The 57,671-nt window shown below is 55.5% G+C and carries 53 protein-coding genes and 1 pseudogene (2 of these 54 cut by a window edge); 28 read left to right on the top strand and 26 right to left on the bottom strand.

Annotated features, from left to right (window positions below; genetic code table 11):
* Both G462_RS21975 and G462_RS0106850 read right to left on the bottom strand, forming a co-directional pair.
* A protein-coding gene (locus G462_RS21975; protein WP_035477018.1) for a DUF2986 domain-containing protein crosses the window boundary here: on the bottom strand, positions 1–157 show its 5' portion. Its footprint begins 50 nt before the window's first position; only the first 157 of its 207 coding nucleotides appear in the window; its start codon is at positions 155–157; the stop codon falls past the left edge of the window.
* 220 nt (positions 158–377) lie between these two features.
* Complete coding sequence (locus G462_RS0106850) at positions 378–1,361, bottom strand: patatin-like phospholipase family protein (RefSeq protein WP_051326587.1); 984 nt, start codon at positions 1,359–1,361, stop codon at positions 378–380.
* Between the two features lie 782 nt (positions 1,362–2,143).
* On the opposite strand from G462_RS0106850, the gene G462_RS0106845 reads away from it, so the two are divergent.
* From G462_RS0106845 to nifM, 12 genes are all read left to right on the top strand, one after another.
* Positions 2,144–2,563: a hypothetical protein gene (locus tag G462_RS0106845; protein ID WP_026958335.1), complete on the top strand. Its 420-nt coding sequence runs from the start codon at positions 2,144–2,146 to the stop codon at positions 2,561–2,563.
* A gap of 558 nt (positions 2,564–3,121) precedes the next feature.
* Positions 3,122–4,579 carry a nitrogenase iron-molybdenum cofactor biosynthesis protein NifE gene (gene nifE, locus G462_RS21970; RefSeq protein ID WP_051326586.1) on the top strand — a complete coding sequence of 486 codons (1,458 nt, stop codon included), beginning with the start codon at positions 3,122–3,124 and terminating at the stop codon, positions 4,577–4,579.
* Entirely contained in the window at positions 4,572–5,948 is a 1,377-nt protein-coding gene (gene nifN / locus G462_RS0106835; protein ID WP_026958334.1) for a nitrogenase iron-molybdenum cofactor biosynthesis protein NifN, read from the top strand. The genes nifE and nifN overlap by 8 nt, the downstream gene beginning before the upstream one ends.
* Complete coding sequence (locus G462_RS21965) at positions 5,935–6,417, top strand: NifB/NifX family molybdenum-iron cluster-binding protein (protein WP_051326585.1); 483 nt, start codon at positions 5,935–5,937, stop codon at positions 6,415–6,417. The genes nifN and G462_RS21965 overlap by 14 nt, the downstream gene beginning before the upstream one ends.
* Positions 6,418–6,436: 19 nt before the next feature.
* The gene (gene fdxB, locus G462_RS0106825; RefSeq protein WP_026958333.1) at positions 6,437–6,742 is read left to right on the top strand and encodes a ferredoxin III, nif-specific; all 306 of its coding nucleotides are present in this window, start codon (positions 6,437–6,439) and stop codon (positions 6,740–6,742) included.
* A 34-nt stretch (positions 6,743–6,776) separates the two neighbouring features.
* Positions 6,777–7,226 (top strand): SoxR reducing system RseC family protein, encoded by a 450-nt coding sequence (locus tag G462_RS23815; RefSeq protein ID WP_051326584.1) that lies wholly within the window; start codon positions 6,777–6,779, stop codon positions 7,224–7,226.
* A 277-nt stretch (positions 7,227–7,503) separates the two neighbouring features.
* Positions 7,504–8,400 (top strand): Fe-S cluster assembly protein NifU, encoded by an 897-nt coding sequence (gene nifU, locus G462_RS0106815; RefSeq protein ID WP_026958332.1) that lies wholly within the window; start codon positions 7,504–7,506, stop codon positions 8,398–8,400.
* Positions 8,400–9,614, top strand: a complete 1,215-nt coding sequence (gene nifS, locus G462_RS0106810) for a cysteine desulfurase NifS (protein ID WP_026958331.1) — start codon at positions 8,400–8,402, stop codon at positions 9,612–9,614. The genes nifU and nifS overlap by 1 nt, the downstream gene beginning before the upstream one ends.
* 60 nt (positions 9,615–9,674) lie before the next feature.
* Positions 9,675–10,844 carry a homocitrate synthase gene (gene nifV, locus G462_RS21955; protein ID WP_051326583.1) on the top strand — a complete coding sequence of 390 codons (1,170 nt, stop codon included), beginning with the start codon at positions 9,675–9,677 and terminating at the stop codon, positions 10,842–10,844.
* Positions 10,838–11,113: a nitrogenase-stabilizing/protective protein NifW gene (locus G462_RS0106800; protein WP_026958330.1), complete on the top strand. Its 276-nt coding sequence runs from the start codon at positions 10,838–10,840 to the stop codon at positions 11,111–11,113. The genes nifV and G462_RS0106800 overlap by 7 nt, the downstream gene beginning before the upstream one ends.
* An 86-nt stretch (positions 11,114–11,199) precedes the next feature.
* On the top strand, positions 11,200–11,658 hold the full coding sequence (locus G462_RS0106795) for a nitrogen fixation protein NifZ (RefSeq protein WP_035477016.1): 459 nt from the start codon (positions 11,200–11,202) through the stop codon (positions 11,656–11,658).
* Positions 11,648–12,508 carry a nitrogen fixation protein NifM gene (gene nifM / locus G462_RS0106790; RefSeq protein WP_035477014.1) on the top strand — a complete coding sequence of 287 codons (861 nt, stop codon included), beginning with the start codon at positions 11,648–11,650 and terminating at the stop codon, positions 12,506–12,508. The genes G462_RS0106795 and nifM overlap by 11 nt, the downstream gene beginning before the upstream one ends.
* A 121-nt stretch (positions 12,509–12,629) precedes the next feature.
* Here the strand turns inward: nifM and G462_RS0106785 are convergent, their stop codons facing one another.
* The 3 genes from G462_RS0106785 to G462_RS0106775 all read right to left on the bottom strand — a co-directional run bounded on the left by G462_RS0106785 (position 12,630) and on the right by G462_RS0106775 (position 15,657).
* A complete protein-coding gene (locus G462_RS0106785; protein WP_026958327.1) occupies positions 12,630–13,820 on the bottom strand; it encodes an ABC transporter substrate-binding protein in 1,191 nt (396 codons plus the stop codon).
* A gap of 94 nt (positions 13,821–13,914) precedes the next feature.
* Positions 13,915–15,084, bottom strand: a complete 1,170-nt coding sequence (locus G462_RS0106780) for an ABC transporter substrate-binding protein (protein ID WP_157378568.1) — start codon at positions 15,082–15,084, stop codon at positions 13,915–13,917.
* Positions 15,085–15,204: 120 nt separating this feature from the next.
* Positions 15,205–15,657, bottom strand: a complete 453-nt coding sequence (locus G462_RS0106775) for a YaiI/YqxD family protein (protein ID WP_026958325.1) — start codon at positions 15,655–15,657, stop codon at positions 15,205–15,207.
* Positions 15,658–15,751: 94 nt separating this feature from the next.
* Between G462_RS0106775 and G462_RS21950 the strand changes: the two genes are divergently transcribed.
* Together G462_RS21950 and G462_RS0106765 are read left to right on the top strand one after the other, a co-directional pair.
* On the top strand, positions 15,752–16,150 hold the full coding sequence (locus G462_RS21950) for a VOC family protein (protein WP_035477013.1): 399 nt from the start codon (positions 15,752–15,754) through the stop codon (positions 16,148–16,150).
* A 145-nt stretch (positions 16,151–16,295) separates the two neighbouring features.
* The gene (locus G462_RS0106765) at positions 16,296–17,666 is read left to right on the top strand and encodes a (Fe-S)-binding protein (protein ID WP_026958324.1); all 1,371 of its coding nucleotides are present in this window, start codon (positions 16,296–16,298) and stop codon (positions 17,664–17,666) included.
* 8 nt (positions 17,667–17,674) lie between these two features.
* Here G462_RS0106765 and G462_RS0106760 read toward each other — a convergent pair whose 3' ends face one another.
* Both G462_RS0106760 and pdsO read right to left on the bottom strand, forming a co-directional pair.
* Entirely contained in the window at positions 17,675–17,929 is a 255-nt protein-coding gene (locus G462_RS0106760; protein ID WP_026958323.1) for an FmdB family zinc ribbon protein, read from the bottom strand.
* Positions 17,930–18,137: 208 nt separating this feature from the next.
* Positions 18,138–18,935, bottom strand: coding sequence for a sortase-associated OmpA-like protein PdsO (gene pdsO, locus G462_RS0106755; protein WP_026958322.1), 798 nt, complete (start codon positions 18,933–18,935; stop codon positions 18,138–18,140).
* 236 nt (positions 18,936–19,171) lie between these two features.
* Here pdsO and pdsR point away from each other — a divergent pair, with 236 nt between their 5' ends.
* The 4 genes from pdsR to G462_RS0106730 all read left to right on the top strand — a co-directional run bounded on the left by pdsR (position 19,172) and on the right by G462_RS0106730 (position 25,826).
* A complete protein-coding gene (pdsR, locus tag G462_RS0106745) occupies positions 19,172–19,864 on the top strand; it encodes a proteobacterial dedicated sortase system response regulator (RefSeq protein ID WP_026958320.1) in 693 nt (230 codons plus the stop codon).
* 8 nt (positions 19,865–19,872) lie between these two features.
* Positions 19,873–22,050, top strand: coding sequence for a proteobacterial dedicated sortase system histidine kinase (pdsS, locus tag G462_RS0106740; protein WP_035477011.1), 2,178 nt, complete (start codon positions 19,873–19,875; stop codon positions 22,048–22,050).
* 191 nt (positions 22,051–22,241) lie between these two features.
* Positions 22,242–23,552: a glycerophosphodiester phosphodiesterase family protein gene (locus G462_RS0106735; RefSeq protein WP_026958318.1), complete on the top strand. Its 1,311-nt coding sequence runs from the start codon at positions 22,242–22,244 to the stop codon at positions 23,550–23,552.
* Between the two features lie 339 nt (positions 23,553–23,891).
* A complete protein-coding gene (locus G462_RS0106730) occupies positions 23,892–25,826 on the top strand; it encodes a sensor domain-containing diguanylate cyclase (RefSeq protein ID WP_026958317.1) in 1,935 nt (644 codons plus the stop codon).
* 55 nt (positions 25,827–25,881) lie between these two features.
* Here G462_RS0106730 and G462_RS0106725 read toward each other — a convergent pair.
* From G462_RS0106725 to G462_RS0106695, 6 genes and pseudogenes are all read right to left on the bottom strand, one after another.
* Positions 25,882–26,100: pseudogene (locus G462_RS0106725) on the bottom strand (SDR family oxidoreductase); the annotation flags it as partial.
* Positions 26,101–26,460: 360 nt separating this feature from the next.
* Entirely contained in the window at positions 26,461–27,657 is a 1,197-nt protein-coding gene (locus G462_RS21945) for an ABC transporter substrate-binding protein (protein WP_035477010.1), read from the bottom strand.
* 151 nt (positions 27,658–27,808) lie between these two features.
* Positions 27,809–29,278, bottom strand: a complete 1,470-nt coding sequence (locus G462_RS0106710) for an aldehyde dehydrogenase family protein (RefSeq protein WP_026958315.1) — start codon at positions 29,276–29,278, stop codon at positions 27,809–27,811.
* Between the two features lie 59 nt (positions 29,279–29,337).
* Entirely contained in the window at positions 29,338–30,111 is a 774-nt protein-coding gene (locus tag G462_RS0106705; protein WP_026958314.1) for an enoyl-CoA hydratase/isomerase family protein, read from the bottom strand.
* Between the two features lie 3 nt (positions 30,112–30,114).
* Entirely contained in the window at positions 30,115–31,248 is a 1,134-nt protein-coding gene (locus G462_RS0106700; RefSeq protein ID WP_026958313.1) for a CaiB/BaiF CoA transferase family protein, read from the bottom strand.
* Positions 31,245–32,390: a CaiB/BaiF CoA transferase family protein gene (locus tag G462_RS0106695; protein ID WP_026958312.1), complete on the bottom strand. Its 1,146-nt coding sequence runs from the start codon at positions 32,388–32,390 to the stop codon at positions 31,245–31,247. The genes G462_RS0106700 and G462_RS0106695 overlap by 4 nt, the downstream gene beginning before the upstream one ends.
* A 247-nt stretch (positions 32,391–32,637) precedes the next feature.
* On the opposite strand from G462_RS0106695, the gene G462_RS0106690 reads away from it, so the two are divergent.
* Positions 32,638–33,423: an IclR family transcriptional regulator gene (locus tag G462_RS0106690; protein WP_026958311.1), complete on the top strand. Its 786-nt coding sequence runs from the start codon at positions 32,638–32,640 to the stop codon at positions 33,421–33,423.
* Between the two features lie 126 nt (positions 33,424–33,549).
* Here G462_RS0106690 and G462_RS0106685 read toward each other — a convergent pair whose 3' ends face one another.
* The 3 genes from G462_RS0106685 to G462_RS0106675 form a co-directional block, all read right to left on the bottom strand.
* Positions 33,550–36,399, bottom strand: coding sequence for a beta-galactosidase (locus G462_RS0106685; protein ID WP_026958310.1), 2,850 nt, complete (start codon positions 36,397–36,399; stop codon positions 33,550–33,552).
* 34 nt (positions 36,400–36,433) lie between these two features.
* Complete coding sequence (locus G462_RS0106680; RefSeq protein WP_026958309.1) at positions 36,434–36,835, bottom strand: cupin domain-containing protein; 402 nt, start codon at positions 36,833–36,835, stop codon at positions 36,434–36,436.
* Between the two features lie 94 nt (positions 36,836–36,929).
* The gene (locus G462_RS0106675) at positions 36,930–39,293 is read right to left on the bottom strand and encodes a glycoside hydrolase family 2 protein (protein WP_026958308.1); all 2,364 of its coding nucleotides are present in this window, start codon (positions 39,291–39,293) and stop codon (positions 36,930–36,932) included.
* A 386-nt stretch (positions 39,294–39,679) separates the two neighbouring features.
* Here G462_RS0106675 and G462_RS0106670 point away from each other — a divergent pair, with 386 nt between their 5' ends.
* Complete coding sequence (locus G462_RS0106670) at positions 39,680–41,215, top strand: S1 family serine peptidase (protein WP_169720146.1); 1,536 nt, start codon at positions 39,680–39,682, stop codon at positions 41,213–41,215.
* A gap of 59 nt (positions 41,216–41,274) precedes the next feature.
* Here G462_RS0106670 and G462_RS0106665 read toward each other — a convergent pair whose 3' ends face one another.
* A complete protein-coding gene (locus tag G462_RS0106665; protein ID WP_026958306.1) occupies positions 41,275–41,814 on the bottom strand; it encodes a flavodoxin in 540 nt (179 codons plus the stop codon).
* Between the two features lie 269 nt (positions 41,815–42,083).
* Here G462_RS0106665 and G462_RS0106660 point away from each other — a divergent pair, with 269 nt between their 5' ends.
* The gene (locus tag G462_RS0106660; RefSeq protein ID WP_026958305.1) at positions 42,084–42,374 is read left to right on the top strand and encodes a carboxymuconolactone decarboxylase family protein; all 291 of its coding nucleotides are present in this window, start codon (positions 42,084–42,086) and stop codon (positions 42,372–42,374) included.
* 44 nt (positions 42,375–42,418) lie between these two features.
* On the opposite strand, the gene G462_RS0106655 is transcribed toward G462_RS0106660, so the two are convergent.
* On the bottom strand, positions 42,419–43,582 hold the full coding sequence (locus G462_RS0106655; RefSeq protein WP_026958304.1) for an iron-containing alcohol dehydrogenase: 1,164 nt from the start codon (positions 43,580–43,582) through the stop codon (positions 42,419–42,421).
* A 219-nt stretch (positions 43,583–43,801) separates the two neighbouring features.
* On the opposite strand from G462_RS0106655, the gene G462_RS0106650 reads away from it, so the two are divergent.
* The gene (locus G462_RS0106650; protein ID WP_026958303.1) at positions 43,802–45,244 is read left to right on the top strand and encodes a right-handed parallel beta-helix repeat-containing protein; all 1,443 of its coding nucleotides are present in this window, start codon (positions 43,802–43,804) and stop codon (positions 45,242–45,244) included.
* 94 nt (positions 45,245–45,338) lie between these two features.
* Here the strand turns inward: G462_RS0106650 and rsgA are convergent, their stop codons facing one another.
* The gene (gene rsgA / locus G462_RS0106645) at positions 45,339–46,385 is read right to left on the bottom strand and encodes a ribosome small subunit-dependent GTPase A (RefSeq protein ID WP_035477006.1); all 1,047 of its coding nucleotides are present in this window, start codon (positions 46,383–46,385) and stop codon (positions 45,339–45,341) included.
* A 630-nt stretch (positions 46,386–47,015) separates the two neighbouring features.
* On the opposite strand from rsgA, the gene G462_RS0106640 reads away from it, so the two are divergent.
* The 5 genes from G462_RS0106640 (at position 47,016) to G462_RS21940 (ending at position 51,608) form a co-directional block, all read left to right on the top strand.
* The gene (locus G462_RS0106640; RefSeq protein WP_026958301.1) at positions 47,016–47,696 is read left to right on the top strand and encodes an SDR family oxidoreductase; all 681 of its coding nucleotides are present in this window, start codon (positions 47,016–47,018) and stop codon (positions 47,694–47,696) included.
* Between the two features lie 27 nt (positions 47,697–47,723).
* Positions 47,724–48,386 (top strand): endonuclease III domain-containing protein, encoded by a 663-nt coding sequence (locus tag G462_RS0106635; protein ID WP_026958300.1) that lies wholly within the window; start codon positions 47,724–47,726, stop codon positions 48,384–48,386.
* Positions 48,387–48,527: 141 nt separating this feature from the next.
* Entirely contained in the window at positions 48,528–49,493 is a 966-nt protein-coding gene (locus tag G462_RS0106630) for a sensor domain-containing diguanylate cyclase (protein WP_026958299.1), read from the top strand.
* Between the two features lie 649 nt (positions 49,494–50,142).
* Positions 50,143–50,292: a hypothetical protein gene (locus G462_RS24460; RefSeq protein ID WP_157378567.1), complete on the top strand. Its 150-nt coding sequence runs from the start codon at positions 50,143–50,145 to the stop codon at positions 50,290–50,292.
* Positions 50,274–51,608, top strand: a complete 1,335-nt coding sequence (locus tag G462_RS21940) for an alkaline phosphatase (protein WP_084404962.1) — start codon at positions 50,274–50,276, stop codon at positions 51,606–51,608. Before G462_RS24460 ends, G462_RS21940 begins: the two co-directional genes overlap by 19 nt.
* A 63-nt stretch (positions 51,609–51,671) precedes the next feature.
* Here the strand turns inward: G462_RS21940 and G462_RS0106615 are convergent, their stop codons facing one another.
* Genes G462_RS0106615 through rsxA form a run of 7 tightly spaced genes read right to left on the bottom strand, consistent with a single transcriptional unit; the run spans position 51,672 to position 57,048 of the window.
* Positions 51,672–51,935 carry an RnfH family protein gene (locus G462_RS0106615; RefSeq protein WP_026958298.1) on the bottom strand — a complete coding sequence of 88 codons (264 nt, stop codon included), beginning with the start codon at positions 51,933–51,935 and terminating at the stop codon, positions 51,672–51,674.
* Positions 51,935–52,657: an electron transport complex subunit E gene (locus tag G462_RS21935; protein WP_051326582.1), complete on the bottom strand. Its 723-nt coding sequence runs from the start codon at positions 52,655–52,657 to the stop codon at positions 51,935–51,937. The genes G462_RS0106615 and G462_RS21935 overlap by 1 nt, the downstream gene beginning before the upstream one ends.
* Entirely contained in the window at positions 52,632–53,387 is a 756-nt protein-coding gene (locus G462_RS21930) for an RnfABCDGE type electron transport complex subunit G (RefSeq protein ID WP_051326581.1), read from the bottom strand. The genes G462_RS21935 and G462_RS21930 overlap by 26 nt, the downstream gene beginning before the upstream one ends.
* Positions 53,388–53,414: 27 nt before the next feature.
* Positions 53,415–54,407 carry an RnfABCDGE type electron transport complex subunit D gene (locus G462_RS0106600; RefSeq protein WP_026958297.1) on the bottom strand — a complete coding sequence of 331 codons (993 nt, stop codon included), beginning with the start codon at positions 54,405–54,407 and terminating at the stop codon, positions 53,415–53,417.
* On the bottom strand, positions 54,404–55,882 hold the full coding sequence (rsxC, locus tag G462_RS0106595) for an electron transport complex subunit RsxC (protein WP_026958296.1): 1,479 nt from the start codon (positions 55,880–55,882) through the stop codon (positions 54,404–54,406). Before rsxC ends, G462_RS0106600 begins: the two co-directional genes overlap by 4 nt.
* A gap of 48 nt (positions 55,883–55,930) precedes the next feature.
* Positions 55,931–56,458 carry an RnfABCDGE type electron transport complex subunit B gene (locus G462_RS0106590; RefSeq protein ID WP_035477001.1) on the bottom strand — a complete coding sequence of 176 codons (528 nt, stop codon included), beginning with the start codon at positions 56,456–56,458 and terminating at the stop codon, positions 55,931–55,933.
* An 11-nt stretch (positions 56,459–56,469) separates the two neighbouring features.
* Positions 56,470–57,048: an electron transport complex subunit RsxA gene (gene rsxA, locus G462_RS0106585; protein WP_026958294.1), complete on the bottom strand. Its 579-nt coding sequence runs from the start codon at positions 57,046–57,048 to the stop codon at positions 56,470–56,472.
* A 327-nt stretch (positions 57,049–57,375) separates the two neighbouring features.
* Between rsxA and nifL the strand changes: the two genes are divergently transcribed.
* On the top strand, positions 57,376–57,671 hold the beginning of the coding sequence (gene nifL / locus G462_RS21925) for a nitrogen fixation negative regulator NifL (RefSeq protein WP_051326580.1). Its footprint extends 1,255 nt past the window's final position; the window shows 296 of its 1,551 coding nt (coding positions 1–296); the start codon lies at positions 57,376–57,378; its stop codon lies beyond the right edge, outside the window.

Genomic DNA, 57,671 nt, shown 5'->3' with positions numbered 1-57,671 from the left:
CTGCAGTGGCTGTTGTGTCAGTGCCCTCAGCCTGCTGCGCCGCGCGCTCTGCCTTAGAGATATAGCGGGGCTTGCTGCTGCCCGCGCCATGTTTCTTGGCGTTGGCCTTTTTGGCCTTCTTCTTCAGGGTCTGAATAATCTTCTTTTTACGGTTCACGGTACTGGCCTTGTTAGCTCGGGGCGTGAAGCATAGCAGATGTTAGCCCCTTGCATGGCTTATACCAATCTACATAAGTAACTGATCATTCTTGCTGGTTAAAATCATCGATGACAGCGTCAGCGCTTTTGTAATTAGTCCACTAGTTACGGCAAGCGTGTCCTTGTCTTCAATGATTTTCCCTGCGCAATATCTGGCCATTAACTTATCCAGATTGGTATTAGATTGTGCCCCGTTGTTGCAAGAATAAGGTCGCCACCGCCTTGCCGTGCTTGTAGTCCGCTAACATATCATTTTTGTCGCTGAGTAAGGTGCGGCTGTGGAGTGGGCGCTCTGGCGCAATGCGCTGAACATGGCCTCCCAGCATGGGGCACTCGAGATACTCAAGGACCTGTTCGCTATTGTCGATATGACTAGCCAGCATTTCTAACAGCTCGGTGTGGTTGGCACTCAAGCCCACTCGATGCGCATATCGCGAACTGCTGCGGATTACATCGTTAAGCACTTGCTCGTAGTCGAAGGTCTTTAGCTGCTGCCACCACTTTGTTAGCAGGCGCTGTGGCGTGCGCTGCTGTGAGAAACTCATCAGCGGCCCTTGTTGGTGATGCAAGGGGGTTGTTTGGATCACCACAATGTCTTGGTAGCCGCGGCGCACCGCTTCCATGACCGGAATATTGGCCGATACGCAGCCATCGACCCAGCGTTTACCGGCGAACTCGATGCGCTGTTGGTACAGAAAAGGGATCGCACAGGTCGCTTTTAGGATCTCCAGCCAGTTCTCTGAAAAAATCGGGAAATAGTGGTCTTCAAAGGTATCGGCACAGGTTACGCAGGCCAATGCTTGTTTACCCTGTCGATGGCGCTGAATACCGTGCGCGACATTGAGGTTAAACTCGCCACTCCCCACTAGACTAAATGCCCAATCCAGGTTCATTGCTTGCCGGCCTCGGACAAACTTCCACAGATCAAAGAAGCGCTCTTTGGTGGTGTAGTTGAGGATAAAGTCCAGACTCAGCCCCCGCTGGTGGGTGATGTAAGAGGCCAGATTGAGTGCGCCTGCCGAGGTGCCGATATGGGTGCTGAAGGGGTGGAAGCCTTCATCCATAAACTTGTCCAATACCCCAGCGGCAAAGGTCGCCTTCTGCCCGCCACCCTGAACAACCAGGCAGCTTGGTCCAAGTGTTAACAGTGAGTCGGTCGTCATCGTGGTATCAGTACTAGAAAATAGTGGTTAGTTAAAAAAAGGGGCACTGCCGCACCCACCGAGCAAATGCCAGATACCCGGCGGGATTGGACAATATTGGTCAGGCTGTGGCTTAGGTCATTGCTAACGCTAGTGCCACCAGACCCAATGCAATCAGGATAAGGTGCTTACCTTTCATGCGTTTTCCTTTCATTTAGGTGATTAATTGCTATCGCAATCAGCGTGTTGCTGAAGGCGTAAACAGATGATGCACTCTGGTATGGTTCTAGAGTCAATGCAGGTTTTCGCCTTTTTCATTTACCCTATCCCAATCCAACGGGTGCTAAGCTCTTTGCGCCTGCTATGTCGTATTTGCGATATATCTGTATTCAGTAAAAACAATAAGTTAAGAAAAGGCTTAGTTCTTGCGCAGTGCTAGCTATTACCAGCAAAGGAATCAAAAAGGGCAAATAAAAAAGAGATTGCTGAGTTGCTGCTTCGATGGTGCGCAGATCAGTCTGTTGCCTACATAATCGAGACCACCAGCCTACCCAATATTGGCATCAATATGCGCCACGAAGTTTATGCGACTACCTTATAACTCTCACATTTCTTCCCGATGATATTTTTCAAGCCATTGATTTAAATGGGTTAAATGCTAGATTGAGGCGCTGCCTGTTGCATATCGTAGAACGCGAATATGCAGTTGAGTGTGGATTGCTCGTTTAGATAAAGCATTCATGATCTTGGTTCAAATTAGTCTGCTGGCAGTGTGTTATCTCAAAATAAAGTGAAGGTGTTTCATGGAATTATTGTTTAGCTTAGTGACGTTTATTTTTGCCTACATAATGTTCAAGCAGAGCTTGAAAGATGCTAAAAAACGCAAAAACATTAAAGAAGCTAAAAACGCTACTCAATCGTTGCTGGTAGACAAGTCCTCTCGTCCTGCTGATCCCCAAGAACTGGCTGCGCTCAGTAAGCTCAGTGACACCAAGGTGAAGCAAGTCCCTGTATACCGTCTTGAGGGACCCATGCAGTTAACTACAGTAGAGGGGGAGCGAGAGATAGTGGTGTCAGGGATCCCTGTTATCTGTACAGAACGCGCCCTAGGCGAGGCCTTGAAAAGTGGGTTGGAGGTTGAGGTTGGGCTGATCAAAGGCATCGCTTTCGTTTTAGCCGTAGCGCCCCGCTACAACCTTGTGGATGAGGTTTTAGCTGGCTAGGGCTACACCGTGGTTGTTGACTATGACAAGTGCATTTGGATGCGCTTGTCTGTAACTCTCTTACTAATGGGGAAATTTTAAGGATCAGCATCGTTCTTGCTGTGTACCACCAAATGGGAGTGATAGGGCTGCTTGCTCGTAGGGTGGAGCATCCAAAGAAGCGCAAGACTCGAAATTTTAAACACTCATACTCTGTAACAACCCAAGTCCTCACTGCACAACCCCTCATGTCGCAATACCGTTCCTTGATTTAGACCACTAGATATGCGGAACAGTGGCTTGTCTGAGTGCCTGTAAACTCTCGCCGAATAAGTATCCTGAAGTTGTTCGGTTGTAAAGGACCACCTTGAGGCTTTATCTGCTTCATCATCTCCAGTTGTTCGTTCATCTAAATGCATCCCACCATCGTAAAGGGCCATTCTTGTGCAGTGTGTCCTTCAAACCTTGCTAATTGTCGTAAACCCAACAATGCAAAACCCATAAAAAACAGTGGCTTATATAAGGTTTGTTTCTTGCGTAGTGCTAGCTATTGCCAGCAAGGGAACCAAAGAGGGGCAAATGAAAAGAAAAGAGATTGCAGAATTACTGGATGAGCCGGCCTGCCCGGACAACAAAGGTGACAAGGGTGGCTGTGCCAGGCCCACCCCCGGCGCAACCGCTGGGGGCTGCTGCTTCGATGGCGCGCAGATCAGCCTGTTGCCGATAGCCGATGTCGCCCATATTGTGCACGGGCCGATTGCCTGTGCTGGCAACAGCTGGAATAACCGTGGCACTCGCGCCAGTGGCCGTAACCTGTTCCGCCTTGGCTTCACTACCGACCTGAACGAGCAAGACGTGATCATGGGGCGCGCCGAGAAGCGCCTGCTGCATGCGATCAAGCAAGTGATAGAGCGCCATCAGCCACCGGCGGTATTTGTCTATATGACTTGTGTGCCGGCCTTGGAAGGCAACGATGTCAATGCCATCTGTAAGCTGGCCGAGAGTCGCTGGGAGATCCCGGTGGTGCCGGTGGATGCAGCGGGCTTTTACGGCAGCAAGAACCTCGGTAACCGGATCGCCGGCGAGGTGATGGTCAAGCATGTGATCGGCAGTGCCGAGCCGCCGGCCAAGCCAGTGATGCAGCACGACCCATCCCGCACGGTGCACGATATTGTGCTGATTGGCGAGTACAACATCGCTGGGGAATTTTGGCATGTCTCGCCGCTGCTGGAATGCTTAGGTTATCGGGTGCTGAGCTGTATGTCTGGTGATACCCGCTTCCACGAGATCCAAACCATGCATCGCGCCGATGCGGCGATGGTGGTGTGCTCGCGCGCCCAGCTTAACGTGGCGCGCCATCTGCAAGAGCGCTGGGGGATCCCATGGTTTGAGGGCAGTTTTTATGGGGTAGAGGATACCTCCAACGCCCTGCGTGAGTTTGCCCGCTTAGTGGGCGATGAGCAGCTTATCGCTGAGACCGAACAGCTTATCGGCGAGCAAGAGGCGGATATCCGCGCGCAGCTTGCGCCCTATAAAGCGCGGCTTGAGGGTAAAAAAGCCCTGCTCTATACCGGTGGGGTGAAGTCTTGGTCGGTGGTTTCGGCACTACAAGAGCTGGGCATCGAGGTAGTGGCGACCGGTACCCGCAAGTCCACCTCCGAAGACAAAAGCAAGATCCGCGAGCTGATGGGCGAAGACGCCCTGATGCTAGAGCAGGGCGGTGCCAGCCAGCTGCTCGGCGCGGTGGATCAGCATAACGCCGACTTGATGATTGCGGGTGGCCGTAACATGTACACCGCCCTCAAAGCGCGCCTGCCCTTCCTCGATATCAACCAAGAGCGCGAGCACGCATACGCCGGTTACGCGGGCATGCTGACCTTTGCCAAAGAGCTATGCCGCACCTTGGAGAGCCCAATCTGGTCGCATGTGCGCAGTGCAGCACCTTGGGAACAAGCTCCTCAAACAGTCGTATCCCCTCAAATTGATAAAGCCCCTAAAACAGATCAAGCCAAAGCGCAGGAGGCCCGCGATGAGTAATGTTGTCCGTATCGCCAAAGACCCTTTGGTCGAGCAGCCCTTAAAAACCAGCCAGGCGACCGGTGCTGCGTTAGCCGCCATGGGCTTGGCCGGGTGTGTGCCGCTATTTCATGGCAGCCAAGGCTGCTGCGCCTTTGCCAAGGTCTACCTTATCCAACATTTTCGTGAACCGATGCCGTTTCAAAACACCGCGGTGGATCAGATCTCTGCAGTCATGGGCGGCGATGACAGCGTGGTGTCGGCACTGGCGCTGATCGCCGAGAAGCACCAGCCTGAGATGATCATGCTAATGAGTACCGGGCTGACCGAGATGCAGGGCTGCGATCTTCAGCGGCTGGTGCACCAGTTCTATCAGGACCATCCGCAGTTTAACCATATCGTGGTGGTGGCGGTGAACAGCGCCGACTTTAGCGGCTCGCTACAGAGCGGCTACGCCGCTGCGGTAAAGGCCTGCCTGGAACAAGTGCTGCTTGGGCCACGCGCGAAACCACCCTTAGTCAGAGACAGCCAGCGTCCGCTGGTCACTTTGCTGTGCTCTTCCACCTACAACGCTGCCGATGTGGAGCTGCTGCAACGCTACTGCGATGCCCTCGGCCTCGACAGTATTGCACTGCCCGATTTGGGCTCATCGCTGGATGGCCATCTGGCCGCCGATTCGTTTAGCCCCACCAGCACCGGTGGCACTGGCCTTGAGCAGCTGCGTCAGTTGCCGCATAGCCGCTATACCTTGGTGTTGGGCGAGTCCTTACTCGATAGCGCCCAGCTATTGGAGCGTGAGTTTGGCACCCCTTATCAAGTCTTCGGCATGGGTCTGGCGAGCAGCGATGCGCTGATCAACTGCCTGTGTCAGATCAGTGGTAACCCGGTTCCAGCGTGGATTTCCCGTGAGCGCCGCCGCCTGCAAGATGCGCTGCTGGATACCCATTTTCTATTGTCGTCCGCGCCGATGGCGCTCGCCGCCGAGCCTGATTGTGTATTGGCATACTCCGCGCTGCTCGATGAGATTGGCGTTGACCTGCAGCTGGTGGTGACCACCTTAAATAACCATGCCTTAAAGCAGCTTTCGGCCAAGGAAGTGGTGGTCGGCGACTTATCCGCATTGCGCCCCAAACTGGATAGCGTGGAGCTGGTGCTGGGTAATACCCACTGCGCCAACCTGTGCGAACCGGCGGTGCCGGTGCATCGTTTGGGCTACCCCTGTCATGACCGTTTTGGCAACAGCGAACGCTTGCAACTGGGCTACCAAGGGGCGCGAGCGCGGCTGTTTGAGATGGCCAACCTGCTCAAGGCCAATCACCACGATGAAGTGCCTGCCCACCATAGCCCCTATCGCTTCCAACCGGAGGATCTGAGTTATGGAGGGCGTTGAGCGTTGTTTGAAGGTGGTAGGTGAAAGCCAGCAGATGGACTTTCTGGTGGCCTTTGCCAGCGACGATCGTAAACAGGTCAATCAGCATTTCGGTAGCGCCGACTGCTTTGTGGTGTATGGCATTAGCAAAGATGAGGCCAAGCTGCTGGAGGTGCTGCAGATGAAGCACCGAAGCTCTCAACGTGGCGCGGGCCATCAGGCGGGTCACGACGAGAGCAAGCTACGCTCGCGTATCGACCAACTGCAAGATGTCGATGCGGTGTACACCGTGGCCTGCGGCGCGTCGGCCACCCTGATGCTTAAAAAAGCCGGCATCAAGGTGATGATGGTGGACCACTGCAGCGATATCCATCAGTTGCTACAGGACTTACATAAACAGTATCTGGACAGCCCAGCCAATTGGATGCTTAAGGGCAAGGTTCAGTTGGAGCGCCTGGCCAAGATGCTGGAAGAAGAATGGGAATATTAACCTTAGGGAGAGAAACACGATGACTGCATCAAGCTATATGGGGCGCACCCGCGGCGGTACTGAATGGGAGCCGGAGTTTGTTACCGAAATTGACCAACAGCAATGTATTGGCTGTGGCCGCTGCTTTAAAACCTGTCCACGTAACGTATTCGACCTGGTCGAGCGGGAAGTCGATGAAGATGACCCAATGTACGACGACTACGATGACGACGTGGTGATGGTGATGGAGCTGGCCGATGCCGACGATTGTATCGGCTGCGGCGCTTGCGCCCGGGTCTGCTCGAAAAACTGCATGACCCACACCAAAGCCAGCGCTTTGCTGTAGTAAACAGAACACGACCTAACCGGGAGAGTAGCCAATGGCGCAAGCGCAACTGATTGTGACCCGCAGCGAACAAGGCCTGAGCCTGCAAGGGCAGCGCCTCGGTGCCTGCAGCAACTGTAGCAAGCAAGACGATTGCGCCACTGTGAGTCTGGCGCAAAGCTACTCCCGCCCGGTGCCAGTCGAGCTGGCCCAACAAGGGCTGGCACTTCAAGAAGGACAAACCCTACAACTGCATTGCGACGACCGGGTGCTCCTTGGCTCGCTGCTGCGGCTGTTTGTCCCACCGCTCATCGGCCTGCTGATTGTTCCGCTGATGCTGATGGCCTGCCTGCCGACAGCGGGCTGGGGGCTTAGCCTGCTCGCCTGTCTGGTGGGCTTGGCAGCGGGTTTGTCGCTTAGCCGCTACTACTTGTCGCAGCGCCACTATAGTTGGCAGCAACGCGCCGACGGACAGATTGTCGTAAACACCACAAGCTCGGAATAAATGTGCGCTAACTCACGCTTTTTCTTGTGCTTAACTAGATTCAAACTCATATAAAACAATAACTTACAGATTTTGTTCGATAGGTATCCCCCTTGCAACACCTGTTATGAGTTCAGTAACAAGCAAGGGCCGGAGGCAAACCTAAGCTCCACCGCTTAGGCCGCTTGTTCTTGGTTCCCGAGTCTGCCTTCGCTACTCGAGAGCTTGGAGTTTGCTTCCGGTCCGTTGCTTCTTATCAAGGCTAATAACATCAGCTGTGACAGTGGGGAGGGAACCAATGTGGAACTATAGCGAAAAGGTGAGAGAACACTTCTTTTCACCACGAAATGCCAAGCCGGTAGAGCAAGCGAACGCAACCGGCGATGTCGGCTCTATCGCTTGTGGCGATGCCTTAAGCCTGACCTTAAAAGTCAATCCCAGCAATGAAACCATCGAAGAGGCCGGCTTTCAAACCTTTGGTTGCGGCAGCGCGATTGCATCGTCTTCGGCGCTGACCGAGATGATCATTGGTCGCACCTTGGATGAGGCACTCAAGCTGACCAACCAAGATATCGCCGACTACCTCGATGGCCTGCCACCGGAGAAGATGCACTGCAGCGTGATGGGGATGGAAGCGCTGCACGCGGCGATTGCCGACTACCGCGGCGAAGAGCTGGAAGACGATCACGAAGAGGGCGAGCTGATCTGTAAGTGCTTCGCCATCGACGATGTGATGATCAAGAAAGTGGTGCAGCAAAACGGGCTCAGCAGCCTGGAAGATGTCATTCACTACACCAAGGCGGGCGGGGCCTGTGCCACCTGCCACGAGAAGATTGAGTGGGTGCTAAGCGAGTGTTTGCAGGAGAGTGCTAAGGCGCCTGAACTCGTCAGTGAGTTGCCCGCGGTCGATCCCGACCAGCCATTATCGATCGTCGCCAAGGTGCGCTTGGTTGAACAAGCGCTGGAGAAGATCCGCCCGCAGCTGCAGGCCGATGGCGGCGATGTGCAACTTAACGACATCGACGACGACATGGTGTTTGTCACCTTAACCGGCGCCTGCTCGGGCTGTGGGTTCTCCCATGCCACCTTGGCGATGATTGAAGACGCCGTATCTAAAGTGCTAGGGCAAGCCGTAACGGTCTATCCGACTGCGCTTGGCAGCAGCGCTGCGGCTAGCGAACAGGAGGCAAGCTAATGAGTGAAGCTAAACCGGTTTATCTCGATAATAACGCGACAACTCAAGTCGCAGTGCCCGTCCTTGAGGCGATGCTGCCGTTTATCAGTGAGTACTACGGCAACCCTTCCTCGATCCACGGTTTTGGCGCGCCAGTGGCGGCAGCCCTGGAAAAAGCCCGTGAGCAGGTTCAGCAGTTTTTAGGGGCCGAGCATAGCACGGAGATCGTGTTTACCTCCTGCGCCACCGAAGCCTCTAACACCGCCATTCTATCGGCGCTGGAAGCCTATCCGGATCGCAAAGAGATCATCACCTCAACGGTGGAGCACCCAGCCACACTGGACCTGTGCAAGCAACTAGAGCGCAAGGGCTACACCGTGCACTGGATTGGTGTAAACAACAAAGGGCGGCTGTATATGCTGGCCTTCCAAGAAGCGCTGAGCGAGCGGGTAGCGGTGATCTCACTGATGTGGGCCAACAACGAAACCGGTAGCCTGTTTCCGATCCGTGGCCTGGCCGAACAAGCCAAAGAGTACGATGTGCTGTTCCACTGCGATGCGGTACAGGTGGCGGGCAAGATGCCAATACAACTCAGTGGCAGCGGCATCGATATGCTGTCGATCTCCGGCCATAAGTTCCACGGCCCCAAAGGGGTGGGGGCGCTCTATCTGCGCCGTGGCCTGAAGTATCGCCCACTGTTTCGTGGTGGTCATCAAGAGCGCGGCCGCCGCGCCGGTACCGAGAATGTGGCCGGTATCGTTGGCTTGGGCAAAGCCGCAGAGCTGGCCCAGCAAGCCATCGAGCAAGACACCGCACGTATTCGCCTATTGCGCGATCGCTTGGAGATGGGGCTGCTGGCGCGGGTGCCTTTTAGCGTCGTTACCGGCAATCCGCAGCAGCGAGTGCCTAACACCAGCAACGTGGCCTTTGAATACGTTGAAGGTGAGTCGATTTTGCTGATGCTCAACCAATACGGCATTGCTGCCTCATCGGGCTCGGCCTGTACCTCGGGCTCGTTGGAGCCGTCCCACGTGATGAAGGCGATGGATGTGCCTTACACAGCGGCCCATGGCGCGATCCGCTTCTCGCTGTCGCGCTACACCACCGATGAAGATATCGACCGGGTGCTAGAGGTGCTGCCAGAGATCATCAGCCGTTTGCGCCTGATGTCGCCCTACTGGGATGCCGCCAAAGGTGAGCCGAAGGAACAACAGTTTCAGCCGCAGTACGCATAGGGCCTGTTTGTCTTTCGTGTTCGACTTTTGATCACGTTAAACGGGTCTAGGGAGACAGCTATGTTGATTATCAACGATACGACCTTACGCGATGGCGAGCAGACCGCCGGCATCGCCTTTAATCTGGAAGAGAAGTGCCGGATCGCCCGGGAACTGGAGCGTATCGGTGTGCCCGAGCTGGAGGTGGGGATCCCGGCCATGGGGGGCAAGGAGCGCGAGGTGATCCAACAAGTCGTGGGTGAGCTGCACGCCAGCGAGACCATGGGCTGGAGCCGGATGAATCACGCCGATATCGCCAGCTTTGCCAGCCTCGGCCTGGATTGGATCGATATCTCGGTGCCCGCATCCGAGCAGCAGCGCAGCTCCAAGCTGCGCCTGAGTGAAGACGATATGCTGGTGGCGCTGCAGTTTGCGGTGCGCCAAGCGTTGGATATGGGGCTAAAGGTGTGTGTGGGGATGGAAGATGCCTCCCGCGCCGATAGCGACCAGCTCTACCGCATCGCCTTTGCCGCCCAGCATGCCGGTGCTCACCGTTTGCGCTTCGCCGACACCTTGGGAGTACTGGACCCATTCAAGGCCTTTGTCGCCATCCAAAGCCTGCGTAGCCACTGCGATCTGCAGTTGGAGATGCATGCCCACGATGATCTGGGCATGGCCACCGCCAATACCCTCGCGGCCATCAAGGCAGGCGCTTACTCGGTGAACACTACCGTGGTCGGACTCGGTGAGCGCGCCGGTAATGCGCCGCTGGAAGAGGTGGTGATGGCGCTGGAGGTGACTCAACAGCAAGAGCATCGGCTGCTGCAGCCCATCGATACCGCCGAGCTACCCGGTTTATGCAAGCTGGTGGAGCAATACTCTGGGCGCAACTTAAGCCCCAACAAGAGCATTGTCGGTCAGGCGGTGTTTACCCACGAGTCGGGCATCCATGTCGATGGCCTGCTCAAAGACCCGGAGAACTACCAAGGCTTTGCCCCACAAAAGCTTGGCCGCGAGCATCAACTGGTATTGGGTAAGCACTCCGGCACCAAGGCGATACTGCAGATCTACCAAGGTTTGGGGATCAGCCTGTCGCACACCCAGTGCCTGTGGCTGCGTCGCAAACTGGGCGAGTGGGCTGAGCGGCACAAGCGCATCCCCAACGACCACGACCTGTTGACGATCTATCAAAGCAGTGTTGCCATCAGTCGATGCCAGGGGAATGGCTTGGAAGGAGCACTAAGTTGCTGATTACCGACACTGCCTTGCAGCAGGAAATCGACACCCTGGAGAGCGCCGAGGCCTTTTTGCAGCACTTTAAGGTGGAGTTTGATCAGGCGCTGCTGCGCCCCAAACGCTTGCTGTTTATGCGCCTGTTTAAACAAGAATTGGACCGCGAGCCGGGCGAAGTAGACCGCCAACATTATCGGCGCTTGTTGGCCAAAGCCTACTGCCTGTTGGAGCGCGGCGTGATACCACAGTCAACGTCTAGTTGCGGCGGCTGCGAAGGCTGCGACTAACTGCTAGGACAATCATTCGGCGTCAAAGCCAGAGAGGCTTAAGAGCTGCACTTAGTCGCTGCAGTAAGAACGAACAAGGAGGCATCATGATCGATGCAAAGTTTGAATATGGAACCGAAGTGCGGGTGATAAAAAACATCCGCAATGACGGTAGCTTCCCCGGTTGTAAGAAAGGCGACTTACTGGTGCGTCGCGGCTCGGTGGGCTACGTGCAGCAAGCGGGGCTGTTTTTACAGGAGCAGGTGATCTATCAGGTGCATTTTCTGCAGCGTGGCCTCACCGTTGGCTGCCGCGAAACCGAGTTGGTTGGCACTGAGCAACAGTGGTTTAGCAATCGCTTTGAATACGGCGATAAGGCCCGGCTAACCCTGCGTCTAGGCAGCCAAGGCAATATCTTGGCGGAAGCCGGTGAGGTGGTCGATATCCTCGCAGTAGACCGCCGCTCCCCGGAGAGCCCCAGCTACCGCATCCAGTATCACGACCTCGATGTGATGGTGCCAGAACGCGCCTTAAGTGCCATTGAGGAGGTCGCCTATGTCGAGTAACGCTCCTGCCATGGAGGCACTCAACAGCGGCCGTCAGCAGGCCTATCTGCAGATGAAGGTGGCCATCGAACGCTTTGAGCAAGTGCCTAACGCCCTGCCACCCCAGCAGAAAATCGAGGTGGAGCGCATCGCCGAGCGGCTGCTCAAACTGCAGCGTCGGGTGCTGCAATCACCGGAGGCCAGCATGCTCTATCTGGGCGAACAGGAGCTCGATGTGGCGCTGGATAAGATCCGCGGGCAGTTCGACAGCGAGCAAGCCTTTGAACAGGCGCTGCACAACAATGCCCTGGATCAGGACGATTTGCGCCAAGCGGTTAAAGATGAGCTGTTGTGCGATGCGGTACTGGAATACGCCTGTAAAGACATCGCCCCGATTAGCGAGCAGCGCGCACTGGAGTTCTATCAGCAGCATCCCGACAAGTTTACCCAACCCGCCCGCTGCCGCGCCTCGCACATCTTAATCACCATTAACGATGATTTCCCGGAGAATCGTGAACAAGCTGCCTGGCAGCGGATTATGACCTTGGCAGAACAGGCTGATAGCAGCAACTTTTCCCAGTTGGCGCTGCGCCACTCCGAGTGCCCCACAGCCATGAACGGCGGCGAGCTGGGCTGGGTGGAAGGGGGGCAGCTATTTCCTGCTTTGGACAAATGTTTGTTCCGCCTGAGCGAAGGGGAGCTAAGCCCGGTGCTGCGCAGCGAGATAGGCTTTCACCTGCTACTTTGCCACCAACAACAGCCCGCCCATTGCGTGGAGTTCGAGCACGCCAAAGCGCAGATCCAGGACAAGCTCTATGCCCAGCAGCGCAAGCAGCGCCAGCGAGTATGGTTGGCCAGCCTGATGGGGTAACACTGACTAAAAAGCCGACAGGGCGGCTTACCTTCTCCTTGTCTAAGAGACATTTGCCGGCGTAAGCCGGCCTTTTTTTAACTGTGGTTGATAGTGGAATACTGCGAGAAATACGATCTGATTAGGGCAGCAGGGTTTCCTGCCGAGCGCGCTCTAGCAGCGTGAGCGTGCTGTCGATATCGCCATGTTCAACAAAATTCACCAAGATGCTTAGTGCGCGTTGCTCGAACGCGGGTTGGGTGTTGCGATCAAAATACTGGGTCACCCCTTGGGCACCGCGAAGTAGCTGTTGACCGGCAAGAGTGAGTGGCTCATCGCTGGTTACGGCATCCGCGTGCGGCGGTAGATAACCCAACTGAATATTAAGCAGTGACTGAGTATCCGCCCGCGCTACAAAAGCTAAAAACAGCTCCGCTTGCTGGCGTTTTTCTGAGTGAGGGTTAAGGATAAACACCTCGGTGGGGGCCACTTCAAAGTCGTTGAACTCTCCCACGCTGGGAAAGGGGGCAAAACCCATCTCGGCACGCGCCTGCTTGGGCCATTTGTGGGCGATAAAGTTGCCCATCAAGGTGATCCCGACTTGTTCTCGATAGAGTCGCGAGGCTATGTCTTCCCAGCTGTTACGATTGCGATTGTTGTTAAAACAGCGCTGGTCCAGCAGCTGTTTCCAGTGCTCAAACACCTGCCGCACGCGGCTGTCTGCAAAGTCGATGTCGCCGGCGAGCAGTTGATGGTGAAAGGTCATGCCATTGAGGCGTAGATTGAGGTAGTCAAACCAGGCTGCCACCGGCCAGCGCTCCTCGGTGCCTAGCCCTATTGGTGCCAGCCCGTCGGCGCGCATCTTTTCACAGAGTTCGAGCAGCCCTTGCCAGGAGTGCGGGGCTCCGCCGTAACGTTCAATAACCGGTTTCTTGTAGTACATCCCCCAGTGATAGTAGGAAAACGGTATGGCAAAGATATCGTCGCGCACACTAATGCTGGGCTTTAGATGGCCAAACGCCTGATCCAGGTTTAATTTGTCCCATAGATGATTGAGGGTAGGTAGCTGATAACGCTCCACCAACGAAAACAGCCGTTGGGCACTTTGCCAGTACAGCACATCCGGGCCATTGACATCGGCCGCCAGCCATTTTGGGAGCATTTGCTTGTAGTCGGCATCATCGCGTGGAACCAGAGTCAGCTCGATGTTGGTCTCTTCGGTGAACTGAGCGAATACATCTTCATAGATTTGGCGCTGCTTGGGCGCAAGCAGCAAACCGATTTCCAACGATTGTGCACTTAGCTCGCTAATGCTGAAGGATAGTGTAAGCATCAATGCTGCGGTATATCTCAAATGCGGCTTCCTGACATTTCTCTATACAAGGTGTAGCTCAGATGGTCCGGTTAGCAAACCATCGGACAGCTGATTAGTGAGGCGTTTCAACGATGGCTTGGGATTTGCTGACGAATACTTGCAGCCTTGCTTGTTCTAAAGCGCGCAAGGTGTTCTCAATGTCACCGTGTTCGGCGAACCCTGCCAACAAAGGCACTGCCAGCTTCTCGAAGGCGGGTTGGGTGTCGCGGTCAAAGTATTGGGCAACGCCACTGGCTTGCAATAACAGCTGGTGGCCACGTTGGATAAAGGGATCGCTGCCAGTAATGGCTTTGTTGTGGGGAGGCAGATAGCCGAGCTGGCTGTTCAGTAGCGACTGGGTGTCGGCGCGGGCGATGAACACCAAAAACTCCTTGGCCAGTGCGACTTGTTGGCTGTTGGGGTTGAGCATTAGAACTTCGGTGGGCGCCAACTCATAGGAGGGCTGCAGGCCCAAGGTAGGGAAGGGGGTAAAGCCCAAGCCTAAGCGTAGTGAGGGGGGCCACTTGCTGGCGATAAAGTTGCCCATCAAGGTGAAGCCGATCCGCTCCCGATGGATTTTTGAGGCGATGTCCTCCCAGGTGTTATTGGCGGTGTCATCATTGAAATAACCGCGATCCAGTAAGGTTTTCCAGTAGCTAAACACTTTGTGTAAGCGTGGGTCGAAGAAGCTGACCTCGCCGATCAGCACTTTGCGATGGAAGGCTAAGCCGTTGACCCGCAGGTTCAAATAATCAAACCAAGCAGCAGCGGGCCAGTTGTTCTTTGTCCCCAAGCCAATGGGGGTAAGCCCATCGTTTTTCATCTTCTCGCACAGCGCGAGGAACTCTTGCCAGGTGTTAGGCGCAGGGCCATAGCGCGCGACGACCGACTTTTTAAAGTACAAGCCCCAGTGGTAGTAGGAGTAAGGGATTGCGTAGATATTGCCTTGGTAGCTGAGGTTGGCTTCGATGGAGGCAAACGATTTATCCATGTCATGCTGTTGCCATAGGTCGTTGATGGGCAGCAGCGGATAGTCTTGGGCTAGCGCAAACAGGCGTTGGGAGGCTTGCCAGTAAAGTACGTCGGGGCCTGATGCGCCGGGGCTAAGCCAGCGTGGGAGCTGCTCTTTGTACTGGCTGTCGTTACGCGGCAGGATCTTAACGTCAACGCCGGTCTCGTAAGTGAACTGCTCGAACACCATCTCATAGATTGCACGCTGTTTGGGGGTAAGTAATAAGCTCACCTCCAGCACCTTGGCTGGAGTAGCCCAACTAACAAGCGACAATACGATTAAAGTGACGGCAATCCTTCGCACCAGTGATTCCAGGCTGACAAGTTACTTACCTTATCCTAGCTGGCGGTACTAGTTTTTGCTGGCTTTCGCGAGCCATCGGTCCAAATGATTGGCAAAGGCTTGGCGATCGGCCTGACTCAGCGGCGCAGGGCCGCCGGTCTGTACGCCGCTGGCGCGCATGGTGTCCATAAAATCGCGAATGTTTAGGCGCGACTTGATATTGGCTTTGGTGAACAGCTCGCCACGGGGGCTTAAGGCCTGTGCGCCTTTGGTGATCACTTCATCAGCCAAGGGGATATCGCTGGTGATGACCATATCGTCGGCTTCACAACGTTTTACAATTTCGTTATCAGCAATATCAAAGCCGCTGGGCACCTGCACAAAGCTCACGAAGCGGTTGGCTGGGGTTTTCATATAGTGGTTGGCGACCAGCGTCACTGGCAGTTGGCAGCGCTCGGCGGCGCGGAACAGTATCTCTTTGATGGCGGTTGGGCAGGCATCCGCATCGACCCAAATTTTCACGGTGTTTCCTCTGGCCGGTTCAAGCGGCGCTGTTGGCGATGACCAGAGGCTAACTATACTCAATGCAAAGGGCAAGCCTCGAGGGCCACCACTGATGCAACTAAAACTGATGATTCCCATGCTCAATGTCAGCAATATCCGCCATAGCCTGGAGTTCTACCAGCGCGCCCTTGGCTTTGAGGTGGTCAGTGATCCAGCGGCGGTGGATCAGTGGCAGTGGGCGACCATCCGCTCGGGCGAGACCGAGATCATGCTGTCGCAAACCGAAAGCGCTGGGCAGCTAAAGAGCGGCATCGACCCGCAGCAGTGCACCGACTGGCCCACTATCTTCTACTTCTACCCAGACGACGTGGCGGCCCTTTATCAGCATATCTGCGCTGAGGGCTATCAGCCCACCGATTTAGTCGACACCCACTACGGGATGCGCGAGTTTAGCCTGCAAGACCCAGATGGCCATATGCTCAGCTTTGGCGAAGCACTCAATCGCGCCTAGCCTGTGGCGAACCTCACCAATAGCAATACTTTGTAGGCTTTAGTACCACCGACCTCCCCTTTAAGCCCTGTGCTCACCCGCTGGCGTGTTAGGCACTGTTCTTGAAAACAGAACAAGTATCTACAGGATTGATCAGTGAGCCCTAATGAAAACAGAGCTGGATTGGTCGCGTTATCGCGATCAGGGAATGGGGGATGCCTATGCTGATATTCCCAAACAAGGTGGCGACTTTGCCAAAGCCGTTTCGGTCTGTATCAACAGTGGGGTATGCCAAACCCAGCGCCGCGGTTTGATGTGTCCCTCCTACCAAGTCAGCGGCGATAAGCGCCTCTCCCCGGGTGGGCGAGTCGGCTTGTTAAAACAGTGGTTGAATCAACCTGAACCTATGCCCCAAACGGCATCCGCAGACCTGCAGTACGCCTTGGAATACTGTGTGGCCTGCAAGGGTTGTCAGCGGGAGTGCGAGAGCAACCTGGATATGGCGCTGATCAAGGCCGAGTACTTGGGCCAGCTACGGCGGCCTTGGTACAAACAGCTCAACCCGCGGCATTGGCTGTTGGCTCACCTGCCGAAGGTGTTGCAGCGGCTGCCGCTGCTGCGTCCGCTGATCATTTGGCGAAATCGAAGTCCTTGGCTGGCCAAGCTGGGGCAGAGGCTATTGGCGATCCCCCAAGCGCTGCCCTTGCCGGTGCCTAACGCTGAAACGTTTAAAGCGCAGTCATCAGTCTATCCGGCAGATCGGGTCAGCGGCGAGTCGGCACGCTCGGTGGTGTTGCTATTGGATAGCTTTACCACGTTGTTTAATCCGCAGCTGGCTGATGATGCGATCCGGGTGTTGCAGGCTGGGGGCTATCAGGTGCATTTGGTTCACCCGCGCAGCAACCCGGGTGAGCTGCTCGACAGTGGCCGCAGCTTGCTGTCTCAGGGCTATATTACAGCCGCCCGCCGTCAGGCCAACAAGATGTTGCAGTGTTTACAGCCACATATCGAAGCCGGGCGGCCGATTATCGGGCTGGAGCCAGCGGATCTGCTGATGCTGCGTGATGAGTATCTAGCATTGGGCTTAGGTGAACCGGCGCTGGCGTTGGCCAAGCAGACATGGCTGATGGAAGAGTTTATCTCGCGTGAGCTGCGCAATGGCCGCTTTAGGCTGGACTTCCAGCCTCAGCAAGCAACAAAGCCTGCGCAGTCGCTAATAGTATTTGGCCACTGCCATCAAAAGGCCACCGGGGCGATGAAGGCGATGCGCCGAGTGCTTAAACAACTGCCGGGGGTAGAGTTCCAGTTTCTCGAATCCAGCTGCTGCGGCATGGCCGGAACTTGGGGGCTGGAGCTTTGCCATCACAGCATGTCTCAGCGGATGGCCGAAACCTCGCTGCTGCCGGGTTTGGCTGCTAATCCCGATGCCACAATCATCAGCAATGGCTTCGGCTGCAGCCATCAGATATATACCTTAACCGGCAGGACAACGCTTCATTTGGCTAGCCTGCTGGCACAGCGACTGATACGCAGTTAGGCTTCCCGTTAGCCGCCGCAGCGCCCTCCGGGGCAACCGCCACCCGACATGCACGGTGGCGCTTCAGGGTTTTTCAGGCTTGCGCTGTTAACCACGCCGCCACCACTGATTAAACGGGTAACCTTGCTGTTGGGGTCGACACCTACCAGCGCCAAGCCGCCCAACTCACACAACTCGGCCCAGGTTTGGGCGCGCTCAGACATGGAATGGCGAACTTCGTAGATTTGCTGATTAGCTTCACAGCGGTAGTCGTAGCTTGGCATAAAGGTCTCGGTGTTTAGGGCTATAGGTTAGGGGCTCTGCGTTGTGGTGATTATCGCAAGTTCACTTTACTTATCACCGCTCTCCATCAAGTTTTGCTCAGTTGTTGTAACGGAAGGTGCAAAAAAGCCACCCAAAATCTGGGTGGCAAATCCTACTTCCCTGTAGGGATGATGTCGCTCGCTAAAACAATACTGGCTGCCGATGGGGCTAGAACTTGGCGGTCATGCCGTCTTGTGGTGCCTGCAGCTTCAAGGTGACGCGGCGGTCAAAGAAGTTATCTTCCAAGCTCTCTTGTTGGGCCAGCGGCTGGCTGTCGCCGAAGGCTTTGCCGTGCAAGCGGGTAGGGTGGATACCGCGCTCGGTAAGGTATTGACGCACTGCAATTAAACGCTGCTCGGAAAGGGCGCGGTTGAACTCGCTGTCGCCGCGGCGGTCGGCATAGCCGCTTAGGTCTAGTTGCAACTCATCGGCGATGTTCATGGCGTAGACCACATCATCCAACTGTTTTTGGAAGTGCGGCTCAATCTCCGACGAGCCAGTCTTAAAGTGCACATTCATCCCGATGGCCAGCTCATCCAGCTTGTCTTGTTGAGCTTGTTGGAAGCTCAAAAGTTGATGTTCCAGCTGCTGATGCTGATCCATTAGCGATTGATAGCCTTGGCGTTGCTCATTGAGCGCTAGCTGTTGTTGCTCTAGCTGTTCTGTCTGGCTTTGAAGCTGGTCGTTTTGCTGGGCCAGTTGGTCTTCATCGTTCACCGACTTACCGATAAAGGTGCCGGTGAAGCCACCAATAAAGGCGCCTACTGGGCCGCCAACGATGGCACCGATAACTGCGCCAGAGCCCATACCAATCAGCTCGGGTTTGGCTGAGCGAGTGTGTTCATCGCCACTATCCTCTGCAGCCAGAGTAGGCTGGCTAAAGGCTAGGCTGGTCACCAGTAGCAGGCTCAAAATGGCTGGGTTGCGGCTGGCAAGTGAAGACTTGGTTTGTGCTTGAGTGTTCATGGTAATCCCCTTGATACGTAACTTGTTGCTTGCAGTAGTGAGGCGCTTTGCTGCGTTGCGCCGTGTCGATGAGTTCATTAAACCGCAGCGAAATGGCCATCAAGGGGAGCAAATCGGGCAAGTTAGCGGTCAATTGTGGCAACAATCTGGCAATTGCTGTGGCCGCGATTTTTTGCCGGTGGATTGGTGTATAGTCGTGCTAAGTCAGATATTTAACGAACGTGTATAGATACAGCATGAAACGCATTGCCCTAGTTGAAGATGAAGCCGCCATTCGCGAGAACTACAAGGAAGTCCTGCAGCAGCAAGGCTATAGCGTGCAGGCCTATGCCGACCGCGAATCTGCCTTGCAGGCCTTTCGCACCCGCCTGCCCGATTTGGCGATCCTCGATATTGGCCTGAACGATGAAATAGACGGTGGCTTTTCGCTCTGCCAGAGCCTGCGGGCGATGTCGCAGACTGTGCCGATTATCTTCCTGACCGCCCGCGACAGCGATTTCGATACCGTCTGTGGGCTGCGCTTGGGCGCCGATGATTACCTCACCAAAGATGTTAGCTTCCCCCATTTGCTGGCGCGACTGGCGGCGCTGTTTCGCCGCAGTGAACTGCAGGCGCAAGCGCCCGATGAGCAGCAAGAGCTTGAATATGGTCCGCTGCATATCGATATCAACCGTATGCAGGTGAGCTGGAATGGTCAGCTGGTGGCGCTGACCGTGACCGAGTTTTGGATGGTGCACTTGCTGGCCAAGCACCCCGGCCATGTGCGCTCGCGTCAGGAGCTGATGCAGGAGGCCAAGATCTTTGTTGATGACAGCACCATCACCTCGCATATCAAGCGGATCCGCAAGAAGTTTATTGCGCTGGACACGGCCTTTGATTGCATCGATACCGTCTATGGGATGGGCTATCGCTGGGATGCGCAGGGCTAGTTTGTCGCATGTTTAGTCGAGCTAACACCAAGGGCTTTCGTTTTAAGCTGCGCCATAAAGTCACCCTGTTATCGCTATTCTTGCTGTGCCTGCCCTATCTGGCCTACGAGTTTGTTTGGGAGATGGAAAAGTACCTGCGCTTGGGCCAAGAGAAGACCTTGGAAGGGACCACGCAGGCACTGGCGACCGCCTTGCATGAGCGGCCCAAGCTGTTTGATCTGCAAGCCAGCTATCTTAATCAACTGCAAGAGGGGCGCGATCTCTACGCCTATCCGCTCACCGCGCCCATCAAGCTCGATGGCAAGCTTGGTGACTGGCAGCCCTACAAACACCGCTGGCTACACTATGGCGGCCAGCACAACCTGTTTCGCTCTCCCACCGCTAAATCTCAGGTGAGCTTTACCCATATGGTGGGTAAGTATGAGGGCTATCTGTATGCCTTCTTTGATATCAACGATCCTGACTTGGTGTACCGCAGCCGCAGCAGCCTGAGTGTGCAAAACAACGATCATCTGATGATCGCCACGGTCGACCCACAAGGGCAGCTGCGCCGCTATGCCGTTGCCGCCTTTGCCGATGGCTGGGTGAATGGCTTCGCCTTGCCCGATGATCCGGCCTTGCCAGCCGACGCGGAGTTGGCCATTCAGGGCCAGTGGCGCAGCAAGGTGGGCGGTTACCAGTTGGAGCTGCGCATCCCGGTGAATCTGCTAGGCTCCAAGCTCAGCTTTGCCTATCACGCTTTTCAGCGCACCCCGCAGCGGCATCTGGCGCAGGTGGTGGGCACATCATCGATCAAATCGGTGGATGCGCTGGGTACGGTGTTGGTGCCCTCGCCGGAGATTGAAGAGATCATCCGCGGCATGAGCTACAACACCGCACGTATCTTTGTATTGGACCGGCATGGCCGGGTATTGGCGAAATCTGGCGATATCCGCGACTCACAAGGGATCTGGTCGCGTCCGGAAGATGAGCTGCAAGGCAATGATTGGTGGAGCGTGCTGCAGCGCGACTATCTCAACCCGCTCTACTACACCGTGTTGGAGCGCCCGCCCAAGGATTTTATCGACTCTCTCGAAGACTCCACCGAGGTCGGTGGCACCCATATCCAAGGGGCCTTGAATGGCGAGCACAGCTCCAGTCGACGCTTAACCCCAGAGGGTGCAGCGGTGGTGCTCTCGGCGGCCAGCCCGATCTGGATCGACGGCAAGGTGATGGGGGTGGTGGTGGCTGAAGAGACCACCAACGGCATTCGCTCGATTCGTAATCGGGCTCTGGAAAAGCTGTTTACCCTGATGCTAACGGTGATGGCCTTGGGCACCCTAAGTCTGTTTATCTTTGCCTCGGGGATCGCCTCGCGGATCCGCAAGCTGCGCAATCAAGCCGAGCAGGCGATTGACCCACAAGGGCGGGTGACCGGTGCGATTACCCCCTCCAACAATGCCGATGAGATTGGCGACCTGTCGCGCAGCTTTGCCGATATGGTATCAAGGCTTGGACAGTACACCGGCTATCTGGAGAAGATGTCATCGCGGCTTTCCCACGAGTTACGCACACCGGTGGCGGTGGTTCGCAGCTCGCTGGAGCACTTGGAGCTGCAGCCCTTGGCCGAGCACCAGCAAAAATATGTGGCGCGAGCACAAGAAGGGGCCAGCCGCTTAAGCCTGATCCTAAATAATATGAGCGAGGCGACGCGACTAGAGCAGAGCCTGTCGCAGGCCGAGTGTTGCGTGTTCCCGCTAGAGCAAGTGGTGGGCGGCTGCGTGCAGGGCTATCAGTTAACCTACCCCGAGCAGGCGTTTGAGTTTATCGCAGCCGAGTGCGGCGAATCGCTCAGCCTGTATGGGGTGCCCGAGCACATCGCTCAGCTACTAGACAAGTTGGTGGATAATGCCCGCGAGTTTGCCCTGCCCGAGAGCGTTATTCAGGTCTCGTTGGCCCAGCAGGAGAACCGCGCCATCTTGCAGGTCAGCAATGATGGGCCACTATTACCTGATGAGATGAATCAGCAGATCTTCGAGTCGATGGTATCGGTACGTGACGAGGCTAAAAAAGACAAGCCACACTTGGGCTTAGGGCTGTATATCGCCCGCTTGATCTGTCAGTTTCACAGCGGTGAGATCAGCGCCTTTAATCGTCAAGATGGTTCCGGCGTAGTGGTGCAAGTTGTGATCCCACTGATTAAGTAGGGGATAAGCCTAAGAGCTTATTCCCGAGCAATTAGACAAGTTATAAGTCGAGGCTTTTATTGGCTTTTTTATCAGATGTTAAACTTAGAATAGTTAGTCTAAACGTCACTATTTGGACATGTAAGTTACCTTTATTTGTCATTTTCGCCTCATAGATTGGAGCATCCATAACTAAGCAAAGGAATGCTCCAATGAAGACCCCTCGTATGCTTGTCGGTGGCGCTGCTGCGCTACTGCTGTTGGCCGCTTGTGATGATGATACCGAGACCCGGATTGAAACCGTTGAAACGCCGGTGATCGTGCAAGTGCCTGCCGGTGCTGCCTTTAACGTTGAGCTTGGCCCTCGTCCTTATTACTTAGTCGACGACATGGATGAAGGCGCACTGAAAGATCAGCTCGCCGCCTGCGCCGACGGCCCGTTCTACAAAACAGACTTTTCCATTGGCCACCGTGGTGCGCCGCTGCAGTTCCCGGAGCATACCCGCGAATCCTATGAAGCCGCGGCGCGTATGGGCGCGGGGATCCTAGAGTGCGATGTGACCTTTACCAGCGATCAGGAGCTGGTATGTCGCCACTCGCAGTGCGATCTGCATACCACCACCAATATCCTGGCGATCCCTGAGCTGGCGGCGAAGTGCTCCGTGCCGTTTACCCCAGCCGACCCTGATAGCGGCACTCCGGCTCAGGTTCAGTGCTGCACCTCAGACATCACCCTGGCGGAGTTCCGTACCCTGCAAGGTAAGATGGATGCCGCCAATCCAATGGGCACGACCATCGAAGAGTACATGGATGGCACTGCTGACTACCGTACCGACCTGTACGCCTCAAACGGTACCCTGATGACCCACGCAGAGAGCGTCGAGCTATTTAAAACTCTGGGCGTTAAGATGACCCCGGAGCTGAAATCGCCCAGTGCCACCATGCCATTTAATGGCTTTACCCAAGAAGATTACGCACAGAAACTGATTGATGAACTCAAGGCCGCTGGTGTGCCGGCCGAAGATGTCTACGTCCAATCGTTCAATCTGAGCGATGTCCAATATTGGATTGGTGCCGAGCCGGAGTTTGGCAATCAAGCGGTGTATCTGGATGGTCGCTACAGCGATCCGGCATTTGACCCCAGTGATTCATCAAGCTGGACTCCAAGCATGGATCAGCTGGTGGCCGATGGCGTGAAGATCATCGCACCGCCGCTGTGGGTACTGGTTGCTGAAGAGGGCGATGCGATCGTGCCGTCGGTCTATGCTACTGCAGCGCGCGAAGCCGGCTTGGACATCATCACTTGGACCTTGGAGCGCTCAGGCCGTCTGTCTGACGGCGGGCCGGAGCAAAACGGTGGTTGGTATTATCAAACCATTGGTAACATCACCAACAACGACGGCGATGTCTTTGCCTTACTCGATGTGTTGGCCAAAGATGTTGGCGTACTGGGCGTGTTCTCCGATTGGCCCGCCACCACCACCTACTACGCGAGCTGCATGCGGCTACCCGCGAGCTTATAGCCGCCAGCATGTAGCTGCAATAACTGTAACGACTAAGCTACACGCTCCCAACGCAAAGGCCCGCGTCAAAAGACGGGCCTTTTATTGCTGCCCCTGCCTGAAAGCAAGTATTCACTTCGCTTGCGTGTGCTGCGTTTGACGTTATTTTGACGAATGGTTTAGTTTGTTGCTTTTTTCGACTAAGCTGGTCTCTTACTTTAATTAATCTGTGTTTTATACCCGAACAAGCATCTTGAGGTGGTTCGGATGTAACACATTTTGATTTGCGCCCGGGTTATGGGCGATTGCTAGCATCGGGGAATACGTATTCCCGATGTGCTTTACTTGTCACGGAAGACTATGAACACCCAAGGCTGCTTGACCGCTCGAACGCGATTCTTTTGTTGTTTGCTATTACTGATCTGCGCATCAGTTCGAGCAGAGCCTCCCTCCCTTGTCTCCGAGCTTTCCAGCTTTAGCTCTGCCAAGCATGGATTAACCACCAAGCCGGAGCTTATCGAATCCGGCTGGTCCTATCACTGGGGAGATATTCCTCGAAGTGGCGGCAATTGGGCCTTTGAGGGGGAGCATTGGACGGCGGTTGCCGACCTAGGCTCACTGTCTCAGCGGGGTGATGAAACCATCTTGTGGTTGCGTCTGGAGCTGCCTGCCAGCCGTTGGCGTGACCCTTACATCTTTGCCAACAGCTTTGATTTGACCGCTCAAGTGTATGAGCAGGGCCAGCTAAGCTACCAGTTTGGCGAGTTTGATGCGCAGGGTAACAGCCGCTTTGCGGGCTGGCCTTGGCACCTTATCCCGGTCAATCAGCTTGAGCCCACCACCTTGTATTTTCGAGTGTATTCCAACTACGCGTGGATCGGCTTGTCTGGTCCCTTGCTGATTGGCAACAAGGCCGATTTGTTGGCGCAGGTCTATCACCGCGGGCTGTGGGGGCAGTTCTTTATCGGCGTTGTTGCCATTGTGGGCTTGTTGGTCACCCTGCTGGGCTTGATCAAACAAGAGCGCAGCGGGGCGCTATCGGCCGGCTTGTTGTCTACCAACCTGGCGTTGATGATGTTCGCGGAGAACGAGCTGGCTCAAGAGGTGGTCTACGCCCCCTTGGTGTGGCGCTATATCGCGGCCTTCAGCTACTTCTTGATTCCGGCGTTCTTATCTTGGGTGGTGGTGGCTTGGCTGAAGCTCAATCGCTCCCGCTTAGTGCGTGGCATTGCTCAGATCTCCCTGCTGTTTCCCGCTGGCGTGCTATTTGCCACCTTGGTATTCGACTACGTGTTTATTAACGCCTACCCGCTGTTCGATGGCCTGTTTATCGTGCTGGTATTGGGGCTGTTGGTGGCCAGTTGTCGCAAGGCCTTGAGCTGGGTTCAGCCTCTACGAGCGGCACGCGCTGCGTCTGCCGAGCCGGGGCTGAGTTGGGTCAAGCTGCCTGATGGCGGTGCCCAGCAGGTGTTGGTGGTGTTTGGCATTGTGGTGCTGTTTGTCTCCTTGCTGCTGGATATGCTCAGCTCCCATGGTTTTATCACCTGGATTGGTCGCACCGGCCAATGGGGGCTGAGCCTGTTCTCGCTCACCCTACTCGGGGTGTACCTGCTCAAAGACCTGCGACAGCAGCGCCGCTTGCGCCGCCTGACCGCCTCTCTGGAGGCGGAGGTAGAGCAACGTACCAAGGCGCTGCGCTCCAGTGAGCAGCGGCTCAAGCAACTGGCCCGGGAAGACTTCCTCACCAAGCTGCTAAACCGGCGCGCCTTTATGGAGCTGGCCACCCGTCAAGTGTCCACCTCGCTACGTTACCACCAGCCCTTGTCGCTGCTGTTGTTTGATATCGACCACTTTAAACAGGTCAACGATCAATATGGTCACCCCACCGGCGATCAGGTACTCAAGTCGATTGCTCAGGCGATCAAGCTGACCTGCCGACAAACCGACTTGCTCTGTCGCTATGGCGGTGAAGAGTTCGCCTTGCTGCTACAGGCGTCCAAGCCAGAACAGGCCAAGGTGCTGAGCGAGCGCTTGCAAGAAGCAATCTGTGCGATTTCGGTGACCGGCCCGCATGGAGAAGAGATCAAGGTGACCGCCAGCTTTGGTTTGATCTACCTAACCCGCTACCAATGCGATGAGCAGAGCGTGAGCAAGCTAGATGCCGAGCAGCTGCTACAGGAGCTGTTGGCCAAGGCGGATGATCTGATGTATCAGGTGAAAAGCGATGGCCGTAACGATATGCGCTTCGAGGTGATTACCAGCCCTTCGCTGAGTAAAACGGTGCAGAGCAGCTAATCAGCCTTATCTTTTCTCTATGAAGATAAGGCTGTTTATCTGAGATTACGCAGGGCTAGTTTCTACCCGCGATCACGCCACCATCCACATCCCAAATCGCCCCGGTGACCCAGCCTGTCTGCTCTTGCAGAAGGAACACGATGCTATTGGCAACGTCCTCTGGGGTGCCAATACGGCCGATGGGGTGGAAGCCATCGAAGCCTTGCAGCGCTTGGTCGAGCTCAGAGGGGTCGATAAAGGTTTCGTAGATCGGCGTTTTCACCACGGCTGGCGCGAAGAATATGCAGCGGGCAATGCCATCGCTGTTTGAGCGCCTCGGCGGCGGCCGTTGCCAGTTGGCCCATCGCATGCTCTGGGGCCTGCAAGGGATCGCTGAGATCGGGGATGGAAAGGGAAGCAACAAGTTGAGTTTGATTGAGTAAATTAAGCATACCTAGCTCCTATTTAGATAATGGAGCGGAACATACAAAAATCCCCCGGGAAGAGGCCGGGGGATTTCCGCATTCAACACTGTCACCGTTTTACATCATATGACAAAGCCACCCGAGCCTTGAGGTTCCCGAGGGCATATAAATCGTGTCTGGTATGCGATCATCATTATGTTCATGAAATGACTATAAATTATCCACTTATGCTATGCAATAGTTGCCGCTGGTGCGTCGGCCACTTCCGCTCGCGCCTTCTTAATCAGCTGATTCAGCTCAGCGACAAACGCCGCATAGTCGCTGCGTTTGCTTTTCACAAACTCACGGATTAGCTCACCGGCATGGCCCTGGAACTCGATGTAGCCATTAAAGCGTGGGCGCATCGAGCCCAGCTCCAAGGTCTTTAGTGTGTTGATAAAGAAGCCGTTGCTGTTATCGTTGGTGTGCTGCGCGGTCCAGGCTGCCTTGTGACCCGGCTGGCCGGCGTCATCGAAGAACTGGGTTTTCTGGAACTCGGCAGCCACGGTCATCTGCACAAACTTGGCGGCGATCTCCGGGTGCTTACACTGTGAGGAGATCGACAGGCCAACCCCACCAATCATACTGCCGCTGGGCTTGCCGGTGTCAGATGGCATATCGCTAAAGGTTGCCACGTGCTCAAGGTAGCCTTCGCGGGCATAGTTGGAGTAGCCGTATACCAGCGGGATATAGGCCACTTCGTCGCTGCTGCCCATCTTGTCCAGCATATTGATTGGGTCACAATCGAAGGACTCAGGGTGGGCCTTATCCAGAAGTTGGATCAGCAGCTTCAGGGCTTGCTCTCCCACCGCTGGGTCGAGATCGGAGCCGTCACTCCAGACTACCTCACCGGAGATCTGCGAGCACAGTGAGTAGAAGCTAGAGTAGGCGTGTACTGGCACGAACGGCACGCCAATCACTGGTGCATCCGTACCTTCCGCTGCCAATGCCTCGATCAGCGCTAATACGTCACTCCAGGTGGTCGGCAGCGGTAGGGAGTATTTGTCTAACAGATCCTTACGGTAGGCGGCGGTTTGCGCGGCGGCGTCGGCTGGCAAAGCCAGTTGGCGGCCTTCCCAGGTGTAGCTGGCAAAGCTCTGGCCTACTGAGTTTTGTTTTTGGTCTTCGATAAACTCCGCGGGTAGCAGATTCTCAAGCGGCAATAGCAAGTTTTGCTCATAGGCGACACCGATATGTGGGTGGTCGATCATGATGAAATCGTACTCGCTGGCTAGCTGGTCCAGTGGGAACAGTTCAAAGTCGGCCAAAGAGCGGGCGTCCCAGCTGATCTCCACATCGGGATGCTGCTGTTTAAAGGTGGCCGATGCGGCGATAAGGGGTTTGACACCTCGGTCATGGGACCAGGTCATTCCTTTCAGTTTGATCATGTTTAATCCTGTCTATAAAAGGGCGTTGCATAAAAAAGGCGCCACAGGCGAACCCGTGACGCACTTTGCTACAAGGTGATCGGTTCGCACCCAAACTGTTTTGTCTGTTTGGGTACATCCGCTTAGCGTTGGCTAAGCAGTGAAAAGCTTGTTAAGCGCTCGGTGCATCAAAGGCGAGGTAAACCGCGCGTTTTTGCAGATAGTTCTCGATACCGTAGATCCCATCTTCACCGCCGGTGCCGCTGCGCTTATGGCCAGAGTGGTAGCCCTGCACGTAACCGACGATCTGGCGGTTAACGAAGATGGTGCCCACTTCCATATTGCCGATGGCGTGCATCACCTTGCCGATATCTTGGGTGTACAAGTACGACGACAGGCCATCTTCACGATCGTTGGTGATATCCAATGCTTCGAAGTAATCCTTAACCCGGATGATCGGCATAATCGGCGCGAACAGCTCCTCTTTGGCTACTGGCATATCGCGGGTCACATCGGTCAGTACCGTTGGCGCGTACCAGTTACCTTGGGCGAACTGGTCACCCTCTGGGCGGCCGCCACCGAGTGCAACCTTGGCACCCATCGCAACCGACTCTTCTAGTAGGCGATGTACTCGCTCAAGGCCTTGCGCAGTAACGCTTGGGCCCATGTCGATGCCATCTTTCATCGGGTCGCCCACAACCAGCTTACTGGCCTTCTCGATAACCTTGGCGGTGAACTCGTCGGCGATCTCATCGGCAACTAACACCAGCTCGTTACAGATACACACCTGGCCACAGTTGGCGTAGCGCGAGATCACTGCCGCTTCAGCCGCTTTTTCCACATCGGCATCGGCCAGTACGATGAACGAGGCCTTGCCGCCCAGCTCCAGTACCAAGCCTGCTACGTTGTCGGCCGATGAACGGTAGATGGCTTGGCCGGCCTGGGTGCTACCGGTCAGTGATACCAGGCGGGTGAGTGGGCTGGTGACCAACTGGGCACTCACATCGATGCCTGCGCCGCTAACCAGGTTGATTACACCGGCTGGGATGCCCGCTTCTTCCACCGCTTTACAGAACTCAGAGGCGGTAACCGGCGTCGCCTCGTGGGCTTTCAGGATGATGCTGTTACCGGTGACCAGCGCAGGACCTACCTTGCGACCAATCAGCGCCAGTGGGTAGTTAAAGGCACATAAACCCAGGGTGACACCGTAGGGCACCTTGTGGATCCACAGCTGCTCGTTGGCGTTGTCTGAGGGGAAGATATTGCCTTCTAGGCGGCGCGCCGCTTCAGCGGAGTAGGTCAGGTAGTTTAGGGTGTCGTCAAACTCGCCATAGGCCTGAGCCAGGGTTTTGCCCTGTTCCAGCACCAACAGTTTGGCGAAGTGATCGCGTTTGGGCTTGAGCACCTCAACCAGCTTGAGGATATAGCGGCCGCGCTCGATGGCCGGGTACTGCTGCCACGCCAGCTGGGCGGTACGTGAGGTTTCCAGCGCCTGTTTTACGTCTTGCTCGGTGCAATCCGGTACGGTTGCCCACACCTCGGCATTGGCCGGGTTGCTCACCTCGAAGGTGGCACCGTTGGCAGCATTGACCCACTCGCCGTTGATATAGCAAGGGTAGTGTTGGATAGATGGTTGGTTCATGTCTTGTTCCCTTATATCTTGTTCTGTTATCTCTCGGTTTGGGGTCTATTTGCCCTTGCCTATTTGCCTTGAAAGCGCGGTTCGCGTTTTTCGACGAATGCCAGGAAGCCCTCTTTGGCATCTTTGGTGTCATAGAGCGCATCACACAGCTGCTGCTCTACCTTGAGTCCTTCTGCAAGCGGCAGCGCTGCGCCTTGATAGACCGCTTGCTTGGTGGCCTTAAGCGCCAGCAGCGGACCCTTGGCCACGCTTTGGGCGTACTCCAAGGTCGCTTGGCTAAGCTGCTCGACGGGGTAGACGCGGTTCACCAAGCCCATTTGCTCGGCTTGCTCAACGCTGAAGCTGTCGCCACTGGCCAGCCACTCCAAGGCCTTGGCCACACCCACCAGACGGGTAAAGCGTTGGGTGCCGCCATCGCCCGGCATCAGGCCTAGCTTGATCTCGGGCAGGCCGAAGCGATAACGCCCTTCGGCAACAAAGCGCAGGTCACAGGCCAAGGCAATCTCCAGGCCGCCACCGAGGGCGTGCCCGGCGATCTCAGCGATCACTAGCTTGCTGCAGTTATCCAGTGCGGCCAGGGTCTCGCGGGCCTTGTCCACCATCAGTTGGTTGTCGGCGGTGCTGTTGGCTTGGAACTCTTTGATATCTGCACCAGCGCAGAAGAACTTCTCGCTGCTGGAGTTGATGATGATGCAGCCAACGTCGCCGTTGTCTTCCGCTTGATTGATCAGTGCCAGTAGCTGCTCAAAGAACGCCAGGTTGTAGGCATTGGCTGGGGGGCGGTTAAAGGTGATGATGGCAACCTTGCCATCTACACGGTATTGCAATGTCATGGCTTAAGCCTCCTGCAGCTTGGCTTTGGTAAGTGCATTGTGCTCACCCAAGGTTGGGGCACCTTGGGCGGATGTGATCAGCTGGCCATCGAGGCGGATCGGGCAGCGGGTAGTCTGATAGCGCTCGCCTTGGCCGGTCACTACGGTTTGTACCATGTCCAGCACCTTAAAGCCGTCGTGCTCCAGCAGTTGCTGCCAGTCCAATACGTTGGCGCACCAGATATCGGCCGGCTCAAGGATGGCCAGCCAGTGCTCGGTGGTATTGGTGGACAATAAATCGGCCAGTACCTGCTTGATCTCATCGCGCTTGGCAAACCACTCGCCACGGTCTTGGTAGACCCGCAGCGGATCGCTATCGAGCAGCTCGGCCAAGGTGGAGATGGCTCCCATCGCCAGCGCCAAGTAGCCATTGGTGGTGCGATACAGGCCGTAAGGGGCGGCAACCAGCGGGTGAGCGGGGTTAACTTCGCCACGGCTCAGCTCTTCGCCGTCTTGGTAGAACAGGGTCAGCGGCTCAAACTGGAAGTCGAGCATCGATTCGAGCATGCTCACCTGTACCAGCTTGGTTTCATCGCATAGCAGCGCTGCCAGAATGCCTTGGGCCAGCTGCGCGCCTGCCAGGATATCGGCCACTGCCACACCCATCGGTACTGGGCCTTCGCTGTCGGCGCCAGTCATCCACAATGCCCCCGAAAGCGCCTGAACCAGCAGGTCTTGGCCGGGCTTGTCGGCCCACGGACCGGTCGCGCCGTAGCCGCTGATCTCGGCGTAGATGGCGTTAGGATTTATAGCCTGAATGCTTTCGAAATCCAGACCTAGACGCTGCATCACCCCCGGGCGGAAGTTGCTGACCACCACATCGGCTTGGCGGATCAGTTGCTTGACCAGCGCCAGATCGTCGGCGTCTTTCAGGTTCGCGCTCAGGCTTTGCTTACCGCGGTTAATTGCCTGATAGAACGCCGAGCTGCCTGCGATATCGATCTGCGAGGCATAGATGCTGCGACTTAAGTCGCCCTTTTGGTGATGCTCAACCTTGAGCACCTCTGCACCAAGGTCCGCCAGGCGCAGGGTCGCCGAAGGTGCGGAAAGAAATTGGCTAAAATCGAGGATCTTAATGCCGCTTAGTGGAAGGCTCATAGTCCAAACTCCTTCTCGATAACGGCGTTGCCACTGCCCAGAGCGGGAGCGCCTTTCTCAGATTTCAGCGCTTGCCCATTTAAGCGGATGGGGCAGCGGGTGGTGGTAATGGCCACGCCCGGTTTGCGGGTGGCGCTCAGTTCCATATCCAGTGCTTTGTAGGCCTCGCTGCTGGTCAGCTGTTGGTAGTTCAGTACTTCACTGGCCCAGAAATCCACCTTGGTCAGGCGATCCAGCCAGTAGCGGGTCGGCTGCTCGATCAGGTAGTCGGCCAGCAGCTGTTTGATCTCATCTCGCTCGGCAAAGCAGCGGTCTTGATCTTCAAAGGCCGCCAATGCTGGGTATTCCAGTGCATCGGCCAGTTTCTTCATGCAGCCCATGGCGATGGCGATAAAGCCGTCGGCGGTTTGGTACACGCCATAGGGAGCGCCCAGATAGGGGTGGGCGTTGTTGCTAAGGCTGCGTTTCGGGGTTTGGTTGTCTAGGTTCAGGTGGGCGGTCAGGCCTTCGAACTGCATATCCAGAATCGATTCCAGCAGGCTAACCTCAACCTTCGCGCCAACGCCGCTGCGCTTTTTGCGCACCAGCGCCGCCAGAATCCCTTGCGCCAAATGAGTGCCACACATCATATCGGCCACCGCGACGCCAAACGGAACCGGGGGCTGATCGCCTTCGCCGGAGTGCCACACCAGGCCAGAGAAGGACTGTGCCAGCAAGTCTTGTCCGGGCTTGTCGCGCCAAGTACCAACCTTACCGTAGCCGCTGACTTCGGCGTAAACGATACCGGGGTTGATGGCTTTTACCGTGTCATAGTCCAGACCGATGCGGTCCATGATGCCGGGGCGGAAGTTGTGGGTGAGCACGTCTGCCTGTGCCACCAGTTTTTTCACTCGCGCCAGATCCTCAGGATCCTTCAAGTTGGCGGCAAACGATTCTTTGTTGCGGTTGATGGTGTGGAACAGCACGCTGTCGCCGTCGGCCCACATGTTTTTGGTAGCCAGCTGGCGACAGGCATCGCCCCATTTCGGGCGCTCAACCTTGATCACGCGAGCGCCCAGATCGGCCAAACGCAGGCCTGCGTAAGGGCCTGCCAGGTATTGGCTGAATTCGAGAACGGTGAGTCCTTCTAATGGCAGCTTCATAGGGTATTACCCCGCGACGCAGTCGCTGAATGGGTCAGCTTAGCCAGCAGTACTTCCTGGTTGCCGCTGTTGGTGAGGCGACTCCAGACCATGCTTTTAAGTATTTCCATATTCATTCACATAGGTATATCTGATTTGTATATAAATATGAATATGGTATTTGTATATAAATGTCAATCGGATTTTCGTATGATTAAGCAACACTGTTAAGATGTTCAAAAAACCAAATAGGTAAGAAGGTAGAAAGATGACAACGACGGAGAGTAGTGCGTCGAAGAAATATGCGGTTCCAGCATTGGAGAAGGGATTGGATGTGCTGGAGTTTCTGGTTACGCAGGAGCTACCCCGTTCGCAAACCGAGATCGCCGCCGCCCTCGGACGCAGCCCGAACGAGATCTATCGGGTACTGGTGAGTCTGGAAGGGCGAGGCTATCTGCTTAGAGATGAGCTATCAGGCAAGTACCAAGCGACGCTAAAGATCTACAACCTGTCACGACGGATTTCTCCTATCGATAAGATGCGCCAATGCGCGCTCCCCCACATGGAAGACTTGGCATTTTCCAGCGGCCACTCCTGCCACCTGTGCATGCTCTACCAGAGTCAGACCATGGTGATTGTGCACGCCCGCAGCCACGGACCGGTGTCGATTAGCATTGCCGAGGGCTCGCTCTTCTCTACCACCGCCACCACCTCCGGCCGGGTATTGCTGGCCAACAGCAACTCGGAAGTACGCGATATGATTCTGGAGCGCGATGAGCACTTCACCAAGCTCAGCAAAACCGGCCAGAAGGCCTTGTTAGACCAGCTTAGCGAAATACGCGAGCAGGGCTATCACACTGCTAGCAGTGAGTTCACTGAAGGGGTGTGCGATACCGCTGTGTTGGTAGGGGAGCCGGAAGGATTGATTATTGCTTCATTGGCCGTTTCGTCATTAAACACACAGATTGGTGGCGGCCCAAGTATCGAGCAGCAAGAGATGATAGCGCTGCTTAAGCAAACTGCTGACAAGATTGCGACACAGTTAGGCTGCTAGGGCTGCTCCTGTTCTTGGTAAGTAGCAAAAGGGACAAGGTAGGTGATCTTGTCCCTTTTCAGTTTCTAAGAGTCGGGCTTACTGGAAGTTATTCACGGTAAGCCCCTTGGCTATCCATAACCCTTTCTATTTTCCATAGGCCATAGGGTAGAGGTCAGCGTTGAACTGTTTAGCCGCTTCTACCAACTCGGTGTAGGGACGGTCAGCAACGGTCACAAAGCCTACGTTGTAGTTTTCCCCATCCCAGGCTCGGCCAGTGGCTGGTGAATCGGTGTATTGGAACCAGTGGGCGCCAACAAAGTATGGGTTGTCTACGATGCTGCGCATGTATTCAACATACTTCTCGCCACGCTCTTGCTGGTTAGCTGCCGAGACAATACCGCCGTGGAACAGGCCAGAGTCTAGCGATCCGAAGTGGAACTCACCGATGATGCTTGGACGGTCCAGCTCAGGCAGCAGGCTCCAATCGCCTTTGGTCTCCAAGCTGTTCGCGTAAAGGTTGTAGCTCATTACATCGACGTATGGCGCAGCGCCACGCAACACCTCTGGAGTCTGTCCCCAGTCGGCGAAACGAGCGCCTAGGTACATGTGGTTTGGCAGTACTCGCTTCACTTCAGCCTGAACAATCGAGAAGTACTGCTCTGAGATCATCTGCAGGATGTCGCCGTAATCAGCTTTCTGACCTGCGCTCAGGCGGCCGCGATAGTCGTAAGACTCGGCAAACTCATCCCACGACTGTACATCGCTGCCCCAGGCATCGTTCAGTGCGGCCACGGTTTGGTACTTCTCTTTGAAGTGCTTAACCAGCACGGCTTTGACTGGGCTTTCTTCGGCGTCATAGCTCAGGGCGCTAATGGCGATACCGTAATGGCTGGCTTCGTTGGTGGTGTTACCCCAGCTCATCTCGTTATCCATAAACACACCGAGTAGCCAGGGGTCGTTTACGTCAACTTGTGATGCGACTTCCTCTGCAGTCTTGCGAGCTTCTTCTTTGAAGATTGGGTCGAAGGGGTCAGGGATTGGCCACCAGTAGTCGTTACCGCTACTGATCCGCGCCATATCATCGCGTCCGTGGATCCAGCCGTGAGCAACATAGGCAACGCGTTGGTTGTCGAAAAGGCGTGGATCTGACCAGTTACCTAAAGAGGTAAAGCCCCAGTCAACCATACGGTCAATGGCAACTTGATCCCAGATTTCCTCGGCTTCTTCCTTGCTCTGAGCTTGGTACTTGCGCATTACGTTGGCCCAGTAGAAGCTGATGACTTCGCCTTTTTCCATCGCACCGCGGTGTACGTAAGGGACGTGAGTGTAGGCATCCGCCAGTGGGCTATCGTATTCAGGTAGCCACTCGAACATGTTATAGCGCAGTTCAGAACCAACTTGAGGGTTGCTGCGGGTCGCTACATCGTCATAGTCGACACCTGTGATGGTGTAGGTATCGACCATGCGGATATTATCAACACCGGTCATAAAGTAGAGGTGGCCTTCGGGGTCGACCAGCGCCCATTGATCATCAAGTTTTTCCGCACGGAAAAAGCCAGTAGCCTCAAGTTTTGGCCCTTCAGCCCAGCCGCCGAACTTACTGCGATCAGCCATTGGCTTAGCCTTACCGAGGTTTGTTAGCTCAGATTTTGCGTCGGCGATCAGCTCTTTCTCATCGTGGACTTTCAGATCCCATTCGGCACCGGTGAACTGACCGAACTCATCCATAATGCCGGCAAAGCGGCTGGAGTCAGAAGCGAGGTTAGGCACCAGGCGGAGTTCATCAACGATGATGCGATGCTCTTTGGTCGGTTGCATCAAGAATAGTTGGATGGTGTAGATGCTATCTTTGTTCAGATTAGCCTCACCCCAAGAGTAGGAGATAGGCTTGGCGTTATAGCCGGCTTTAGGCGGCTCTCCGCGCATACCTGATTCTTGGTCGCCAGTTAGCTGCTCCAGTGGCATGTAGTAGGTGCTGGTGGAGTTGGGCGCAAGAGTCATGTAGCTGACCATTGAATCGTTTACGCCATCGGCGGTACCTCCCCAAGCATTGTGTTCAGCTTGGTCGACCCGCACGTAAATCTGGATTGCTTCATCGGTGGGGTTCTCGATATCGAAGCCTAAGTTAATATCACCTTTATCAGACCAATCCCAAGGTTGGGCTGCGCGGAAGGCGACATTGGGATACTCAGATTCGGTGGTAAAGGTGACGTCCAAGCCTTTTGAGTCACCTCGCTTAACCAGCTCTACCCGGCTATGGAAGGTGCGATCAGCAGCGTAAGCGCTGATGGTGTCAAAGTCGCTGATGGTTTCAATGGTTGGGATAGGGCCGGCGTCTACCACTAAGTTAGATTGGGCGATAAAGTCACCAGTCGCATTGAACATTTCAAAATTGTCGATGATAGCTGTCTGTTCATCGGCTGGGCCTTGAACGAATATCTGTAGCTCGGCCACTGCGCGCAGGTTTAGGTTTTCGCCGCCCCAGTAGTTAGGCATTTTGCGGTTGGTACCATCAAATACCATCTCGACATTTTCGGTCTGCCCAGGGTTGACGGTAATTGCGTAGTTCAGCTGGTTTTCAAAAGCGCCCGCCAAACCGGTTTGGTCGGCCACTTTAAAGATAATATTGAGTGGAGAATCTCCTGGGTTGGTGACATCAACGGTAAAGCCACCCTTAGTGTTCCAGTTCCATGCAGCACCTTGCGGGTTTAAACGAACGTGCGGCCAGTATACGTATTTGTCAGCATCGCTTACTGCTTCAAAATCGATTTGCAGTGCTTGCTCGCCTTTGGTAACACCCTCACCGCTAATCAGTTTAGCTTTGGCGTGGCTGGCGACGATCTTCTCCATCATTGAGCCAGCTTCAAAACTAGGCTCTGCAGCGCTTTGGCTCACATTGTCTTGGCTAGAGGCCATGTCACTGGTTGTACTGCCACAACCGTAGGTGCCAGTAAGCACCATTGAAAGCACAATGGCTAATTGAGTTTTTCTCATTGTTATACCTATTTCCTTATGCCTAACAGTTTGTTTATTTTGATTTTTTTACAAAGAGTATTTCGCTGTAGTTAGCGCGATTAAGCCACCCATGGGGGGTATTTGCCTCAAAGCTGATGTAATCTCCAGCCTGATACTCGATACCCGTGCCCTTGTCTTGTTGATGGCTGCCGCTATACAAGGTGCCTTGCCCGCACACAACGTAAGCTAGCCAAGGCTCATCGGAGCTGTGAATTGGGAACTCGGCAGCATCCTCAGTGATCGTTAGCTTCAACATGCTTAAACCCATGTCCTCCACCATGCGGCTGCTCCAGCCAGTTAATGGGGCTGGCTCAGCATTCGCCTGAGGAAGGGCTATGGGCTCTGATTTGGGGACTGCTTGTTCGAGCAGCTCACTGCCTTGTTCGGTGGTGCGCATTAGGATGTGTTTTACCATTCAATTCTCCCTATTTAGGCCTGAGCTTTCTCAGGTGAGTCTGTGGAATGAACAATAAAGCCGAAGCTCTTACGAGCTTCGGCTGATTTTCGGCTTAGTGGTTTTCCCACATCTCCGGCCAGTAGCGGTAGACACAGTGGCCGTGCTTATCGAGCTTGGCTTGCGCCTCGGCCAGATACTCCAGGCTCTTCTGCTTGGCTTGTGCCTGATCGCCCACCAACAGTACGTAGTGGTTGTTGCTTAGCTCTTCGCCATCGGCTGACTTGAGGCTTAGGCGAACTTCGAACTGACCTTCGGCATCTGCCGGTAGCTGCCAGTCGATGGCGCCAAACTGCTTGGCACTGTCGATGGCAACATCGGCGCTCACCTTGCCTTCTGCCACAGGCTTACCTTGGTACTCAACCTGCCATTCCAGGCTTAGGCCTTCATAGCCGTGCTGGTAATCGTTGATGATCCACAGGCCGCCGTTGAAGGCTTCACCGGCTGACCAGCGGCGCTTGTCAAAGTGCAGGCTAGGCAGCAATGGCGCGTAGGTGCGTTTCAGCCAATCGAATCCAATCTTCTTCTCGCCGTAGAAGTCGACCACGCCCCATTTAATGTCTGGCACGTGGGTGATGAAGTGACACAGCGCCACACCGCTCATCTTCGGCTTACGGCGACGGTAGGTTTCCAGCGCGAACTGAATTACCGTGCCTTGGGCGATTTGAGTGGCTTCCACAAACTCTTCCAGCGAGCCCATGCGATAGTCACCGAACACCTCGTAGTTCAGGTTGATCAGGATATCGATGTCGGCCCAGTGGTAAGCCCAGCTTGGGCCCATTGGCCATAGCTCATCTTCAGGGATGAACTTCTTCAGGCTGTCGATGCTCGGTGCAGAGGCTGCGGTTAGCTCAGGGATAATCGCGCAGTCCAGAGCCGGGTAGTACTCTTCCATAAACTCTGCGCCGCCTTGGTAGTAGTGCTCGTTGGCGTGCATCGATTCATGCGGCTTGAAGCCCATGTTCACGGCAGACTCAGAGCTTAGTGGCGAGGCTAGGCCATATGGTACGTTGGTGTACTCATTGACCGACTTACCAATCACTTCCATTAGCGCCTTGTTACCACTCTCTTCGTGCGCGCCAGAGAAGAATACTTCCTCACCGCCCATCCAGAAGATCTGTGAGGGGTGGTTACGGCGTTGCTTCACGGTCTCCACACACTCGTGCAGTACCCCTTCGATAAACTCTGGGTCTTTCGGGTAGGCCTGGGTGGCTAGAGTGAAGTTGGTCCAAACGGTAATACCCAGCTCATCACAGATGCGGTAGAAGTCTGGGATCTCTGGTGGGTGCCAGCCGAAGATACGCAGGTTGTTGATGTTGGCTTCTTTCACCATCTCCAGACGATCTTCGTATTTCTTCAGGCTGTTTTGGCCGTACAGGAATGAAGGCTGACCGCCCCAACAGGCGCTACGTAGGAAGTGGCGCTTGCCGTTGATCACAAAGGTCCATGGGAACTCGTTGTCGTCGCGGGTGTAGCCTGGGTTGAAGTCCATTTGCACTTCACGCAGACCGATGGTCTCAACCTTGGCGTCCAGAGACACTGCGCCGTCGACCAGCTCAACGCTGAAGTCATACAGGTTTTGCTCGCCCATATCCCACGGCCACCATAGCTTGGCGTCCTCTACCACCATGTTTAGCTCAACCTTGTTGCTACCCGGTTGCAGGCTAACGCTTAGGCTCACTTGGGTTTGCTCGGTGTCGCAGTTAGCGCCTTGGGCCTTGGCTACCAAGGTAACTTGCTTCACTTGTTGGCTGTGGTTCACCACCTCAGCAGTCGCGGCGATAGTCGCTTGCTGCTCACTTTGTACGGTGATGTCGGTGCGGATATTGTCCACGCGCACTTGCTCGGTAGCTTCCACTTTAACTGGACGCCAGATACCAAATGGCACCAGACCTGAGAAGTAGTCACCGGAGAAGTTCACCTTCTTACCACCACAGTTGCGGTAGTTCTTCGGTGGCGGATCCAGCTTCACCATCAGCATGTTGGAGCCATCACGCCAGTCTTCAAAGCTGGCCACTTCCGAGATATCGAACTCAAACTCAGAGAACATGCCTTCGTGGCGACCCAGGTGATGGCCGTTTAGCCATACGTCACAGCTGTAGTCGACACCTTCGAAGATCAGGCGGATCTTCTTGCCCTGCATGGTTTTTGGCAGCTCAAAGCGACGGCTGTACCACCACTCATATTCCGCCACCCACTTGGCGCGGTGCATATTACGGCCAAAGTAAGGGTCATCGATTTCGTTACAGCGGTGCAGGTCGGTATAGACATCGCCCGGTACCGCGCCAAAGTTCCAGCTGAAGTGGGTGCCCTGATACTCAGCAGGTAGCAGATGCAGCCCTTCTTTTACACCTTGGCCGGGGCGCATGCGCTCCATCTGCCAGCGGTAGCCACTTAAATCCAGAATTTCACGAGACATTACAAATACACTTCCTTCTTGTTTGTATGTAAATAAGATATTTATATAGGAATTTATTTGCAGCGTGCTTCGGTGAAGATCTGTGTAGCGAATCACAGTTTTGGTTTGCTAACTTCGGTCATTGGTAAACCAGTTTCGCTGCGTACGTCGAGGTTTAACAACAGGTCTGACTCGGCATGCATTGAAGAGAATGTGTAGTTAACGTGATAGATGTTTGAAAACTCAATATAAGCGTATGTTTTTGCTGTGTATTTATTGAGCAGCTTCGGCATTGGCGCGATGATGGGATAAAAAATAACTCATTACACATTAGGGAAAATGCGATGACACAATCTATCAGGCGGCTATGTTGGTTACTTGTGGCTTTCTTGCCATGCGCTCATGCAGTGGTAGGAGGACAAACGGAGAAAGACCTGGATTGGCCATTTCTCGGCAGTATTCGTTCATTAACTTCCAGTGCGGTGTTACCCCAGCACGATTGTGGTGGCACATACCTGGGCAACGGCTACTTTCTCACCGCAGCACATTGCGCTAATCGCCGGCCTGACTGGACCCGGGTTTGCTTAGGGCATAGTGGGGCTGCTGTTAGAAACAACTGCTACCCAGTCAGCGAGATCATACGCCACCCCGATTACAGCTCTTCGCACAGCTATCAGTTGGATGTTGCCTTGTTCAGATTAGAAGGGGTGAGCGACAACTATCCCCACGCTCTGCTACCGACGACGGCACAAGACGCGCAGTTTAACCCCAACACGCAGTTGCACATTTTAGGGCTTGGTGTCACCGACTATTCGGATATCAATTACAGAAACCCGGCATTCCAACTGCAAGGTGTGGCGATGCCCTTGATTGATATCGATACCTGCCAACAGCGCATCGGTGGTGCGATGCCGGTGGATGATCGCCACTTTCTATGTGCGGGGAGCTCGTCCCATGGCCCAGCGATGGGAGACAGCGGTACGGGAGCCTTTGTATGGCTAGCCAATCAGCCGGTGTTAGCTGGTTTGGTTTCTCACGGTTACAACTACACCGGGGTGTTTACGCGTATTGAGCCCTACACGGCATGGATTCGAGATCACATGCAGGATGCGCTCGGCGAGTTAGTGATGCCAGAGCGGCTTAGCTGGGCGCAAGATAGTGAAGGCCAGCTAACGGGTGTGCTTCGTTTGACGAATCTGACTGAGCAGGCCTTGGACTTGGAGAATGTTTGGTTAGCGGATGAGGAGCAGTTTCAAGTGACAGCGACGACCTGTGATCAGATTGCTGCGGGTGGTAGTTGCCAGCTTGAGCTTCAGGCTGACATGCAGGGACAAACACAGGCGCAATCGCTGATTCAGCTGCAATATTCGCGCGTGACTTACCAAACTGAGCTACAGGTATTCGCCTTGTCGACTGAGCAAGGCAAGCTGGTTGCGGGTGATGACCAATGGCAGCACGGCGACGACGGTGAGTTAGCCACCAGTGCTGATGGCTTGGCTAAACAGATGTATCTTTACCAAGCGAATGAACAGGCTGGCTATCTGGTCTTGTCTGGCAAGCTGCAAGGCTTTAGTGGAGAAGACAGTTTGCAGGTAATGGCGGGCTCTCAAGTGCTTACTCAGTTTAGTGGTCGCTGCGAGTTTGAGTCGTTCGCGCTGCCAATCGAGGCGGGTAAGCCATTGCTTGTTAAGTATTTGGCTGGGCATCAAGGGCTAGAGCCCGAGGCGGGGTATCTTCGTTTAGATAGGCTTAGTTTTCACCCTGCAGGCCAAGAGTTACCCGCTTCTCAGCTGCGTTGTGACTATGTTGATGCGTCCAAGCAATCGGATAGCGCCAGAGAGGACTCCACAGGAGGCGGTGGTGGCAGCTCGGGGCTTGGTCTGATAGCTCTGCTGCTATTAGTGCGAGTATATCGAGTAAAGCTCGCGCGCACGCTTAGCTAGCTTAACTAAAAAGGGAGGTTCAGGCCGATTCAGGAGCCGCACCTGAACCTCCAAGTTTATTACCAAGCCATCTCTGCTTTTAGCTGCTCCAGCCACGCTGCGATGCGCTGCTCATGCATATCGTTCTGGTTGTCGTTATCGAGCACCAGGCCGGCAAATTTGTCGTTTTCCAACAGCGCTGCTGAGCTATTGAAGGTGTAGCCCTCGCTGGGCCACTCGCCGACTAAGTCGGCGCCGGCTTCCGCCATTAGGTCGTACAACTCGCCTAAGCCATCGACAAACTCATCGGCGTAGTTGATCTGATCGCCCAGGCCAAACAGTGCGACTTTCTTGCCGGCGAAATCCGCTTCTTCCAGATTGGGAGAAAACTCCTCCCAGCTCTCTTCCTGACAATCGGCCGACATACCCGGTAGCTGGCCTTCGCCCAGCGTTGGCGTGCCGAGAATCAGGTAGTCGTAGCCCAACAGTGTATCGATGCTGGCGCGGTTAATGTTCAGTGGCTTATCGGCCACGTCCTCGCCCAGGGCGCGGAAGATCTGCTTGGCGATCTTGCGGGTGGTACCCGTATCGGTACCAAAGAAAATGCCTACCTTGCTCATAATGTTACTCCCTTATCGTGTTCTGGCGCTTGCCTTGCCACCGCTAGATAGCTGGCCAATATGGATGCCTTGTGTCGCGATTGTGCGCAATCGCTACTGAGTTTATCTGTTACGTTTATCTACATACGTTTATCTACCTCTCAGCAATCCTTATGCCGTAAGTTAATGTGAGTAAAATCAATGCGTTATTTCCGGTGGTGAGTATTCTTGTCGTAAATGCAACAGAGATTGTTCTGTTTGCTCGCCAACAATATTGATAAGGAAACACCATGTTAGGAAAGCACCAAGCCGCGTACGAGGAGTTTTATCACTCTACCCATGAAAACGAACATTTGGATAGCAAGACTGAGTTGCTGGTGGGCCTGGCCGCGGCCATGGCGATGAACTGCCAGCCCTGTACTCGCTATTATTTACATCAAGCGAAACAGGCAGGGATTACTAAAGGTGAGGTCACCGATGTTACCGCCAAGGTGATGGCGGTGGCGGCTGGGCAAAAGAAGCTGCAGATGCAGGAGGTATTGCAGCACTACAAGATCGATCTAGAGCGCTTCGAAGGCTAAGTGAGCCTTGCAGGCAGGAACACGCCTGCCTGCCATTTTATGGATTACGCTGCCTTGGTGGTGCCAGCGTTTTTGCCGAAGAAGGCATCCAGATAGATCTGTTTTACATCGGCCACACTTGGGGTGCCCGGATTAGTGAGGGTGCATGGGTCATTGAAGGCGTTGTCGCTCATGCGATCGAGTACCGCCATAAACTGCTCTTCGCTGATATCCACCTCGCTGATCTCTTTAAAGGTCAGAGGGATGTCCAGCTTGCCATTGAGCGCGCGCAACTCATCTTCGATGGCGCCTATGCCCAGATAGCGCTCCATCTCCGCATACTTGTCGGTGGACTGCTTGTTGTACTCCACGATGTAGGGCAGCAAGATGGCGTTGGCCAAGCCATGGGTTACCCCAAACTCGCCACCAATCTTATGCGCCAGTGAGTGCACTAAGCCCAGCGACACATTGGAGAAGGCCATACCTGCCAGCGTTGAGGCATTGTGCATCTTGTCTCTGGCCTGCATGTCAGCGCCGTTGCTATAGGCGGTCTCGATGTTCTCCAGCACCAGCTTAGTTGCGCGCATTGCTAGCGGGTCTGAGTAGTCATTGGCTGCGATCGAGACAAAGGCTTCCAAGGCGTGAGCCATCACATCCATACCGGTATTGGCAGTGATATGGGGCGGCATCTTAGCGGGCAGGGCCGGGTCGATAATCGCCACATCGGGCACAATATGGGCCGAGACAATGGGGTACTTGATATGGTTTTCGGTATCGGTGATCACGGAGAAGGCGGTGATCTCAGAGGCGGTACCGCTGGTGGACGGAATGGCCACAAACTTGGCCTTGTTGCGCAGCGCGGGCATGGCAGCAACCGGAATAATGTCTTCAAAGCTAAGCTCAGGGTGCTCGTAGAAGCACCACATCACCTTGGCTGCATCCAGCGCCGAGCCACCGCCGATGGCAACGATCCAATCTGGCTGGCAGTCGCGCATGGCTTGGGCGCCTTTAAGCACCGTATCCACCGAAGGGTTAGGCTCAACGCCGTCGAACACCTGCGAGTCGATGCCGCCCTCTTTAAGCAAGCTCTGGGTCTGCTCGATAAAACCGAAGCGCTTCATCGACTGCCCGCCGGTGACAATAAGCGCCTTGCTGCCTTGCAGGCCCTTGAGCGCCGACAGGGCGTCTTCACCAAAATAGATACTCTCTGGGATCTTGAATGTATTCACTGTGTTCCTCCTTGTACAATAACCACATAAAAAATAGTGGAATATTTGTACACCAAAATGCCTATAGTGGTCTACCACTTGCTGGGTTTATCCCACGGTGTGGTACTTAAGATGTCAAAGAGGATGGCAATGAAACGAACTGGCTCACTATCGCTGATGGCCTTACGTGACATTCCAAAACCATCGCGTTTAGCCGCCCTAGCCGAAAAGGAGTAACGAGTGTTTAAGGAATTCAGGTGCTGGTTATGGCCGCTAGCGCTATTGGTTGTCACCACCACTGTTAACGCCGCCGAGTACTTTGTCGCGCCGCAGGGGAGCGATGCCAATGATGGCAGTCGGGTGCGGCCTTGGGGTAGCGTGGAACATGCCGTTGCGCAGCTGCAAGCCGGCGACTACCTATACCTGCGAACCGGGCGCTATCCGCTCGCGCAGGACCTTGTACTGGCGCAATCCGGTGCGCCCCAAGCGCCGATTACCCTGACGACTTTGCCAGACGAACACCAGCAAGCGGTGCTGGAGGGCGCGGGCTTGGCGGTATTGGGGCAAAGCCATATCCGCATCGCCGGACTGCGTATCGAGGATCCCAGCTACCAAACGGGCCGAGGTGTGGGTATCTATATCGAGGGGGCCAGCGACAGAGTGGTGAGCCATGTGGTGGTCGAGGACAACCACATCGTAAACAGCGAGAGCTCTGGGATTGCAGTATGGGGCGTGCCTTGGGGAAGTGACCCAATGGATTACCACAACATCCACCAGGTCAGTATCAAAGGGAATCGGATAGAGCGTGCAGTAAATGGCGGCTGGAACGAGGTGATTACCTTGGCCAATGGCGTGACCGATTTCGCGGTTGAGAACAACCATATCTCTAAAGGCGGCGATCCCAGCAAGGGCGGCGAGGGGATCGACCTTAAAGAGGGCGTGCGAGACGGTCGGGTATGCGGCAACCATATCCATGACATCCACCGCCGTGGTATTTACCTTGATGGCGGCGGAGGCCTGCCCGGACAAGACTTTGGCCGCAAGCCAACCGTTGAGAACATCGATATCTGCAACAACCGGGTGCATAGCATCCGCGAATTGCTCGACGGCCAAGGCCGCGCGCTGTTCGTGGGGGCTGGAGCAATGGCGCTGATGACCGAAGGCACTGGCGATATCCGCAATATTCGCATCTACAACAACCTCTTTTTCGATAATCAGGAAGATGGCATCTTGCTCTACGACCACCCCGGGGATACCGGCAAGGGCAGCGGTCGGATCGATGATGTGACCATCTTTAACAACACCATCGTGGGAAATGGCCGCGATGGGCTGCACCTTAACTTTCCGCGCATCAACGACCTGTACATCGGCAACAACATCTTGTTTGCCAATCGCAGGCGTGCACTGAACCTCTATCAAGGTCGCGCTACGCTCCGCCAGAACCTGACGCGTGACCCGCTGTTTCAAGGCGAGGCGCTGCGCGCTGTCGCTTCAGGTAGCAACAGTACACCAATGCTCACGGCCGAGGATTTTCGCTTGCAGCACCTCTCCCATGCCAAGGGGCAGGGGCTGCGTATTATCGGCAAGGTCGATACCGCAACGCTGCCGGACTATTTTGGCCAGTCCCGTCGACACCGCGTGGATATTGGGGCGATACAAGCCCAGCCGTTGGCAAGCGACTAGGCTCATGACGATAGCAAAGGGCCGATGCTGTCACGCATCGGCCCTTTAGTTTTGCTGAAGAGTCGTTCCATCGATACCAAGCGGTATCAATCGATCAGCCCTCTCGCGACTTACGCCTGCGTTTCTCACTCATCACCGAGCGGCACATCTTGGCAAACTCGCGATCCTTGGAGCGCTGCTGGGCCAGGCTGGCACCGTTGCGCGCCTGCTCGCGCAGCAACTTGAAGTAGTTGTCCAAACGGCGTTGGTCTATCTCCCCTGTGCTAAGCGCTTGTTGCACCGCGCAGCCTGGCTCGTTGCCGTGCTGGCAATCACTAAAACGACATTGCTGGGCCAACTCCTCGATATCCGAGAAGGTCTCCTTGACGCCGGCTTCGCAGTCGCTGAGCTGTAGCTCGCGCATCCCCGGGGTGTCGATTAACACCCCGCCATGGGGCAGGCGGTGCAGCGAGCGGGCGGTGGTGACATGACGGCCTTTGCTGTCATCTTCACGGATCCCGCCGGTTTGAAGCTGGCCTTCGCCAATCAGGGTGTTGCTTAGGGTCGACTTGCCAACCCCGGATGAGCCCATCACCGCTACGGTCTGACCGTTGCCACACCAGTGGGTCAGCGGCGCAATCGAGTCGCTATCCAGAGCATTGACCGTCTCGACCAGCAACATCGGGTCGAGGCCTTGCACCTGCGCGCGTCGCTCGCTGGCATCAATGCACAAGTCGGCCTTGGTCAGTACCACTACCGGCTGCGCGCCCACTTCATAGGCCAGAGCCAGATAACGCTCGATCCGGCTGAGCTTTAGGTCGTAGTTGAGCGAGCTGACGATAAACAAGGTATCGACGTTGGCGGCAATCAGCTGGCGCGCCAGCTTGCTACCCGCTGCCTTGCGTTGAAACAATGAACGCCGCTCCAACAGGCGCACGAAATGCAGCTGCTGGTCGAGCAGCAGCCAATCGCCCACTGCCATTGCTGGCAACTGATGATGGTTGGCAAGCTCAATCGCCCCTTGCTCGCTGAGCAGGCGGTAGCCCGAACGTTGTTGCTCAACCACCCGCGCGATCAGTTGATGTTGGTAGTCGTCGAGTGTCAGTTGTTGTGAAAAATAGCTGTTCCAGCCTAGTTGCTGGATGGTTAACTTTGAATGCATTGTATATACCCGAACAGCCTCAAGATGCGTGCTCAGCGAGATTTCCCGTTCCTCAGGCAAGGCACTGCTCCGCTGATCTAGTGGTCTTAATCAAGGAGCAGTAACGCAGGATGAGGGACTGGAAAACTCGCCCTTCGGGAGGCGCTCAATGTCCATAGCTCTTCGTTGAAAACACTCGAAATGGTTTACCATTCCTTCGTATTTTCGCCTCGCTCTATGAACATTGAGCACCTCTGAATCCTGCATCTTGAGGCTGTTCGGGTATAACCCCTGAGCACGTATCATAGCTGTGCTTGAGAGAATCTTCAGGGTCAGATTGGATACAGGCTGTCGCAGCATCTGAATTAGTCAGTGACGCGTGACAAACCGATAGGTAGACCCCGGTATAGAGCTACACCGGGCAAAAGGAGGGGCAGGTTGAGTTTAGCTGCGCGCCTTTGCCGGGTGGGTGTGAGATACAATCATTAATTTCCTCCACTGGCGTTAAAATCGGCGGCAGTTTACCACAGCCGTAAACTTGCACAAGCTGGTGAGTGTTTGAGCTGACTATGCCAATCGGCGATGGCAGTCCTCCACATTCGGCTGAGCGTGTGTAACTATCGGCCTGAATGATCGTTTGGAACACAGGCTATGACCAAAAATATACTGATTACCGGCGCCAGTAGCGGCATCGGCTTTGAGCTAACCAAACTGCTTTGCGCGCAAGGCCATCAAGTGGTGGCAAGTGGCCGCAATCAGGAGCAGCTTGAGCGCTTGAGAAGCGAAACTGGCTGTCATGTTGTGGCGGCTGACCTGGCTGATGCTGAGCAAACCATTGCGCTATTTAACAAGGCCAGCGAGCTGCTGGGGCATGTCGATGTGCTGATCAACAACGCAGGACTCAACACCCGCAAGTGCGCCATCGACGCGTTGACCTTGGAAGAGTTCGACCTGCAGTATGCGGTCAACCTGCGTGCCCCGGTGTTGCTGGCTCGCGAGGCGCTCAAGCAGATGAAGACCCGTCAGTCAGGCCATATTATCAACGTGGTCAGCACCGTGGCCAAGCGCGCCAACCCCACCATGAGCGCCTATACAGCGATGAAGCAGGGCCTAGCCGGCTTTAATGGGATCCTGATGAAAGAGGCGCAGCCCCATGGCGTGAAGGTGACCGCGCTGTACCCCGGCGGCACCGATACCAACTTCCGCGAGGCGGAGCGCCCGGAGTACATGCACCCGGCCAGCGTGGCCAAAAGCATCGCCCAGATCCTCAGCCTGCCCGATGACCTGATCATGCATGAGATGACCTTCCGCCCGGCGGTCGAGCTGGAGTAAGGGCGCGATAGCGCCTTGGGAGTGGGTATGAGCGAAGCGGTAACCTTGATACAACAGGTGTTCGAGAGCCTTGAGCGCCACTATGGCTACTACCAATGGTGGCCCAGCGATGATCACTACGAGATTATGCTCGGGGCGATCCTGGTACAGAACACCAACTGGCGCAATGCTGAACAGGCGCTGCTCAATCTGGGCAAGCCGCTCGACCCTAAGCTGATTGCCAGCTTGTCGCTGGAAGAGCTGGCCCAAGCGATCCGCTCCAGCGGCTATTACAACCAGAAGGCCAAGCGGCTTAAGGCGCTGACCGAGTGGTTTGCTGGCTTTGATTACCGTATCGACGCGCTGCGCGCTATGGAACAGGCCGAGCTGCGCAAGCAACTGCTGGCGATCAACGGCATTGGCGGCGAAACCGCTGACGTTATCCTGGTGTATGCGGTGGGCAAGCCGAGCTTTGTGATTGATGCCTATGCCCGGCGGATCTTCGAGCGGGTGGGGCTGGACGTCCCCAAATCCTACGACGCCTTCCGTGGCTTGGTTGAGCAAGCTATCACGCCCGATACCCAGCGCTACGCCCACTACCATGGCTTGATGGTCGACCACGGCCAGCAGTTCTGTAACCCCACCCCGAAGTGCGATGCTTGCCCGCTTAATCGTCTGTGTGCCCTTGGTCAGACAAATATCACTAAGTGATAAAATAAACAATAAACAGTGGCTTACAGGCTAAAAACAGGTGATCACTGAAATAATGTGACCTCACTGGGCATCCTCTGTACGGCTGCTTTGTCGATTGCAATCATCACTCCTAAGCTTAGGGCTTTAGGAGGTTGTGACTTGCTAAAACCGAAATTACCCGCAGATGAGGCGGCCCGGCTAACCACCCTGCATTCGCTCAATCTGCTCGATAGCCCTGCCGAAGAGCGCTTCGATCGGATCACCCGAATGGCCAAGCGCATGTTCGATGTGCCCATCGCCTTGGTGAGCATTGTCGATGAGAACCGCCAGTGGTTTAAATCGAAGCTCGGCACCGAGGTATGCCAGACCGAGCGGGATATCTCGTTTTGTGGCCATGCCATCTTAGGTGATGAGCCCTTTATTATCTGCGATGCCACCAAAGACCCGCGCTTTGCCGACAACCCTTTGGTCACCAGCGAGCCGCATATCCGCTTCTATGCCGGCTGCCCGCTGCGGGCCTTTGACCAAACTAAACTGGGCACCCTGTGTATTATCGATACCCATCCGCGTTTGCTGACCAGTGATGAGCTGGAGCCCTTAGTGGATCTGGCGCGGATGATTGAGAACGAGTTTGCCGCTTATCAACTGGCCACCATGTGCGAGCTCACCAATATCTCCAACCGCCGCGGCTTTATGCTGTTGGCCCAACACTCGCTACAACTGTGCGCCCGTGAACAGTTGCCTGCCAGTCTGGTGTTTATCGACCTGGATGACTTCAAGCAAATCAACGACCGGCTTGGCCACAAACATGGCGACCGCTTATTGAAGGAGTTCGCCAACCAGCTAAGTCAGGTGTTTCGCGATGCCGATGTGGTGGCGCGGCTCGGTGGCGATGAGTTTGTGGTGTTGTTTAGTAACGCCGGCAAGACGCAAGCCGAAGAAGCCCTCAAGCGGCTCAATGCCCTAACCACCAGTAACGAGTTGGCCGAGCGCTGTGGCTGCGCCATCGCCTTCTCCTGCGGGGTAGTGGAGTACGACCCCGAGCGCCACCCATCGCTAGAGGCCTTGTTGGAGGCGGGCGATAAGCTGATGTATCAAGCGAAGCAGGCCAAGAAAGGCCGTTAGGCTATATATATACCCAAACAACTTCAAGATGCAGGATTCAGAGGAACCCAATGTCCATAGGGCGCGGAGAAAGTACTTAGGAATGGTGGCCCATTTCAAGTGTTTTCAACAAAGCACTATGGACATTGAGTTCCTCCCATTGGGCGAGTTTTCCAAGCCCTCATGCTGCGTTACTATTGCTTGATTTAGACCACTAAATCGGCGCAATAGTGCCTTGCCTGAAGGCCTGGAAAATCTCGCTGAACAAGCATCTTGAAGTTATTTGGGTATACACCCACAAGTATCAGTTGCCGATTTGTTTCGGTTGTTAACTTAGGACCTGCCTTGTTACCTAGACTAATCGCTTATTGCAATTGACTTTTCTCGCTTAGCTAAAGGAAGCGTCAGCGCTTAGTCAATCCAACAGACTCTCCCGACTCTGGTCAGACTTCCTTTGTCACATAACTGTAATCTAAGCGAAAAATGAAAAGCCTTTCAATCCCACTTTTTCTCTATCTTGCTGATTTTAAATAGCTAACCTTCGCAGTTTGACTTTTTGGTCAATTCTTATTTGATGTTTTTTTCGCTAGCCTTTCTCGAGCCAATTGGTATTGGCATCACATATAAGGCGGGTTTATAGCTCGCTGATAAGGGAAAGGAATACAAGGATATGAAAAAAGCAAAACTCTCGTTGCTATATAGTGCCATGGCGGTGATCGGCGCCGTCACGCTGGTTGGCTGTGGCAGCGACACCGAATACGTTTACGTTGATCGCGATGGCGATATCGTTACCAGCATCGATTGGTTGCCACGAGTGTAGGGGCTGACGGCTCTAGCGATGCAGAAAGCTATGATTGGGAGGTGAGCGGTGATGCAGCAGTAACACTGCTTGGTGATGAGACCCAAACCACTGAGAACTTCAGAAAGCTGGCAAAAGCTGATCCTGCGGGCTCATTCGATGTAACGCTTACCACCAATGCGGGCACTAAAGCAGAGCTCGTGGATAGCCATAGCGTCGACGTGATTGACCTGCTACCCACTAAAAACGTGATCCTAATGATCGGTGATGGTATGGGCGATGGCGCTATCGATGTTAGCCGCGCCTATCTCGGTGAAACCCTGTTTATGGAGCGAGGCACCAGCCATGGCCGAGCAAAAACCGCCAGTGCCGATACGTTAGGGTTTGAGCAACTACCTGGCATCGGTGAAAACTACTACACCGATTCCGCGGCAGCAGCAACCGCACTGGCTACCGGACGCAAAGTAAACAATGGCGTGGTATCGCTGGCCTACCCCGGTGATGGCTCACCGCTACAGACGATTCTGGAGTACGCCCAGCTAAGCGGCCGCTCCGGTGGTATCGTGGCGACCTCGCACTGTGTGCATGCAACCCCAGCAGGCTTTGCCTCTCACGGACCAAACCGTAACGACTTTGTGCAGCTATCAGCAAGCATGTATGGCGATGTTCAACCAAACGTCACCCTATGCGGCGCCAAGCAAGTCAGCGGCGTTGATGTGATTAGCCAAGCGGCGAACGATAACGACTACATCGTGGTGAACAATGACACCGATATGCAAGCCAAGCTGGCCACCCTGCCTGCGAGCGATGCCGATGCGGAGATCCTGTTTGCGGGTATCTTTGGTGTAGATGAAATCCCTTATATCTCGCCAAACCGCTATCAGCGTGAAAAAGGCTGGAGCTATGAGTCTTTGGATATTCCGAGCTTGCCAGAGATGAGCTTAACCGCCATCGATATCCTGTCGAAAAACCCTAATGGTTTCTTCCTGATGATCGAAGGCTCACAGATCGACTTTGCAGCCCACAATAATGATATCGACCGAGTCATCGAGGAAACCCTCGATTTCGATGATGCGGTAGCTGCAGTGGTTGAATGGGCTAAGGCCGACGGCGAAACCTTGGTGATTGTCACCGCTGACCACGAAACCGGTGGCCTGGAACTTATCCGTAACAACGGCAAAGGAGAGCGCCCGCAAGTGAGCTGGAGCACCGGCGATCACACCAACGCCGACGTCTCTATCTTTAGCTGGGGCGTCAACAAGCAGGTGTTTAACGGCCACATTATCGATAACACCTCGATCAACAACATCATGCGAGGTGCATTTGACGCCGAGTAATCAGTTAATGCGCTAAACCTCATCTGTAACTAACGAAAAGGCTCGCATTTCGCGAGCCTTTTTTTAGTCATCATCATCTTCGTCATCATCATCGGGTCGCCAGGTGGTAGGGCGGTAGATCTCCACCCTATCCCCTTCGACCAAGGGGTTGTCCAAGCCCACAAAGCGGCCGAAGATCCCCAGCTTTTGTTGTTGTAGATCGATCTGCGGGAACAGGTCGAGGATGCCGCTTTGGTGGATGGCGTGGATGGCGGTGGCGCCTTCTGGCACTTCCAGGTCCAGCCATAGCTGCTGCTCGGGGGTGGCGTAGGCAATACTGACATGCATTAGCGGGCTCCTTCTACAGACGGCTGTTCGCCGGGCTCTTCGACGGGCTCTTTTAACGAAAGCGCTTCAACGTCGGGCTCGCTAGGCTTCTCCAGCCACGCCTTAAGCAGGCGGTGCAGGGCCAGCAGGCCACCGAGTACGATAAAGCCTCCCGGCGGCAGCACTAATAGCAACATCCCGCGATAATCCTCAATCACCTGCAGCTCCATAAAGGAGAAGGCGGGGCCGAGCAGGATGCTGGCGTTGGCGAACAGAGTGCCAGAGCCGAGTACCTCGCGCAGTCCGCCCAGTACTACCAGCACCCAGGTAAAGCCAAGGCCCATCGCCACGGCATCGGCAAGGGCGGGCAGCACGGAGTTACGGCTGGCGAAGGATTCCACCCGGCCAAGGATCGCACAGTTGGTCACAATCAATGGAATAAACAGCCCCAGTACCTTGTGCAGCGGGTGCAGCCAGGCGTTGAGGATAAGGTCGGTCATGGTCACCAAGGAGGCGATCAGCAAGATATTAATCGGGATCCGCACCGCCCGGCTAATAAAGGGCTTCAAACAGGATACTGCCACGTTGGCGCAGATCATCACCGCCATGGTCGCCAGCCCCAGTCCCAAGCCGTTGGTGGCGGTGGAGGTAACCGCCAGCAGCGGACAAAGCGCCAGACACTGGCCCAGCACCACGTTGTTATCCCACAGGCCGTCTTTAAAAATGCTGCGATAGTTGCTCATGAGCTGACTCCTGTTGGTCCAAGTGTGAAGGATGAGGGCTGTGAAGACTGAGGGGAGGAAGGTTGGCAGGCTGCTCGGCGACTGGCTTGAGCTGCTCGGCCAGCGCTTGCAGGCTATGGTGCACCCCATACACCACCGCACGTGGGGTAATGGTCGCGCCGGTGAACTGGTCGAACTGGCCGCCATCTCTCTCTACCGCCCATTGGCTGGTGGCGGTATTGCTGAGGCTGAGCCCCTCGAAGCTGGTAATCCATTGGTCCTTGGCGATCTCAATCTTATCGCCCAGGCCCGGGGTCTCGGCATGGCTGAGCACCCGCACCCCGAGGATCTGCATCTGTTGGTCGAGGCCGACTAAAAACTCGATGGCTCCGGCGTAGCCCGGGGTTTGGCCCTGCAGTACATAGCCGGAGGGCTGGCCAAGCTCATCGCTGGCTTGATACCACAGGTAGCTTTGGCCATCGAACTCGAAGCGCTGCTCGGTGTCGAGCAAGGCGTTGTGGTAGTAACTGGCTGGGATCACCATATCGATGGCGGCGAGCTTGTCTTCGCGCAGCCGCTGCTCGATGGCGGGGGCGGTAAAGCTGTTCAGCAGCAGCAATAGCGAGCTGCATAGCGCAACCGCGATGGCCAGTGAGGCCGACTGATACCAAGTGTGCTCGCGCACCTGCTCCATGGTTTGTTCTAGTCTTTGTGACAGCTTGGCTTGGCTGGGTTTGGCGACATCTTGCATGGGCTAACTCCTCCTTGATGCGCGTGATTACTGCAGGTGAGCCGACTGGCTGCCGAACACTGCTGGGCGCAGATAATGGTCGATCACCGGGGTGGCAGCATTCATAATCAGCACCGCAAAGGCCACGCCCTCGGGATAGCTGCCAAAGCTGCGGATCAGCCAGATCAGCAGGCCACAACCCAAGCCAAACACCCACTGCCCCTTGTTGCTGGTGGGCGAACTGACCAAATCGGTGGCGATAAAAAAGGCCGCTAGCATGGTGCCACCACTTAGCCAGTGGTGGAGGATCGAATCAAAGCTCTCCGGGGCGATTAAGTGGGCGACTAACGCCGGCGCGCCTAGGCCAAGCAGCAAGGCCACCGGGATCACCGGGCGGATAATCTTCAGCCACACCAGTGCCAGGCCACCAAGCAAGATCAGTATCGACGAGGTTTCGCCCAAGCTACCGGGGTGGGCACCGCTTACCAGCTCAACCAGGCTCAACCCTTCGGCCATGTTATACAGCGGGGTGGCGGCACTGATGGCATCGATGCCCTGCCAGGCGGCGCTTAAGATAATCTCGCCATCCGCAAAGTCAGGGGTGGCGATGGCGCGCCAATCGGTGAGCTCCACCGGAAAGCAGATCAGCAGCATCACCCGCCCGAGCATTGCCGGGTTAAAGGGGTTGTGGCCAAGCCCGCCAAACACCTGCTTGCCGATGATAATGGCAAAGGCCGAGCCAAAGGCCGCGACCCACCATGGGGTGGAGGCGGGCAGGCTCATTGCCAGCAGCAAACCAGTTAACAAGGCCGAGCCGTCCATACAGGCCCGCCAATCGCGGCGGCGCAGCAACAGACAGAGCCACTCCGATAAACACGCGGCGGCAATACAGCTGGCCAGCACGATCAGCGCCGGCAGGCCAAAGTACAGCACGCCGGCCGCCGCGGCGGGCAGCAGACAGGCGGCCACGATATACATCAAACGGGTGGTCGACGTTCCGGCATGGGTATGCGGCGACGCCAGGGCTAACATCTTGCTCATTCTTCACCTCCTGAAGCGGCGCGGCGGCGGGCCGGGCGTTTTCGCTTACTGGCTTTGGCCGCCTTGGCGGCTTTTTTGGCTTCAGCCTCTTTGGCTAGGCGCAGCTGGCGAGCTTGAGTCAGCTCGCGGGCGTGGGCTGATTTTTGGCGCATGCTACGCTGGGCATTGAGGTTGCCTCGGGCATGCTGGAAGTACTGCACCAGTGGGATCTTAGATGGGCAGACATAGCTACAAGCACCGCACAACAGGCAGTTATCCAGCCCAAAGTGCTGGGCCTGCGGCCAATCGGAAACCCGGCTGTAGGCCGCCATCTGAAAGGGCATCAGCCCCATTGGGCAGGCTTCCACACAGCTACCGCAGCGCACACAGGCGTGGCTCTGCTCTTGGCGCAGTTCACTTTCTGTTAGCGCCAGCACCCCGCCGATGCTTTTATCGGTGGGCACAAAGGGAGAAGGTAGAGCCTGGCCCATCATCGGACCGCCTGCGACTAAGCGGGCCGCATCGACCTTTAGGCCGCCACACTGGGCGATAAGCTGGGATACCAGCGTGCCGATCGGCACCACCAGGTTGCCGGGCTCCTCCACCGCTGCGCCGGATACGGTAATCACCCGCTCAATCAGCGGACGAGAGAAGCGCACCGCATGGAATACTGCGCGGGCGGTAGCGACGTTGTTTACCAGGATGCCGAGCTTGGTACTGAGCTGCCCCGGCGGCACCATCTCCCCGGTGACCGCTTTGATCAGGTGGCGCTCCGAGCCCATCGGGTAAAGGCTAGGCACGCTTTTCAGTGAAATCTGAGGTAGCTCGGCGATGGCATCGGCCATCATCGCGATGGCTTCGCCCTTGTTATCTTCCACCGCGATGATCGCTTGCTGGGCGCCCAAGGCCTTCAGCATCATTTGTACCCCTGAGACGATCTCGGCCGCTTGTTCGCGCATCAGTCGATCGTCACAGGTCAGGTAGGGTTCGCACTCGCCGCCGTTAATCAGCAGGGTGTGGACCTTGGCCTGGCGAGCCAAGCGCAGCTTCACTCCGGTGGGGAAGGCCGCGCCACCGAGGCCGACAATCCCGGCGTTCAACACCTTTTGGATAATCTGCTCGGGGGTGAGCTGGCGATAATCACAGGGGCGATGGTCCTCGCCCCAGCGCGGGTCGCCATTGTTTGACAGCACCATGCAGCTGGTTTTAAGCCCCGCCGGGTGAGGGCTGGTCACCTCTTTAATCGCTTCTAATTTGCCATTGACCGGCGAGTGCAGTGGCACCGCCATATCGCTGCTACCTTTGGCTAGTAGCTGGCCTTTAAACACCGTTTCGCCCACCTCGACCAGCGAGACCAGCTTAGCGCCGTTGCGTTGCTGAAGATTGAGATAGAGATGATCGGGCGAGTCGAGCCGGTCGATATACTTATCTTCGGTCAGCTCTTTAAAGCCCTTGGGATGAATGCCCCCGGCGAAGGGGCGTGCGGACAAAAACATGCTCGGCTCCTTTTAATTCTGCGTGGCTAGGCCGCTCTAGTTGAGTAGCTAAGCTACTTGGGGCTTTGGCCAGTTCCAGGTATGCGGCTGGACGGCCTGTGGTTGCATGGTTAAGCAGCCCTGTGGGCAGGCCTTGGCGCACAGGTTACAGCCGGTACACACCTGAGAGATCACGGTGTGCATCTGCTTGCTGGCACCGACAATGGCATCGAAAGGGCAGGCCTTAAAGCAGCGGGTGCAGCCGCTGCAGTTGCTCTCGTCGATCACCGCAATCATGGTGACCTGCTCGCCGTCGTCGTTCAGGCTAATGCCGAGTAGCTCGGCCACGCTGGCCGCCAGACCTTTACCACCGGGCGGGCAGCAGTTGGGCGACAGGCTGCCAGAGACCATCTTCTCGGCCGCTTGGCGACAGCCGGGCTCACCACACTGGCCGCATTGGCCGCCGGGCAGCATCGCTTCAATCTCATCGACCCGCGGATCGCCCTCGACCTTGAGGGTTTTCGAGGCCCAACCCAGCGCGCCACCGAGTGAGGCACCTAATAAGGTTAGGGCTAGCAGTGAAAGGACTATCATCATCGCATCTCTCCTTATTTGACCATGCCGGCAAAGCCCATAAAGGCCATCGACAGGATGCCTGCGGTAATAAAGGCTATCGGCAGTCCGGTGAAGGCCTCGGGCACGCGCGACAGCACCAAGCGTTGGCGCAGTCCGGCGAACAACACAATCACCAAGGTAAAACCGGCCGCGCTGCCGAAGGCATAGAACAGCGTGGTAAGCAGGCTCATCTTCTCTTGAATGACCAACAGTGCGACCCCGAGGACCGCGCAGTTGGTGGTAATCAGCGGCAGGAAGATCCCCAAGGCCTGATACAGACCGGGGCTATATTTCTGAATCAGCAGTTCGGTGAGTTGCACCACGGCGGCGATCACCAGGATAAACACCAGGATGCGCATCACCCCAAGCCCTAGCGGCTCGAGCAGCAGGCTTTCCAGTAGCCAGGCGGCGATGGCGGCTAGGCAGAGCACGAAGGTGGTGGCCAGCCCCATGCCTAAGGCACTGTCGACCTTGCTGGAGACACCCATAAACGGGCACAGGCCGAGAAACTTCGCCAGTACCACGTTGTTCACCACCGCCGTGGCAACAAACACCAACAGATATTCGCTCATTGCGCTCTCTCCTTGCTTGTGTGGCTTATCTGGACGCTCGGGGAGCTGAGCGGTCCATTGCGCTGTATAAGGAGAGTGACTGCACAAGGCATACCATGGGGCAGCGGAGCACTATTTTGGGGCTTAAGCCCCGCATGGCGTGGTGTGGCGGGTGACAGCACTTACTGACATTGAGGTTTCAAAGCCGACAATCGCCACAAAAAGGACTGTGGAGTTTGTCACAAATCAAACAAGCTCGAACTAAACGCGCTTGTGGCACGGCTACTCCCCCATGCAGGAATACTGATTGCATTATCACTTTTAACTGGACCAAGGAGTGAGGATCCTATGAGTGATACGCAACACACAGAGCAAGCGTTGGACGATGGACTCGACAGCTTGTTTTCCCAGATGCCGTTGGCAGGGCAGTACCTGCAACTTTTGGCCCAGGCACCCGTGGCTATCTCGGTCACCGACCTTGATGCCAAGATCGAGTATGTGAACGCTAACTTCACCGAGGTGACCGGCTATAGCCTTGAGGAGATAAAAGGAGTCAATCACTCCTTACTTAGCTACAAGACCACACCCAAGGCGCTCTATCAATCATTGTGGGAGCAGATCCGCAAGGGCGATCGCTGGCAGGG

Source organism: Aliagarivorans taiwanensis DSM 22990, from assembly GCF_000429505.1.
Classification (GTDB): Bacteria; Pseudomonadota; Gammaproteobacteria; order Enterobacterales; family Celerinatantimonadaceae; genus Aliagarivorans; species Aliagarivorans taiwanensis.
Note: the sequence above shows the minus strand (reverse complement) of the source record. Positions and strands in the feature narration are given on the sequence as shown.

Coding starts and splice junctions, on each gene's coding strand:
- nifN (WP_026958334.1), top strand. CDS start 4,572: ATGAGTAATGTTGTCCGTATCGCCAAAGACCCTTTGGTCGAGCAGCCC.
- nifS (WP_026958331.1), top strand. CDS start 8,400: ATGAGTGAAGCTAAACCGGTTTATCTCGATAATAACGCGACAACTCAA.
- G462_RS24460 (WP_157378567.1), top strand. CDS start 50,143: ATGAAAAAAGCAAAACTCTCGTTGCTATATAGTGCCATGGCGGTGATC.
- G462_RS23815 (WP_051326584.1), top strand. CDS start 6,777: ATGGCGCAAGCGCAACTGATTGTGACCCGCAGCGAACAAGGCCTGAGC.
- G462_RS0106705 (WP_026958314.1), bottom strand. CDS start 30,111: ATGACATTGCAATACCGTGTAGATGGCAAGGTTGCCATCATCACCTTT.
- G462_RS0106660 (WP_026958305.1), top strand. CDS start 42,084: ATGTTAGGAAAGCACCAAGCCGCGTACGAGGAGTTTTATCACTCTACC.
- G462_RS0106640 (WP_026958301.1), top strand. CDS start 47,016: ATGACCAAAAATATACTGATTACCGGCGCCAGTAGCGGCATCGGCTTT.
- G462_RS0106615 (WP_026958298.1), bottom strand. CDS start 51,935: ATGCATGTCAGTATTGCCTACGCCACCCCCGAGCAGCAGCTATGGCTG.
- nifM (WP_035477014.1), top strand. CDS start 11,648: ATGTCGAGTAACGCTCCTGCCATGGAGGCACTCAACAGCGGCCGTCAG.
- G462_RS21965 (WP_051326585.1), top strand. CDS start 5,935: ATGGAGGGCGTTGAGCGTTGTTTGAAGGTGGTAGGTGAAAGCCAGCAG.
- G462_RS0106695 (WP_026958312.1), bottom strand. CDS start 32,390: ATGAAGCTGCCATTAGAAGGACTCACCGTTCTCGAATTCAGCCAATAC.
- rsxC (WP_026958296.1), bottom strand. CDS start 55,882: ATGTTTTTGTCCGCACGCCCCTTCGCCGGGGGCATTCATCCCAAGGGC.
- G462_RS21930 (WP_051326581.1), bottom strand. CDS start 53,387: ATGCAAGATGTCGCCAAACCCAGCCAAGCCAAGCTGTCACAAAGACTA.
- G462_RS0106685 (WP_026958310.1), bottom strand. CDS start 36,399: ATGAGAAAAACTCAATTAGCCATTGTGCTTTCAATGGTGCTTACTGGC.
- rsxA (WP_026958294.1), bottom strand. CDS start 57,048: ATGAGCGAATATCTGTTGGTGTTTGTTGCCACGGCGGTGGTGAACAAC.
- nifU (WP_026958332.1), top strand. CDS start 7,504: ATGTGGAACTATAGCGAAAAGGTGAGAGAACACTTCTTTTCACCACGA.
- rsgA (WP_035477006.1), bottom strand. CDS start 46,385: ATGCATTCAAAGTTAACCATCCAGCAACTAGGCTGGAACAGCTATTTT.
- G462_RS0106700 (WP_026958313.1), bottom strand. CDS start 31,248: ATGAGCCTTCCACTAAGCGGCATTAAGATCCTCGATTTTAGCCAATTT.
- G462_RS0106590 (WP_035477001.1), bottom strand. CDS start 56,458: ATGATGATAGTCCTTTCACTGCTAGCCCTAACCTTATTAGGTGCCTCA.
- G462_RS0106765 (WP_026958324.1), top strand. CDS start 16,296: ATGAAAACAGAGCTGGATTGGTCGCGTTATCGCGATCAGGGAATGGGG.
- nifE (WP_051326586.1), top strand. CDS start 3,122: ATGAAAAGAAAAGAGATTGCAGAATTACTGGATGAGCCGGCCTGCCCG.
- G462_RS0106850 (WP_051326587.1), bottom strand. CDS start 1,361: ATGACGACCGACTCACTGTTAACACTTGGACCAAGCTGCCTGGTTGTT.
- G462_RS0106760 (WP_026958323.1), bottom strand. CDS start 17,929: ATGCCAAGCTACGACTACCGCTGTGAAGCTAATCAGCAAATCTACGAA.
- fdxB (WP_026958333.1), top strand. CDS start 6,437: ATGACTGCATCAAGCTATATGGGGCGCACCCGCGGCGGTACTGAATGG.
- G462_RS0106680 (WP_026958309.1), bottom strand. CDS start 36,835: ATGGTAAAACACATCCTAATGCGCACCACCGAACAAGGCAGTGAGCTG.
- G462_RS0106795 (WP_035477016.1), top strand. CDS start 11,200: ATGATCGATGCAAAGTTTGAATATGGAACCGAAGTGCGGGTGATAAAA.
- G462_RS0106730 (WP_026958317.1), top strand. CDS start 23,892: ATGAACACCCAAGGCTGCTTGACCGCTCGAACGCGATTCTTTTGTTGT.
- G462_RS0106675 (WP_026958308.1), bottom strand. CDS start 39,293: ATGTCTCGTGAAATTCTGGATTTAAGTGGCTACCGCTGGCAGATGGAG.
- pdsS (WP_035477011.1), top strand. CDS start 19,873: ATGTTTAGTCGAGCTAACACCAAGGGCTTTCGTTTTAAGCTGCGCCAT.
- G462_RS0106845 (WP_026958335.1), top strand. CDS start 2,144: ATGGAATTATTGTTTAGCTTAGTGACGTTTATTTTTGCCTACATAATG.
- G462_RS0106665 (WP_026958306.1), bottom strand. CDS start 41,814: ATGAGCAAGGTAGGCATTTTCTTTGGTACCGATACGGGTACCACCCGC.
- G462_RS21935 (WP_051326582.1), bottom strand. CDS start 52,657: ATGAGCAACTATCGCAGCATTTTTAAAGACGGCCTGTGGGATAACAAC.
- G462_RS0106635 (WP_026958300.1), top strand. CDS start 47,724: ATGAGCGAAGCGGTAACCTTGATACAACAGGTGTTCGAGAGCCTTGAG.
- G462_RS0106785 (WP_026958327.1), bottom strand. CDS start 13,820: ATGCTTACACTATCCTTCAGCATTAGCGAGCTAAGTGCACAATCGTTG.
- nifV (WP_051326583.1), top strand. CDS start 9,675: ATGTTGATTATCAACGATACGACCTTACGCGATGGCGAGCAGACCGCC.
- G462_RS0106690 (WP_026958311.1), top strand. CDS start 32,638: ATGACAACGACGGAGAGTAGTGCGTCGAAGAAATATGCGGTTCCAGCA.
- G462_RS0106710 (WP_026958315.1), bottom strand. CDS start 29,278: ATGAACCAACCATCTATCCAACACTACCCTTGCTATATCAACGGCGAG.
- G462_RS0106600 (WP_026958297.1), bottom strand. CDS start 54,407: ATGAGCAAGATGTTAGCCCTGGCGTCGCCGCATACCCATGCCGGAACG.
- pdsR (WP_026958320.1), top strand. CDS start 19,172: ATGAAACGCATTGCCCTAGTTGAAGATGAAGCCGCCATTCGCGAGAAC.
- G462_RS21945 (WP_035477010.1), bottom strand. CDS start 27,657: ATGATCAAACTGAAAGGAATGACCTGGTCCCATGACCGAGGTGTCAAA.
- pdsO (WP_026958322.1), bottom strand. CDS start 18,935: ATGAACACTCAAGCACAAACCAAGTCTTCACTTGCCAGCCGCAACCCA.
- G462_RS0106735 (WP_026958318.1), top strand. CDS start 22,242: ATGAAGACCCCTCGTATGCTTGTCGGTGGCGCTGCTGCGCTACTGCTG.
- G462_RS21950 (WP_035477013.1), top strand. CDS start 15,752: ATGCAACTAAAACTGATGATTCCCATGCTCAATGTCAGCAATATCCGC.